Origin of the sequence: Solimonas aquatica, assembly GCF_900111015.1 — a bacterium.
Lineage (GTDB): Bacteria > Pseudomonadota > Gammaproteobacteria > Nevskiales > Nevskiaceae > Solimonas > Solimonas aquatica.
The window spans coordinates 153464-210589 of record NZ_FOFS01000008.1; the positions used below are offsets into that span (position 1 = coordinate 153464).

General features: G+C 65.3%; 52 protein-coding genes, 2 tRNA genes and 1 pseudogene (2 of these 55 only partly in view). 49 read left to right on the top strand and 6 right to left on the bottom strand.

Going from position 1 to position 57126, the window contains the following annotated elements:
* Positions 1-698: the 3' portion of a M20/M25/M40 family metallo-hydrolase gene (locus BMY12_RS11300; RefSeq protein WP_093286034.1), read on the top strand. 673 nt of this gene lie to the left of the window's left edge; the window shows 698 of its 1371 coding nt (coding positions 674-1371); its start codon lies beyond the left edge, outside the window; the stop codon is at positions 696-698.
* 169 nt (positions 699-867) lie between these two features.
* On the opposite strand, the gene BMY12_RS11305 is transcribed toward BMY12_RS11300, so the two are convergent.
* A complete protein-coding gene (locus BMY12_RS11305; protein ID WP_093286037.1) occupies positions 868-1767 on the bottom strand; it encodes a metal-dependent hydrolase in 900 nt (299 codons plus the stop codon).
* A gap of 75 nt (positions 1768-1842) precedes the next feature.
* On the bottom strand, positions 1843-4650 hold the full coding sequence (locus tag BMY12_RS11310; protein WP_093286039.1) for a winged helix-turn-helix domain-containing protein: 2808 nt from the start codon (positions 4648-4650) through the stop codon (positions 1843-1845).
* Between the two features lie 136 nt (positions 4651-4786).
* Here BMY12_RS11310 and BMY12_RS11315 point away from each other — a divergent pair, with 136 nt between their 5' ends.
* The 6 genes from BMY12_RS11315 to ccmE all read left to right on the top strand — a co-directional run bounded on the left by BMY12_RS11315 (position 4787) and on the right by ccmE (position 8025).
* Entirely contained in the window at positions 4787-5257 is a 471-nt protein-coding gene (locus tag BMY12_RS11315; protein WP_143068932.1) for a styrene oxide isomerase, read from the top strand.
* A gap of 128 nt (positions 5258-5385) precedes the next feature.
* Entirely contained in the window at positions 5386-5970 is a 585-nt protein-coding gene (gene ccmA, locus BMY12_RS11320) for a heme ABC exporter ATP-binding protein CcmA (RefSeq protein ID WP_093286045.1), read from the top strand.
* Positions 5967-6635 (top strand): heme exporter protein CcmB, encoded by a 669-nt coding sequence (ccmB, locus tag BMY12_RS11325; protein WP_093286048.1) that lies wholly within the window; start codon positions 5967-5969, stop codon positions 6633-6635. The genes ccmA and ccmB overlap by 4 nt, the downstream gene beginning before the upstream one ends.
* 7 nt (positions 6636-6642) lie before the next feature.
* The gene (ccmC, locus tag BMY12_RS11330; RefSeq protein ID WP_093286051.1) at positions 6643-7404 is read left to right on the top strand and encodes a heme ABC transporter permease CcmC; all 762 of its coding nucleotides are present in this window, start codon (positions 6643-6645) and stop codon (positions 7402-7404) included.
* Entirely contained in the window at positions 7394-7561 is a 168-nt protein-coding gene (gene ccmD / locus BMY12_RS11335) for a heme exporter protein CcmD (RefSeq protein ID WP_245732468.1), read from the top strand. Before ccmC ends, ccmD begins: the two co-directional genes overlap by 11 nt.
* Positions 7558-8025 carry a cytochrome c maturation protein CcmE gene (gene ccmE / locus BMY12_RS11340; protein ID WP_177188957.1) on the top strand — a complete coding sequence of 156 codons (468 nt, stop codon included), beginning with the start codon at positions 7558-7560 and terminating at the stop codon, positions 8023-8025. Before ccmD ends, ccmE begins: the two co-directional genes overlap by 4 nt.
* A gap of 67 nt (positions 8026-8092) precedes the next feature.
* Here ccmE and BMY12_RS11345 read toward each other — a convergent pair.
* Both BMY12_RS11345 and BMY12_RS11350 read right to left on the bottom strand, forming a co-directional pair.
* A pseudogene (locus tag BMY12_RS11345) lies at positions 8093-8368 on the bottom strand (type II toxin-antitoxin system RelE/ParE family toxin); the annotation flags it as partial.
* Positions 8369-8478: 110 nt separating this feature from the next.
* A complete protein-coding gene (locus tag BMY12_RS11350) occupies positions 8479-9945 on the bottom strand; it encodes a trypsin-like serine peptidase (RefSeq protein ID WP_093286062.1) in 1467 nt (488 codons plus the stop codon).
* Between the two features lie 171 nt (positions 9946-10116).
* Between BMY12_RS11350 and BMY12_RS11355 the strand changes: the two genes are divergently transcribed.
* From BMY12_RS11355 to BMY12_RS19985, 31 genes are all read left to right on the top strand, one after another.
* Positions 10117-12099: a heme lyase CcmF/NrfE family subunit gene (locus tag BMY12_RS11355; protein WP_093286064.1), complete on the top strand. Its 1983-nt coding sequence runs from the start codon at positions 10117-10119 to the stop codon at positions 12097-12099.
* Entirely contained in the window at positions 12099-12620 is a 522-nt protein-coding gene (locus tag BMY12_RS11360) for a DsbE family thiol:disulfide interchange protein (protein WP_177188958.1), read from the top strand. Before BMY12_RS11355 ends, BMY12_RS11360 begins: the two co-directional genes overlap by 1 nt.
* A 68-nt stretch (positions 12621-12688) precedes the next feature.
* Entirely contained in the window at positions 12689-13123 is a 435-nt protein-coding gene (locus tag BMY12_RS11365) for a cytochrome c-type biogenesis protein (protein ID WP_218140172.1), read from the top strand.
* Entirely contained in the window at positions 13120-14340 is a 1221-nt protein-coding gene (gene ccmI, locus BMY12_RS11370) for a c-type cytochrome biogenesis protein CcmI (protein ID WP_093286067.1), read from the top strand. The genes BMY12_RS11365 and ccmI overlap by 4 nt, the downstream gene beginning before the upstream one ends.
* A gap of 52 nt (positions 14341-14392) precedes the next feature.
* Entirely contained in the window at positions 14393-15250 is an 858-nt protein-coding gene (locus tag BMY12_RS11375; protein ID WP_093286069.1) for a MaoC family dehydratase, read from the top strand.
* Between the two features lie 30 nt (positions 15251-15280).
* Positions 15281-16177, top strand: a complete 897-nt coding sequence (galU, locus tag BMY12_RS11380; RefSeq protein ID WP_093286072.1) for a UTP--glucose-1-phosphate uridylyltransferase GalU — start codon at positions 15281-15283, stop codon at positions 16175-16177.
* 226 nt (positions 16178-16403) lie between these two features.
* Entirely contained in the window at positions 16404-19256 is a 2853-nt protein-coding gene (locus BMY12_RS11385; RefSeq protein ID WP_093286075.1) for a 2-oxoglutarate dehydrogenase E1 component, read from the top strand.
* 73 nt (positions 19257-19329) lie between these two features.
* Complete coding sequence (odhB, locus tag BMY12_RS11390) at positions 19330-20532, top strand: 2-oxoglutarate dehydrogenase complex dihydrolipoyllysine-residue succinyltransferase (RefSeq protein ID WP_093286077.1); 1203 nt, start codon at positions 19330-19332, stop codon at positions 20530-20532.
* A gap of 78 nt (positions 20533-20610) precedes the next feature.
* Positions 20611-21630, top strand: coding sequence for an AraC family transcriptional regulator (locus tag BMY12_RS11395; RefSeq protein ID WP_093286080.1), 1020 nt, complete (start codon positions 20611-20613; stop codon positions 21628-21630).
* A gap of 104 nt (positions 21631-21734) precedes the next feature.
* The gene (locus BMY12_RS11400; RefSeq protein ID WP_093286082.1) at positions 21735-22604 is read left to right on the top strand and encodes a metal-dependent hydrolase; all 870 of its coding nucleotides are present in this window, start codon (positions 21735-21737) and stop codon (positions 22602-22604) included.
* Between the two features lie 81 nt (positions 22605-22685).
* Positions 22686-23243, top strand: coding sequence for a hypothetical protein (locus BMY12_RS11405; RefSeq protein ID WP_143068933.1), 558 nt, complete (start codon positions 22686-22688; stop codon positions 23241-23243).
* A gap of 78 nt (positions 23244-23321) precedes the next feature.
* Positions 23322-24758 (top strand): dihydrolipoyl dehydrogenase, encoded by a 1437-nt coding sequence (gene lpdA, locus BMY12_RS11410; RefSeq protein ID WP_093286087.1) that lies wholly within the window; start codon positions 23322-23324, stop codon positions 24756-24758.
* A 2-nt stretch (positions 24759-24760) separates the two neighbouring features.
* On the top strand, positions 24761-25345 hold the full coding sequence (locus tag BMY12_RS11415) for a YfaZ family outer membrane protein (RefSeq protein ID WP_177188960.1): 585 nt from the start codon (positions 24761-24763) through the stop codon (positions 25343-25345).
* Positions 25346-25364: 19 nt separating this feature from the next.
* Entirely contained in the window at positions 25365-26084 is a 720-nt protein-coding gene (locus tag BMY12_RS11420) for a YebC/PmpR family DNA-binding transcriptional regulator (RefSeq protein WP_093286094.1), read from the top strand.
* Positions 26085-26094: 10 nt separating this feature from the next.
* Complete coding sequence (ruvC, locus tag BMY12_RS11425) at positions 26095-26637, top strand: crossover junction endodeoxyribonuclease RuvC (RefSeq protein ID WP_093286096.1); 543 nt, start codon at positions 26095-26097, stop codon at positions 26635-26637.
* Positions 26634-27224, top strand: coding sequence for a Holliday junction branch migration protein RuvA (gene ruvA, locus BMY12_RS11430; protein ID WP_093286099.1), 591 nt, complete (start codon positions 26634-26636; stop codon positions 27222-27224). The genes ruvC and ruvA overlap by 4 nt, the downstream gene beginning before the upstream one ends.
* Positions 27221-28249, top strand: coding sequence for a Holliday junction branch migration DNA helicase RuvB (gene ruvB, locus BMY12_RS11435; RefSeq protein WP_093286102.1), 1029 nt, complete (start codon positions 27221-27223; stop codon positions 28247-28249). Before ruvA ends, ruvB begins: the two co-directional genes overlap by 4 nt.
* Positions 28246-28665, top strand: coding sequence for a tol-pal system-associated acyl-CoA thioesterase (ybgC, locus tag BMY12_RS11440; protein WP_093286105.1), 420 nt, complete (start codon positions 28246-28248; stop codon positions 28663-28665). The genes ruvB and ybgC overlap by 4 nt, the downstream gene beginning before the upstream one ends.
* 84 nt (positions 28666-28749) lie before the next feature.
* A complete protein-coding gene (gene tolQ, locus BMY12_RS11445) occupies positions 28750-29430 on the top strand; it encodes a protein TolQ (RefSeq protein WP_093286108.1) in 681 nt (226 codons plus the stop codon).
* A 44-nt stretch (positions 29431-29474) separates the two neighbouring features.
* A complete protein-coding gene (gene tolR / locus BMY12_RS11450) occupies positions 29475-29891 on the top strand; it encodes a protein TolR (RefSeq protein WP_245732469.1) in 417 nt (138 codons plus the stop codon).
* A gap of 3 nt (positions 29892-29894) precedes the next feature.
* Positions 29895-30791: a cell envelope integrity protein TolA gene (gene tolA / locus BMY12_RS11455; RefSeq protein WP_093286113.1), complete on the top strand. Its 897-nt coding sequence runs from the start codon at positions 29895-29897 to the stop codon at positions 30789-30791.
* A 75-nt stretch (positions 30792-30866) separates the two neighbouring features.
* The gene (gene tolB / locus BMY12_RS11460; RefSeq protein WP_245732471.1) at positions 30867-32159 is read left to right on the top strand and encodes a Tol-Pal system beta propeller repeat protein TolB; all 1293 of its coding nucleotides are present in this window, start codon (positions 30867-30869) and stop codon (positions 32157-32159) included.
* 70 nt (positions 32160-32229) lie between these two features.
* Positions 32230-32754 (top strand): peptidoglycan-associated lipoprotein Pal, encoded by a 525-nt coding sequence (pal, locus tag BMY12_RS11465; protein ID WP_093286119.1) that lies wholly within the window; start codon positions 32230-32232, stop codon positions 32752-32754.
* A gap of 65 nt (positions 32755-32819) precedes the next feature.
* The gene (gene ybgF / locus BMY12_RS11470; RefSeq protein ID WP_093286122.1) at positions 32820-33716 is read left to right on the top strand and encodes a tol-pal system protein YbgF; all 897 of its coding nucleotides are present in this window, start codon (positions 32820-32822) and stop codon (positions 33714-33716) included.
* A 70-nt stretch (positions 33717-33786) separates the two neighbouring features.
* The gene (gene ybgF / locus BMY12_RS11475; protein ID WP_177188961.1) at positions 33787-34335 is read left to right on the top strand and encodes a tol-pal system protein YbgF; all 549 of its coding nucleotides are present in this window, start codon (positions 33787-33789) and stop codon (positions 34333-34335) included.
* A complete protein-coding gene (gene queE / locus BMY12_RS11480) occupies positions 34332-35003 on the top strand; it encodes a 7-carboxy-7-deazaguanine synthase QueE (protein ID WP_218140166.1) in 672 nt (223 codons plus the stop codon). The genes ybgF (BMY12_RS11475) and queE overlap by 4 nt, the downstream gene beginning before the upstream one ends.
* Positions 35004-35007: 4 nt before the next feature.
* Positions 35008-35679 carry a 7-cyano-7-deazaguanine synthase QueC gene (gene queC / locus BMY12_RS11485; protein WP_093286128.1) on the top strand — a complete coding sequence of 224 codons (672 nt, stop codon included), beginning with the start codon at positions 35008-35010 and terminating at the stop codon, positions 35677-35679.
* An 88-nt stretch (positions 35680-35767) separates the two neighbouring features.
* Positions 35768-35843 (top strand) — tRNA-Lys (locus tag BMY12_RS11490).
* A gap of 146 nt (positions 35844-35989) precedes the next feature.
* The gene (locus BMY12_RS11495; protein WP_245732472.1) at positions 35990-37222 is read left to right on the top strand and encodes a tyrosine-type recombinase/integrase; all 1233 of its coding nucleotides are present in this window, start codon (positions 35990-35992) and stop codon (positions 37220-37222) included.
* Between the two features lie 1209 nt (positions 37223-38431).
* On the top strand, positions 38432-38947 hold the full coding sequence (locus tag BMY12_RS11500; RefSeq protein WP_093286134.1) for a hypothetical protein: 516 nt from the start codon (positions 38432-38434) through the stop codon (positions 38945-38947).
* Positions 38948-39046: 99 nt separating this feature from the next.
* A complete protein-coding gene (locus tag BMY12_RS19985; protein WP_143068935.1) occupies positions 39047-39364 on the top strand; it encodes a hypothetical protein in 318 nt (105 codons plus the stop codon).
* Positions 39365-39643: 279 nt separating this feature from the next.
* On the opposite strand, the gene BMY12_RS11510 is transcribed toward BMY12_RS19985, so the two are convergent.
* Entirely contained in the window at positions 39644-39913 is a 270-nt protein-coding gene (locus BMY12_RS11510) for a hypothetical protein (RefSeq protein ID WP_143068936.1), read from the bottom strand.
* A gap of 627 nt (positions 39914-40540) precedes the next feature.
* Here BMY12_RS11510 and BMY12_RS11515 point away from each other — a divergent pair.
* The 8 genes from BMY12_RS11515 to BMY12_RS11550 are packed head-to-tail and all read left to right on the top strand — an operon-like array spanning position 40541 to position 52739.
* Positions 40541-40771: a helix-turn-helix domain-containing protein gene (locus BMY12_RS11515; RefSeq protein ID WP_093286270.1), complete on the top strand. Its 231-nt coding sequence runs from the start codon at positions 40541-40543 to the stop codon at positions 40769-40771.
* The gene (locus BMY12_RS11520; protein ID WP_093286142.1) at positions 40771-43500 is read left to right on the top strand and encodes a DUF499 family protein; all 2730 of its coding nucleotides are present in this window, start codon (positions 40771-40773) and stop codon (positions 43498-43500) included. The genes BMY12_RS11515 and BMY12_RS11520 overlap by 1 nt, the downstream gene beginning before the upstream one ends.
* Entirely contained in the window at positions 43500-44489 is a 990-nt protein-coding gene (locus BMY12_RS11525) for a hypothetical protein (protein ID WP_093286144.1), read from the top strand. The genes BMY12_RS11520 and BMY12_RS11525 overlap by 1 nt, the downstream gene beginning before the upstream one ends.
* 12 nt (positions 44490-44501) lie before the next feature.
* The gene (locus tag BMY12_RS11530) at positions 44502-47717 is read left to right on the top strand and encodes a DUF1156 domain-containing protein (RefSeq protein ID WP_093286273.1); all 3216 of its coding nucleotides are present in this window, start codon (positions 44502-44504) and stop codon (positions 47715-47717) included.
* Positions 47714-48211: a hypothetical protein gene (locus BMY12_RS11535; protein ID WP_093286146.1), complete on the top strand. Its 498-nt coding sequence runs from the start codon at positions 47714-47716 to the stop codon at positions 48209-48211. Before BMY12_RS11530 ends, BMY12_RS11535 begins: the two co-directional genes overlap by 4 nt.
* 9 nt (positions 48212-48220) lie before the next feature.
* The gene (locus BMY12_RS11540; RefSeq protein ID WP_093286148.1) at positions 48221-49291 is read left to right on the top strand and encodes an AAA family ATPase; all 1071 of its coding nucleotides are present in this window, start codon (positions 48221-48223) and stop codon (positions 49289-49291) included.
* Positions 49288-49962 carry a DUF4276 family protein gene (locus BMY12_RS11545; RefSeq protein ID WP_093286150.1) on the top strand — a complete coding sequence of 225 codons (675 nt, stop codon included), beginning with the start codon at positions 49288-49290 and terminating at the stop codon, positions 49960-49962. Before BMY12_RS11540 ends, BMY12_RS11545 begins: the two co-directional genes overlap by 4 nt.
* Positions 49959-52739 carry a DEAD/DEAH box helicase gene (locus tag BMY12_RS11550; protein WP_177188962.1) on the top strand — a complete coding sequence of 927 codons (2781 nt, stop codon included), beginning with the start codon at positions 49959-49961 and terminating at the stop codon, positions 52737-52739. The genes BMY12_RS11545 and BMY12_RS11550 overlap by 4 nt, the downstream gene beginning before the upstream one ends.
* 637 nt (positions 52740-53376) lie before the next feature.
* Here the strand turns inward: BMY12_RS11550 and BMY12_RS11555 are convergent.
* Positions 53377-54600 (bottom strand): MFS transporter, encoded by a 1224-nt coding sequence (locus BMY12_RS11555; protein WP_177188963.1) that lies wholly within the window; start codon positions 54598-54600, stop codon positions 53377-53379.
* 287 nt (positions 54601-54887) lie between these two features.
* On the opposite strand from BMY12_RS11555, the gene BMY12_RS11560 reads away from it, so the two are divergent.
* The 3 genes from BMY12_RS11560 to BMY12_RS19995 all read left to right on the top strand — a co-directional run.
* Positions 54888-54964, top strand: a tRNA-Pro gene (locus BMY12_RS11560).
* Positions 54965-55137: 173 nt separating this feature from the next.
* Positions 55138-56379, top strand: coding sequence for a tyrosine-type recombinase/integrase (locus tag BMY12_RS11565; RefSeq protein ID WP_093286154.1), 1242 nt, complete (start codon positions 55138-55140; stop codon positions 56377-56379).
* Between the two features lie 443 nt (positions 56380-56822).
* Positions 56823-57126, top strand: partial view of a hypothetical protein gene (locus BMY12_RS19995; protein ID WP_143068938.1) — the 5' portion only. The gene runs 257 nt beyond the window's last position; 304 of the gene's 561 nt are visible here — the first part of the coding sequence; the start codon lies at positions 56823-56825; its stop codon lies beyond the right edge, outside the window.

A 57126-nucleotide genomic window follows, 5' to 3' on the forward strand; every position in this document is an offset into this window, starting at 1 on the left:
TGGCGGCGGTGGTCAAGGCCGGCGGCGCGAGCGTGGCCATTCATCTGGACGCGCGCGAGCTGGGTGCGGTGAACTCGGCCTATGTGGTGGGCGAGCTGCCGGGCAAGAGCGACGAGATCGTGCTGCTGGGCGCGCATCTGGATTCCTGGGACATCACGCCCGGTGCCGAGGACGATGGCGCCGGTGTGGCCATCGTCACCGCCGCGCTGCGCCAGCTGGTCAAGCTCGGCAAGAAGCCGCGTCGCACCATCCGCGTGGTGCTCTATGCCAACGAGGAGTTCGGTTTGTCCGGCGCCAAGGCTTACGCCGAGGCGCATGCCGGCGAGCTGGGCCGGCATGTGCTGGCCATGGAAGCGGACCTGGGGTCCGGGCGCGTGCTCAAGCTCATGGACGGTCTGGGCGAGAACAATGCCGCGCTGCGTGCCGCGGCCTTCGCCGTCGTGGCGCCGCTGGGCGTGGCGCCCGGCGAGGCGACCCGCCACGGCGGCAGCGACATCGCGCCGCTCACCGCCGCCGGCGTGCCCTTGCTGGGACCGCGTCAGGACGCCAGCCGCTACTTCGATGTGCACCACAGTGCCAACGACACGCTCGACCATCTCGACCGTGCGGGCCTGCGCCAGAACGTCGCGGTCTACGCGAGCCTGGCCTGGCTGGTCGCCGACTGGCCGCAGCCGATTGCGCGGCTGCCGGCGGAGTAGGGCCTGAGGGTCTGTTCACAATTTCTGGCGCCACCCTTCGGGACGGGGCTGTTTTGGCGCGGGGCGGCGTTGGCAGTCGCTGGCTGGGAACCCCCAAGCGGCGCGTCTGCCGCCATGCCCTGCGCCAAAGCAGCCCCGGCGCAGCGCACATGGCGATTGTGAGCCGGCCTCAAGCCTCGGTCGCGAGCATCGCCGCCATTTTCTGCGCGTCGATGGCCAGCACGTCGCCGCCCTTGGCGGCGTAGCGGCGCCAGGCTTTCTGGATGGGATTCTGCTGGTCGTTGACCATGGGATGCTGGCGCGGGTGGTAGCCGCGGCGCAGCACCGGCAGGCCGGCGCGCAGCAGGCGCAGCAGCATGGCGCTGCCAAAGCCCAGGGCGTAGAGCGCGCGCAGCGGTGAGCGCAGATAGCCCTCACGGCGGATCATGCGCAGATACACGCGCGTGGTTTCCTGGCCGATGTGCAGCAGGGCCTTCACCACCATCCACTTGCGGTACCACTCATGCTGGCCGTACAGGTGCTGGTAGACGTCGAAGGCCACCGCGCCGTGCTCCACTTCCTCCACCTGGTGCCAGACCCAGATCGCCTTCATCACCGGCTGCGAGTCGGCCATCCAGCGCTGGTAATTGCCCAGGATGATCATGCCGGCGAGAAAGGTGAAGGTCTCGTAGCCGGCGGTGAAGCCGACCAGACGCTTGAGATCGTCCTGCTGCGCGCGCTCGGCAAAGTGCTTGCGCGAGGCGGCGTCGATGGCGGCCACCCCCGGATAGCGCGCGCCAAAGGCTTCGTTGAGCTTCAGGAAATTGCTGGCGTGATGCGCTTCCTGGCCGATGATGGCGGAGACATCCTTGAGCAGCGCCTCATCCTGGATCTGCACCCGCGCCTTGCGCAGCGCCACGATCAGATAGCGCTCGAAGTGCGGCACATGCATGCCGAGCGCGTTGAGGAAAATCGAGAACAGCGGATGGCTGCGGCTCCAGACCAGCTCTTCGCTGCGCAGCGAGGCAAGGTCAAACTTCAGCGGCCGGACCGTGACGCCATCCATGGGATGCTGCGTGACCGTACTCATGGGCTCTCCTCCCGAATCGTTCTTGTTCAGGATGAACTGTGCCTCATTCCGCCGCGCAAGGCCCCGATCTTTCGATCAGATCAGGCCGTACTCCCGGGCCTTGGCCACGGCCGCGCCGCGGCTGCGCACCGCCAGCTTGGTGTAGACATTGTGCAGATGCCATTTCACCGTGGTCTCCGACACCAGCAGGGCATCGGCCAGGCTGCGGTTGTTCAGGCCCGACTGCACCAGGCGCAGCAGCTGCACCTCGCGCGCGGTCAGTGTTTCCAGCCTGCTCACGCTTTCGGCCGGCGCGGCTTCTTCCACCGGCGCCGCCTGCTCGCCGCGCAGGAAGGCGGTGAGCCAGAGCTGCAGCTTGAGCTTGGCCTGCAGATCGCCGGCGGCTTCATGGCTGCCCGGCCGGCGCTGGCCGATGGCATCCAGCACCGGCAGCAGCATCTGGCCGGTGGCCGCCAGCGGGAAGGCGTGGAATTCATCGGCCGCCGCGTCCAGGGCGCGATCCAGCTCGCGCGCGGCATCGCGCTGCTGGCGCGCGCCCCACAGCGCCACGGCGCGTGCCGCCGTGACGCTGAGCCAGAAGCCGCCACGGGTTTCGGCACCGCGTGACTGCAGCAGACTGGTGAGCAGGCGCACCGCCGAGGCATGTTCGTTTTCGGCGATGCGCAGCCGCGCTTCCAGCAGCTGCAGCTGATTGCGCAGCACGCGGGCATTGCCGTATTCGCGCAGCGCGGCGTTGTCCTGGCTCAGCTGCGCGCGGCGCACCACTTCCAGGGCGCAGGCGGCATCACCGACCACCGCGCACAGCTGGGCTTCCTCGATGGCCAGGCTGGTGTAGAGGCGTGGCTGCTGGGTGCGCAAGGCCACGTCCTGGCCGTTCTGCAGCGCCTGGCGGGCACCGGCGCGGTCACCGTCCCAGAGCTTGAGCCAGGCCTCGGCGCGGATCGTCATCCACAGCGGCTCGGCCGGGCCGAACACCTCGCGGAACGCGCCCATGCTGTCGATCAGTTTCTGCGCGCCTTCGAAGTCGCAGCGCTGCAGGGCGATGTCGGTGTCCAGCGCCACCGCCAGACCGCGTGAATAGGGCTTGAGCTCCATCTGCGGCGCGTGCGTCAGGATGCGGGCGCTGAACGAGCCTGCGGTCCGCAGCTGGCCGTTTTCGATATGCGCCATGCCGTTGATGAAATCGGCCCAGTTCGCCGCGTACGGCGCTTCGGCGCGCAGGGCCTGGCGGTAGCTCTGCTCGGCCACCTGCTTGCAGCGCTCGAATTCGCGGCGCACCAGGGTCACGTAGCTCAGCACATTGCTGGTGGTGGCCAGCAGCATCAGCTCGTCCTCACCCAGCTCGCGCAGCAGCTGCGGCGCGTGCGTGGCGGCCTGTTCGATCTGGTCGGAAGCGGCGGCGGCCACCAGCTGCACCACGCGCGCCCAGCGATCGATGCGGGTGTGTTCGGCCTCGTCCATGGGCCAGCAGCGCTCGCGGTCGGCCAGGCGCTGGCGCAGCGCGTCCAGCATGCGCAGCGCGCTGCCGCTGTCGCGGCAGAAGGTGCGGCTCCAGGCGTGGCAGAGCACGATCTCCGGGCGCGCCTCGTGATAGGCGGCGGGCAGGCGGCGCATCCATTCCAGGATGGAGTAGTGGTCACCCTGGTGATGCGAGACCAGGCGGCCGTGGCGGGCGATCAGGGTCACCGCCTGCTCATAGCTTTCCGCGTCGAGAAAATACTGGATGGCCTCGGTGACCTCGCCCTGCTGCTCGCAGTACTGCGCGGCGCGATGGCAGGCGCTGCGATAGCCCTCGGGGTCCTGGCGGCGGAAGCGTGCCTGCAGGAATTCCGCGAACAGATGGTGATATCGATACCACTGCGATTCGCGGTCCAGGGGAATCAGGAACAGGTTGGCGCGTTCCAGTTCTTCCAGCATCGCGGCGCTGCGGCGATGCCCGGCCACCGCTTCGCAGAGGCCCGGCGAGAGCCGGCGCAGCACCGAGGTGTGCAGCAGAAACCCGGTGATCTCGGCCGGCTGTGCGCGCAGCACGCTCTGCACCAGATACTCGGTGAGATCCTTGTCGCGTCCGCAGAAGGAACCGATCAGCTCGCCCGGCGGCCCCGGGTGGCGCAGCAGGGCCAGGGCCACCAGCTGGATCGCCGTGGGCCAGCCCTCGGTGCCGGCGAGCAGGCCGTCGAGATTGGCGCTGGACAGGCGGATGCCGTGATAGCGCTGCAGGAAGGCCGCCGCCTGTTCGCGGTCGAAATTGAGTTCGGCCTGGCGGATCTCGCACAGCGCGCCGGCGGCGCGCAGGCGCGCCAGATCCAGGGGCAGCTGACTGCGGCTGGCGAACACCAGCTGCAGGCTGTCCGGCAGGTGTGCGAGCAGATCGTTGAAGAAGCCCAGCAGCACCGGATTGTGCAGATGCTGGAAGTCGTCGAGGAATACCGCCAGCGGTTCGCTCAGCGCGCTGAGTTCGGCGAGCAGGCTGGCGAACACCGGGCGCAGTTTCTGGATGGGGTTGGCGCGCAGCATCGCCAGCTGCGGCGCCATGGCGTCGCCGCGCGCCGAGATCAGCGCGGAGAGAAAGTACAGGGCGAAGGTGGCCGGATCATCGTCGGCGGCGTCCAGGCTCAGCCAGCAGGTCGCCACATTCTGTTCGCGCAGGGCCTGATGCAGCTGCGCCAGCACGGTGGACTTGCCGGAGCCCGCCGGCGCCACCACCGTCAGCACACGGGCGCTGCCGCCCAGGCTCAGTTGCTGGGCAAACAGCTGCCGTCGCGACACGCTGCGCGGGTCGCAGGCAATGGCCTTGAGCTTGGTGGCGATCAGGCGTTCGGTTCTGCGCAGTGATTCGGCGGCCATGCGATTGGGGCTGGCGGTCTTGTTGGATTTGCTCAATCGGGATCGTGGCGGTTGGCAGTGGGCTCAAGCCCCATCCTATCGGTTGGGTTTTGTCCGGCAAAATCGGAAGTAGTCTTCGGCTGCTGCAAGCCGAAGGCTACAAGCAGTCCGAGAAAACCAAGGGGGAGAACGCGTGAACCAAGTGTATTCCGATCGTCTTTTGCGTCATGGCGTGGTGGCGATGCTGACGGCCCTGCTGGGCGGTTTCGGCCTGGCGTTTTCCATGGTGGGCAGCATCGGCCTGTCGCCCTTGCCGCCGTTCGCCGAATGGCAGCTGGGCACGCCGGGCGGCTGGCGCGTGCTGCACCTCGGCATGATGATGAACGGCCTGATGGCCATCGTGATGGCGCTGTGCCTGCGCAGCTTCAGCCTGCCCGAGCGGCGCGCGGCGCTGATCTATCGCGGCGTGCTGATCGCGGTCTGGGGCAATTTCTGCTTCTACCTGATGAGCCTGTTCGCGCCCAACCATGGCCTGGGCTTCGAGAGCAACCGCCTGGGCGCGGCCAATCTGCCCGGCGCGCTGGCCTACATCGGCGGCATCGTCGCGGCCGTGACCCTGTTCGCCGCCCTGCTGGCCCTGCTGCGCGCGCCCCGCAGCCAGTAAGGCCGCCTGCGCCACGCTTGGCGCAGATCAATGTGCGGACCGCAGCCTCGCCCTTAAGCTGGCGAGGCTGCGAGTTCGCGCCGCGCATCCCGTAGACTACGGCGCCCCAAATAAAGGACGTCGTCCGCTTGAGCCTGCTGATCGCCGAACATCTCTGCGTGCTGCGCGGTGATCGCGTGCTGCTCAAGGACTTCTCCCTGGTGCTGGCGGCCGGCGAGCTGCTGCATCTGCGCGGCGCCAATGGTGTGGGCAAGACCTCGCTGCTGGAGACCCTGGCGGGCTTGCGCAGCGCCGGCGGCGGCAGCCTGCGTTACGCACGCGACGAGGCCGCGCTGCACTGGCTGGGGCATCGCAACGGCCTGAATCTCAATCTGAGTCCGCTCGAAAACCTGCGCTTCTGGTGCGGGCTCAACGGCCTGTCCGGCGAGCGCGTGACCGCGGTACTGGATCAGCTGCAGCTGCCGGCGCGCGCGCAGCGTCGGGCCTGCCGCAGCCTGTCGGCGGGCCAGAAGCGGCGCACGGCGCTGGCGCGGCTGCTGCTGCAGGAGAGGCCCCTGTGGCTGCTCGACGAGCCGCTCGATGGTCTCGACGCGGCGGGACTGGCGCTGTTCGCGCGGCTGGTCGCGCAGCATCTGGCCGCGCAGGGCGCGGTGCTGATGACCAGTCATCAACCCTTGCCCGGCGCGCTGCGCGCCCGGGAGCTGGCGCTATGAGCCGCGCGCTCTACGCCCTGCTGCGCCGCGAGCTGCAACTGGCGGCGCGCGCCAAGACCGACTGGCTGCTGCCGCCGGTGTTCTACGCCATCGTCGTGGCGCTGTTCTCCTTCGGCGCCAAGCCCGGCGATCCCTTGCTGGCCGCGTTTGCGCCGGCGGTGATCTGGGTGGGCGCGCTGCTCTCCGCGCTGCTGAGCCTGGAGCGTCTGTACCGCAGCGATCAGGAGGACGGCAGCCTGGAACAGATTCTGGTCAGCCGCTGCCCGCTGGTGCTGGCGGTGCTGGTGAAGAGCTTCGCGCACTGGCTGCTCTCGGGCCTGCCGGTGGTGCTGATGGCGGCGCCGCTGGCACTGATGCTGGGCTTTGATCCGCTGCAGCTGGGCGTGCTGCTCGCGGGCCTGGCCCTGGGTACGCCGTCCCTGAGCCTGATCGGCAGTTTCGTGGCGGCGCTGACCGTGGGTCTGCCGCGCGGCGGCGCGCTGCTGCCGGTGCTGGTGCTGCCGCTGATCGTGCCGGTGGTGATCTTCGGTGCCGGTGCGGTGCGCGCCGCGCAGCAGGGTCTGGACGCCGGCGCGCCCTTATACTTTCTGGCTGCGATTTTCTCCCTGAGTCTCACGCTGCTGCCCTGGCTGGCGGCGGCGGCGCTCCGCAATGCCTTCGAGTGATGCACCTATGAACTGGACCTGGTTTCACCGCCTGGGCTCGCCGCCGAGCTTCTACCGCTTTGCCGGCACGCTGGCGCCCTGGCTGGGCGGCCTTGGCCTGGCCGCGCTGGCCTACGCCTGGTACGCCGGACTGGTGCTGGCGCCGGCCGATTACCAGCAGAAGGACGCCTTCCGCATCATCTACGTGCACGTGCCGGCGGCGGCGGTGTCGCTGTCGCTGTACATGCTGATGGCGGTGGCGGGCGGCATTGCGCTGATCTGGCGCATGAAGCTGGCCGAGTGCGTGCTGATCGCCACCGCGCCGGTGGGCGCCAGCTTCACCGCCCTGGCCCTGCTCACCGGCATGCTCTGGGGCAAGCCGATGTGGGGCGCATACTGGGTCTGGGACGCGCGCCTGACCTCCGAGCTGGTGCTGCTGTTTCTCTACGTGGGCGTGATGGGTTTGAAAGCCGCATTCGACGAGCCGCGCGCGGCGGCGCGTGCCTGTGCGCTGCTGGCGCTGGTGGGCGTGGTCAACGTGCCGATCGTGCATTTCTCGGTGGAGTGGTGGAACAGCCTGCATCAGGGCTCCACGGTGCTGAAGTTCGGCAAGCCCAATATCAGCGCGCAGATGGCCGTGCCCCTGTACGCGGCGCTGCTGGCCACGTATCTGCTGGCCGGCCAGGCGATTCTGCGTCGCGCGCAGAACGAGCTGTTGTCCCGCGAGCGCAACACCCGCTGGGTTCGGGAAACCCTTACGGAACTCGGCGGAGATCCCCATGTCAGCTGAATTCTGGAACATGGGTGGTTATGCGCTGTACGTCTGGGGCAGTTTCGGCGCGGCGCTGGCCGTGCATCTGTGGAATGTCTTGAGCGCGCGCGCGCAGCGCCGCCGGCTGCTGGACAGCCTGGCGGACAGTGAAGGCGAACAGCCGGTGGACGAGTGATGACGAAGCGACAGAAACGCATGGCGGCGGTGGCGGCCCTGCTGCTGGGTCTGGGCCTCTCGGCCTATTTCGTGCTGAGCGCAGCGCGCAAGAACATGATGTATTTCTACACGCCCACCGATCTGGTGGAGCATCGCGTCAGCGAGGACGCGCGCCTGCGTCTGGGCGGCCTGGTCACGGTGGGCAGCCTCAAGCGCGGTGAAGGTCTGAACGTGGAGTTCACGCTGGCAGACTGCGAGAAATCCCTGCCGGTGCGTTACCAGGGCATTCTTCCCGACCTGTTCCGCGAAGGGCAGGGCATCGTCGCCACCGGCCGCATGCAGCAAGGCACCTTCGTCGCCGACGAGGTGCTGGCCAAGCACGACGAGAACTACATGCCGCCGGAACTGGCCAAGTCACTCAAGAGCGCCGACGGCAAGCACAACTGCGCGCCGTTCAAGTCCATGCAGCAGGCGGCGCGCTGAGGCCGATCTGCGCAGCTCGAATGTTTCCGGGCGCCTGGAGCCGTCGTCATCACTCCGGGTTCGTGCGTCAGCCAAGCTGTTCGGGCCTGGGCGGCAGCCTCTGGCGGTAGTGCTTGACCGTCACGATGTCGATTTGCTGCTGCTCGGCGATGATGCGGTAGATCAAGCGAAACGGCCGCTCCAGCACTTCACGTAGCGCGGACTCGGGATACTCCGGAATTCTGCGACCGCTGAGTGGCTGCTCGGCGAGCTTGCTCGAGCGCAGCAGCAAGCGTCTCAGCACTTGCTGCGCCGCTGTCGCGGAGTCCAGCGCAATATAGGCCTGGGTATCGAGCAGCCGGCTGCGCGCCTCAACGGTCTAATACCCCTTCACTCGGCGATGCCAAGCTCTTTCATCAAGTCTTCGACGGCGATCACCTGTCCGGCGCGGGAGTCGGCCTCCTGATCTGGTCCTCAGTCTGGCCGCCCACGGCAGCAGAGGACAGCGTGCCAGACGCCCAGCAACATCAGCACCAGCAGCGACCGCCAATCCCAGGCGCCGCCTCCGCCCCCACCGCCGACACTGATCGCGCGCACGGAGGTATCCCCGTTGAGCCCGCAGCTGCCGCCGCTGTCGGAGGCGCACACGGCGGGGCCGGCACTGCCGGGCTGCTTGCCGTTGATGGCGCTGCAGCCGCTGCCGGCGGCATCCAGGGCGTTTCTCAGATTGCCGTTGAGCGACAGCGCGCGATCCAGACGTGCGTAGTAGTCGGTGCCGCCGTTGTTGCTGCTGCTGGTGCTGCTGGCGCAGGCGCCGCTGCCGCCGGACAGGGTGCCGACCAGGCGATGGTTCTCGCTCCACAGGCCGGCGCCGGATGAGCCTTCCTCGGTGGTGCCGCGCGTCCACTGCACGGCCCAGGTATCGACGCGGAAGTTGCTGACCAGCACATTGTCCGAGGCCGCGGCGCTGGCGTAGAAGCTGATCTTCTTGTCGTCACCACTGGGGTGATGGATGCTCGCGCCACAGGCCGGGGCGCTGCCGCGCGCATCCCAGCCGGCGTAGTAGGCATCGAAGGCGCCGGGCGGTTTGCTGGCGAGTTCGAACAGCGTGAGGTCGGTCAGATCACCGCTGCTGCTCTGCGCCAGCACCTGACTGCCGTAGAGATACTGGCTGACCGGGCCATCGCCGCTGCCGCCGCAGACCGATTTCTGCACATTGAAGTAGGCAACGGTGTCCGCGACGTTGCTGCTGTCGATCTCGCAGTGATGCGCGGTCAGCACCAGCGCGCGGTCATCCTGCGCGCTGTTGTTGATCAGCGTGCCGGTGCAGCGCAGCACGCCTTTGCTGACCGGCACCGTGAGCAGCACCACGGAACGGATTTCCGCGCGCCAGTTGTCGGCCAGGCTGCAGACCACGTCGATGTTGCAATGGCCGGCGTCGCCGAAATAGCCCTTGGCCACCACGCTCTGTTCCGGGCCCAGGCCGCGAAAGCCGTGGTAGAGGCGGTCGATGGCGATGGCAAAGCCGGCGCGCGCGGCGCTGGGCATGCGTGCCTCCAGCAGCAGCGTCTCGCCGCGCACCATGGGGAGCACGCGCGCGTGCGCGGCGGCGCCGAGCGCCAGCGTCTGGCGATCCTGGCTGCCGATCAGGCTCAGGCTGGCGCCGGCGGGCAGCTGCAGGCTGCGCAGACGCAGCGCGAGATTGCGCGCGCCGGCGGAGGTCAGCTGCAGCTGCCAGCGCGCGATGCCGGCTTCGGGGCTGTCCCAGCTGCCGCTGTCCTGATCGGCGCTCAGCGCCACCGCTGCCGCATACGCGCGCGGATCGTTCTGCACGGCGGCGATGGCCTGCGTGACTGCCGCGCCGTCGGTCTGCAGCATGGCGGCCTGCGCGAGCGGGGTGAGGCACAGCCACAGCAGCAGGGCGGTCAGAGCGCGGATCATGGTGAGGGTCGGTGGCGGCAGGCTGAACTTTTACCGCTGGCGCTTGCCCAAGCAAGCGCCGTCTTGCTGCCGGTCAGTGGCGCGCCGCGCGTATCCCGTAAAATAGCGGGCTTGCACCTTGAGCCGGGCCGAGCCAGGCAGACCGGCGAGAAAACGAAGCGAAGTCTCGACATGATTCCAGAGCTGGGCCATTTCGCCCTGATTGCCGCACTGCTGGTGGCGGTGTTGCAGCTGCTGCTCCCGGCCTGGGGCGTGTACCGCCGCGACCGCCGTCTGATGGCGACTGCCGCCAGTGCCGCGCAGACCCAGTTCCTGCTCATTCTCACCTCGTATCTCTGCCTGACCTGGGCTTTCGTCTCGCGGGACTGGTCGCTGGCCTACGTGGCCGCCAACAGTCATTCCGATCTGCCGCTGGCCTATCGCATCAGCGCGGTCTGGGGGGCGCACGAGGGCTCCATGCTGCTCTGGGTGCTCATGCTCAGCGCCTGGGGCGCGGCGGTGTCGGTGTTCAACCGCCGCCTGCCGCCGGATCTGGCGGCAACCACACTGGCGGTGCTGGGCGCGGTGGGCATCGGCTTTCTGCTGTTCATCCTGCTCACATCCAATCCTTTCACGGTCAACTTTCCGGTGCCCGACAACGGCCGCGATCTGAACCCGCTGCTGCAGGATCCGGGTCTGGTGATTCATCCGCCCATGCTCTACATGGGATATGTCGGTTTTTCGGTGGCCTTTGCCTTTGCCCTGGCGGCGCTGATCTCCGGCCGGCTCGACGCGGCCTGGGCGCGCTGGACGCGGCCCTGGACCACCACCGCCTGGCTGTTTCTCACCGGCGGCATCACGCTGGGTTCCTGGTGGGCCTATCACGAGCTGGGCTGGGGCGGCTGGTGGTTCTGGGACCCGGTGGAGAACGCCTCCTTCATGCCCTGGCTGGTCGGCACGGCGCTGATTCACTCCCTGGCCGTCACCGAAAAGCGTGGGCAGCTGAAGGCCTGGACCGTGCTGCTGGCGATTCTGGCCTTCGCGCTGTCCCTGCTCGGAACCTTCCTGGTGCGCTCCGGCGTGCTGGTCTCGGTGCATGCCTTCGCCACCGATCCGGCGCGCGGCATCTTCATCCTGAGCTTCCTGGCCGCCGTGCTCGGCATCGCCTTCGTGCTCTACGCCTGGCGCGCGCCGCGCTTCGTCTCCGAAGGTGAGCTGGCGCTGTTCTCGCGCGAAGGGCTGCTGCTGCTCAACAACGTGTTCCTGGTCACCGCCGCTGCCGCGGTGCTGCTGGGCACCCTGTATCCGCTGCTGGCCGAGGCCTTCAATCTGGGCAAGGTCTCGGTGGGACCGCCGTACTTCAACATGGTGTTTCTGCCGCTGACCGCGCCGCTGGCGGTGCTGATCGGTTTTGCCAGCAGTGTGGGCTGGAAGCGCGCGCGCGTCGCAGAGGTCTTCAGGCGCGCGCGCCTGCCGCTGCTGGCTGCACTCATCGGCGGTGCGCTGCTGCCGCTGCTGCTGGGGCATCGCCTGCTGATTCCCGCCGTGGCCGGCGGCGTGCTGGCGCTGTGGATGCTGCTGACCAGCGTGCAGGAGCTCTGGCGTCGCGTGCGTGCCCGGCGTGAAGCCTGGGCGGGCCTGACGCAGATTCCGCGCGCGGTCTGGGGCATGAGCCTGGCGCATGCCGGTCTGGGGGTGTGGGTGCTGGGCGTGACCTTCGTGAGTCTCTACAGCATCGAGCAGGACGTGCGCCTGGGCCCGGGCCAGACCGCCGAACTGGCCGGCTATGCCTTCCGCTTCGACGGCATCGTGCCGCGGCCGGGCCCCAATTACGACGCCGATCATGCGCAGGTGCAGATCGAGCACGAGGGCCGGCCGGTGGCCAGCCTGCAGCCCGAGAAGCGCCTGTATCGCGCCACGCGCCAGGTGATGACCGAGGCTGCCGTGGATCACACGCCGCTGCGCGATCTGTACGTGGCCCTGGGCGAACCCATCGACAAGAACAATGCCGGCGGCGACTGGGCGCTGCGCCTGTACTACAAGCCGATGATGCGGCTGGTGTGGTGGGGCGGGGTGCTGATGGCGCTCGGCGGCCTGATCGCGGTCAGCGACCGTCGCTATCGTCTGGCGCGCGTTGCCAGCACGCAGCCTCTTTCTTCGCAGGTGCCCGCCTGATGCGTCTTCGTTATCTCGTCCCGGTGGCGCTGCTGCTGGGTTTGCTGGTCCTGCTGGGCATCGGTCTGCGTCACGATCCGCGCGAAGTGCCCAGCCCGCTGATCGGCAAGCCGGCGCCGGCGCTGTCGCTGGCGGTGCTCGGCCGTGAAGGCAGCCTGCTCAAGACCGAAGACCTCAAGGGTCGTCCGGTGCTGGTGAACTACTTCGCCAGCTGGTGTGCGGCCTGTGTCGATGAGCATCCCTTTCTGATGCAGCTCGCCGCCAAGGGCGTGGAGATCATCGGCGTCGATTACAAGGACACGCCCGAGGACGTGCAGGCCTGGCTCGCGCGGCACGGCAATCCCTATCGCACGGTGATCAGCGACCCGCAAGGCAGCGCCGGCCTGGACTGGGGCGTCTACGGCGCGCCGGAAACCTTCGTGCTCGATGCGCAGGGCACCATCGTCTACAAGCAGATCGGCGCCATGAACGAGCGTGTGTGGGAAGACAGGATTGCGCAGCACTTCGGGAGCAGGCCGTGAGGCATACAGCAGTGAGGCCTGAGGCGGGCGGCGTGAGGCGCAACGGCGTGGCCGCAGTCAGCGCGCTCCTGCTTTGCTTGTTCTTCGCCACGCCTCATGCCTCGGCCCTCACGCCGCAAGACGAAGCCCGCTACCAGACCCTGATCAACCAGCTGCGCTGCCTGGTCTGCCAGAACCAGACCATCGCCGATTCCAATGCGCCGCTGGCCGCCGATCTGCGCGAGCAGGTGAAAAAGCAGATCGAGGCGGGGCGCAGTGATGCCGAGATCAAGGCTTATCTCACGGATCGCTACGGCGACTTCGTGCTGTACAAGCCGCCGTTCAAGCCCACGACCTGGCTGCTGTGGATCGGGCCGTTCGTGCTGCTGTTGCTGGCGGTGCTGCTGGCGCTGCGCTTCACGCGGCGCCGGGCGTCGCCGGTGGCGCCGCCGGTGGTCGATGCGCAGGCCCTGCAGGCGCTGCTCGATGCCGAGCATCGCGAGGATGAGGGCGCGCGGCGATGAATATCCCGGCTTATGCGGCGATGCTGGTGCTGGCGCTGCTGGCGGCGCTGTGGCTGACGCGGCCTCTGTGGCGACGTGCCGAGCTGGTCTCGCAGCGGCGACGGCAGGCCAATGTCGGCGCTTACGAAACCCGGCTGGCCGAAATCGAGGCCGAGCAGGCGGTCGGACAGCTCGATGCCGAGGCCGCGCGCGTACTGCGCGAGGAAGCGGCGGCGCGCCTGCTGCAGGATGCCGCGAGCCAGGATCAGGCCTACGCGCAATCGCCGCGCCGCTACCGGCTGGCCGTGGGGCTGGCCCTGCTGCTGGCGGCGGCCAGCGCGGCGCTGTACTGGCGCGGCGACAGCTGGCGCACGCGCGAGCTGATCACGCTGGCCGCGAACGATCCGGCGGCGGCCGAACAACAGATGGTGCGCAATCTGGTCGATGAGCTGGAGCAGCGCCTGAAGGCGCAGCCGGAAGACGCCGAAGCCTGGGCGATGCTGGGCCGCTCCTACATGGTGCTGCAGCGTGCCGGCGAAGCCGAGAAAGCCTACGCCCGTGCCAATCTGCTCAGCGCCGCGCAGCCGCAGCCCGAGTGGCTGGTGGCGCAGGGCGAGGCGCACGGCATCGCCGATGGCCGTCACGAGCTGGGCAGTGTGCGCGCCCTGTTCGAGCAGGCGCTGAAGCTGCAGCCGGACAATGCCAAGGCCCTGTTCTACGGTGGCGCGGCGGCGTTGCAGGCCGGCGATGTGCAGGCCGCCTACGAGCGCTGGCTGAAGCTGCGTGCGCAGCCGCTGCCCGAGGGCGTGGCCCAGGCGCTGGATGCACAGCTGCCGGAACTGGCCAAGCGCGCCGGGCGCAGCCTGCCGGCGGCGCCGGCGACGCCGGCAGCGGTGAGGCTCACGGTGAAGGTGAGCCTGGCCGAGGCGCTCAGGGCGCAGCTCAAGCCGGGCATGACCCTGCTGGTGTTCGCCAAGGCCAAGGACGGTCCCGCGATGCCCTTGGCGGTGAAGCGCATCGAGTCGCCGCAGCTGCCGCTGTCCGTGGTGCTAGATGACAGCCTGGCGATGATGCCCAGCATGAAACTCTCCGCCTTCAGCGATTGGGAAGTGACGGCCCGTTTGACCACGGGGGCTGGCGCGCAGGCGCTGTCCGGCGATCTGGAAGGCCGGCATGCTGCGCGCCGCGCCGAGGCCGGCAAGCCCCTGGAACTGCTGATCGATCAGCAGCTGCCTTGAAGGGCTCGCAGGCCTGTCCGGCGGCTTCTTCAATTTCGAATCGAGGATCACGATGAACGCCACGCTGGCCCAGCTGCCTTCCGCCGAAGGCCTTTTCCTGAAAGCCGCCGCCACCGCGCTGCGCCGCCCCAAGGGCAAGCTGCAGCTGCCACAGCTCTCGGTGCAGGTGCGTGATGTGGCGGTCTCGGCCACGCAGCTGGCCGAGTACCGCGAGGTCTGCGGATTTGCCGCCGGCGAGCAGCTGCCCATCACCTTTCCGCACGTCATGGCCGCCGGCCTGCACATGCATCTGATGGTGCAGCGGCAGTTTCCGCTGCCGCTGCTGGGGCTGGTGCATCTGCGCAATCACATCAGCCAGCGTCGCGGCCTGGGTGCCGACGAGCGCTTCGACTTCGACGTGCGCCTGGGCGAGTCGCGCCAGGTGCGCCAGGGTCTGGAATTCGATGTGCTGTCCGAGGTGAGCGTCGCCGGCGAGCTGGTCTGGCAGGAGACCATGACCATTCTGCACCGTATGCCGGGACCCAAGGGACCGGCGCCGCGCAGCACGCCGCCGCCGGCGCGGCTGGCCGAATATCTGAGCGTCGATGCGCCGGCCGATCTCGGCCGCCGTTATGCGCGCGTGGGCAAGGACTTCAATCCCATCCACCTCACGCCCTGGAGCGCCAAGCTGTTCGGCTTCAAGCGCCACATCGCCCACGGCATGTGGACCATGGCGCACTGCGCCGCGCTGCTGGAAGGCCAGCTCCCGGCGCCGCCGCGCGAGCTGGAGACGCAGTTCCGTCAGCCGCTGTTTCTGCCCGGGCGCGCCGCCCTCAAGTACAGCCGCGCCGCCGATCCCGCCCAGGGCATCGAATTCAGTCTGCTTGCCCGTAACAGCGACAAGGTCCATTTGAGCGGCGTGCTGCGCTAAAATCACGCCCCTCTAAATCGGGAGGTTTCGATGCGCATCCGCAAAGCGGTATTTCCGGTGGCCGGTATGGGCACCCGCTTTTTGCCCGCCACCAAGGCCAGCGCCAAGGAAATGCTGCCCATCGTCGACAAGCCGCTGATCCAGTACGCGGTGCAGGAGGCGATTCACGCGGGTGCGCAGGAACTGATCTTCATCACCGGCCGTTCGAAGAATTCCATCATGGATCACTTCGACAAGGCCTATGAGCTGGAAGCCGAACTCGCTGCGCGCGGCAAGAACAAGCTGCTGGAGACGGTGCAGGGCATCGTGCCGCCGGGCGTGACCTGCATCTTCATCCGCCAGGCCGAGGCCCTGGGCCTGGGCCACGCCGTGCTGCAGGCCTGGCCGGCGGTGGGCGACGAAGACTTCTATGTGATTCTCGCCGACGACCTCATCGACGGCCGCCTGCAGCCCTGTCTGTCGCAGATGCACCGCGTCTACCAGCAGTACGGCACCAGCGTGCTGGCCGTGCAGCGCGTGCCGCAGGAAGAAGTCGGCAGCTACGGCGTGGTCGATACCCAGCCGATCGGCCCGGGCCTGTCGGAAATCAAGAAGATGGTGGAGAAGCCCAAGCCCGAGCAGGCGCCGAGCAATCTCGCCGTGGTCGGCCGCTACATCCTCACGCCGCGCATCTTCAAGCTGCTGGAACGCACCCAGCGCGGCGCCGGCGGCGAAATCCAGCTGACCGACGCGATCAGCGCCATGCTCAACGAGCAGACCGTGCTCGCCTACGAATTCGAAGGCGTGCGTCATGACTGCGGTTCCAAGCTCGGCTACCTGCGCGCCAACGTCGAGTTCGGCCTCAAGCATCCCGAACTGGCCTCCGAATTCCGCACCTACCTGTCCGAGCTCACCGCCGGCTGGAAGGACGAGAAGAAGCGCGCCTGAGCGCCGCTTCAAGACGCGCAGGTCTTTAGCAGAACACCAGTGAAAGTCTCCCAGAACATCGGCGCCTGCCACCCGGAACCGGGTGTGGGCGTACATGGGAGGCCCTGGCTGCCGGGCTGAATCTTTGCGCGCCGGTATTTCGTCGCGCTGGGCCCGGAACGAGCAGCACGCATCATTCCAACAAAAAAATCCAGACCCCCAACACGAAACCGTTGCAGTCAAGCCCATGGCGACAAGCAAGTATCAGAGCTTTATCGAGACCTCTTCGATCAACGGCGCCAACGCGCCCTACGTGGAGGCTTATTACGAGCAGTTCCTCGACGACCCGGAGTCGGTCGATCCCAGCTGGCGGGCCTACTTCCGCCTGATCCAGGATCAGAGCGCCCCGCGCGAGCAGGCGCACAGCGAGGTGGTGGCGCGCTTCGAGCGTCTGGCGCGCGAGCCGCGGCGGCTGGTGGCCGCCGAGGCCGGCTTCGATGCCGTCGCCGCCGAGAAGCAGGCCGGCGTGCTGCGCCTGATCAACTACTTCCGCATGCGTGGCCATCAGGCCGCGCGTCTGGACCCGCTCAATCTGGTCTCGATCACCCCGCCCGAGGATCTCGATCCGGCGCATCACGGCCTGACGGCGGCGGACATGGATACGGTGTTCAACACCGGCACCCTGGCGGCCAGCGGCGACCGCCTGCCGCTGCGCGAGATCATCAAGATCCTGAAGAACGTGTACACCGACACCATCGGTGCCGAGTACATGTATCTGACCGAAACCACCGAGAAGCGCTGGATTCAGAAGCGCCTCGAAGCGGTGGCCTTCCAGCCCAAGCTGGCGGTTGAGCGCAAGCGCGAAGTGCTGCAGCAGCTGGTGGCGGCCGAGGGCCTGGAGCGCTATCTGCACAACAAGTACGTCGGCCAGAAGCGCTTCTCCCTGGAAGGCGGCGACTCGCTGATTCCGGCCATGGACGAGATGCTGCGCGGCTGCGCGGCGCGCGACGTGGATGAGATCGTGATCGGCATGGCGCATCGCGGCCGCCTCAACGTGCTGATCAATGTGCTGGGCAAGTCGCCCTCCGATCTGTTCGCCGAATTCGAAGGCAAGTACTCGGTCGAGGCGCTGTCGCGCGCCGGCGACGTGAAGTACCACATGGGCTTCTCCACCGACGTGGAAGTGGAGGGCAAGCGCCTGCATCTGGTGCTGGCCTTCAATCCCTCGCATCTGGAAATCGTCAATCCGGTGGTGGAAGGCTCGGTCAAGGCGCGCCAGATCCGGCGCCTGGACGAGGTGGGCCAGAAGATCGTGCCGGTGCTGATTCACGGCGACGCGGCGTTTGCCGGCCAGGGCGTGGTCATGGAGACCCTGCAGCTCTCGCAGTCCAAGGGCTATGCCACCGGCGGCACCCTGCATCTGATCGTCAACAACCAGATCGGCTTCACCACGCCTAATCCCATCGAGGCCGACGCCGGTCACGAGGTGCGCACCTCGCGCTACTGCACGGACCTGGCCAAGATGCTCGAAGCGCCGGTGTTCCATGTCAACGGCGACGATCCGGAAGCGGTGACCTTCGTCACCCGTCTGGCCATGGACTTCCGCAACGAATTCCACAAGGACGTGATCGTCGACATCTGCTGCTACCGCCGCCTGGGCCACAACGAGGCCGACGAGCCTTCGGTGACCAGCCCGGTGATGTACGAGATCATCAAGAAGCATCCCACCACGCTGACGCTCTACAGCAAGAAGCTGGAAGAGGAAGGCGTGATCGCCAAGGGCGACCTGGAGCGCCTGGTCAAGGAATACCGCACCGGTCTGGACAAGGGCCTGAACACCGCGCGCGTCACGCTGGGGCTGGTCGGCAACAAGCACACCGTCAACTGGTCCAAGTATCTGGGCGGCACCTGGGATGCGCCGGTGGACACCACCATCACCGCGCAGTCGGTGAAGGCCATCTCCGATCAGCTGCTCAAGCTGCCGGAAGGCTTCGTGCTGCATCCGCGCGTGCAGAAGATCTGGGAAGACCGCGCCAAGATGGCCGCCGGCGAGCTGGCCATGGACTGGGGCTTTGCCGAGACCATGGCCTATGCGGCGCTGGCCAAGGATGGCTTCAACGTGCGCCTCTGCGGTCAGGACGCGCGTCGCGGCACCTTCTTCCATCGCCACGCCACCGTGCATGATGTGAAGACCGGCGCGCGCTACACGCCGCTGCGCCATCTGGTCAGCGACAAGTACCGCTTCGTGGTCAACGACACCCTGCTGTCCGAAGAAGGCGTGCTGGGCTTCGAGTACGGCTACAGCACCACCGATCCGGAATCGCTGGTGATCTGGGAAGCGCAGTTCGGTGACTTCGCCAACGGCGCGCAGGTGCTGTTCGACCAGTTCATCAGCAGCGGCTACGCCAAGTGGGGTCGCGTCTGCGGCCTGACCATCTTCCTGCCGCATGGCTACGAAGGTCAGGGCCCCGAGCATTCCTCCGGCCGTCTGGAACGCTGGCTGCAGCTGTGTGCGGAAAACAACCAGCAGGTCTGCGTGCCGTCCACGCCGGCGCAGATGTTCCACATGCTGCGCCGTCAGATGAAGCGCAATGCGCGTCTGCCGCTGATCGTGATGACGCCCAAGTCGCTGCTGCGTCATCCGCTCTCGGTGTCCTCGCTCGACGATCTCACCAAGGGCAGCTTCCAGCCGGTGATTCAGGAAGCCGAGAAGCTGGATCCGGCCAAGGTCACGCGCATCGTGTTCTGCTCGGGCAAGGTCTACTTCGATCTGGTGCAGGCCCGCGAGAAGGACAAGCTCGACAACGTCGCCATCGTGCGCATCGAACAGCTCTATCCCTTCCCGCGCGAAGGCTACGAAGCCGCGCTGGCCGCCTGGCCGAACGCCAAGGACATCGTCTGGTGCCAGGAGGAGCCCGAGAACCAGGGCGCCTGGTATCAGATCAAGCATCGCCTGGCCGCTTATCTGCAGCCGCAGCACCACATGCTGTACTCGACGCGCAAGGGCGCTTCGACCACCGCCGTCGGTTACCTCAAGGTGCATCAGAAGGAACAGGCCGAGGTGGTGCAGCAGGCGCTGTCCGGCGGCAAGCGCATGTAAGCCGCTAAACCATCATCCCCGCACAAGCTCCCCGCACAAGCTCTATAAGAAGCAAAGCCAGACAAGGATCCTCATGGCCATCGAAATCAAAGTCCCCAACCTGCCCGAGTCCGTCTCCTCGGCCACCGTCGCCAGCTGGCATTTCAAGGCCGGTGACGCGGTCTCGCGTGAAGCCAATCTGCTGGATCTGGAAACCGACAAGGTGATGCTGGAAGTGCCGGCCATCGCCGACGGCGTGCTCAAGGAAATCCGCGTGCAGGCCGGCGCCACCGTGCAGGCCGGCGATGTGCTCGGCCTGCTGGAAGAGGGCGCGGCCGCTGCCGCCAAGCCCGCCGCTGCGGCCGCTGCCGCAGCACCGGCCGCCACCGCCAGCGATGACGGTCAGAGCCCGGCGGTGCGCAAGCTGCTCGCCGAGCTGAATCTCTCCGCCAGCGCCATCACCGGCAGCGGCAAGGGCGGTCGCCTGACCGTGGAAGACGTCAAGGCTTATGCCGCGCAGCCCAAGGCCGCGCCCGCCGCCAAGGCCGAGGCGCCGAAGGCTGCCGCCGCCGCGCCGGCGCCGCGTCCGCTGGGCGCGCGCGAGGAGCAGCGTGTGCCGATGACGCGCATCCGCGCACGCATCGCCGAGCGCCTGCTGGAAGCCAAGAACAGCACGGCCATGCTGACCACCTTCAACGAGGTGGATCTCAAGGCGGTGTCGGAACTGCGTGCGCGCTACAAGGATCAGTTCGAGAAGGCCCACGGCGTGAAGCTGGGCTTCATGAGCTTCTTCGTGCGCGCCACGGTCGAGGCCCTGAAGAAGTATCCGGTGCTCAACGCCTCGGTGGACGGCAATGACATCGTCTACCACGGCTACTACGACCTGGGCATTGCGGTGTCCTCCGAGCGTGGTCTGGTGGTGCCGATCCTGCGCGATGCCGACCAGCTCTCGCTGGCCGACATCGAGAAGTCGATCGGCGACTTCGGCGCGCGCGCCAAGGCCAACAAGCTGACCATGGAAGACCTCTCCGGCGGCACCTTCTCCATCACCAATGGCGGTGTGTTCGGCTCCATGATGTCCACGCCCATCCTCAATCCGCCGCAGTCGGCGATTCTGGGCATGCACGGCATCACCGAGCGTCCGGTGGTGGTCGGCGGCCAGATCGTGATCCGGCCGATGATGTATCTGGCCCTGTCCTACGATCACCGCATCATCGACGGCAAGGAAGCGGTGCTGGGCCTGCGCACCATCAAGGAATGTCTGGAAGACCCGGCCAAGATGCTGCTCTCGCTGTAAGCGCATTTGCCGCGACGACATCGGGCCCCGCAACGGGGCCCGATTCGTTTGTGGCGCCGCTTGGGCATACTGCGGGGCATGTCATCGCTCGCTCCGGAACGCGCCATTCCCTTCGTCACGCTGCCCAACTGGGTGAAGGCGGCGGCGCTGTGCGGCTTCAACATCCAGAGCGTATTCGACGAGCTGGGCATCCACACCGATCTGCTGCATCTGGAACAGGCCACCATCGGCAGCAAGCTGCTGGAACAGGTGATGGCGCGCTGCGTGGCGCGCTCGCGGCAGCGGCATTTTCCCTTCGTGCTGGGCGAGACCTTCGCCTTCGAATATCTGCCGGACATCGAGACCTTCATCACCACCAGCCCGACGCTGCGCGAGGCCGCCACCGCGTTTCGCTGGGTGCATGAGCTGATCAATCCGCTGATCGATGTGCGCGTGGAAGAGCAGGGCGAGTGGGGGCGGCTGGTGCTGTATGGCGCCGGCAGCGCCACGCCGGCGCAGCCGTATTTCGTGGAGGCGCTGTTCGCCTCGGTGCTGAAGTTCGGGCGCCTGCTGGCGCCGCAGCTGGAGCGCAGCGCGAGCCTGCACCTGCGCTATCCGCCGCCGCCGCATGTGGCGGTCTACGCCGAATGCTTTCATCTGCCGCTGCATTTCGAGGCGCCGTTCAATGCCCTGCAGCTGCCGCGCGCCAGCCTGGATGCGCCGCGGCCCGGCGCGATTCCCAGCCTGCATCGTCAGGCCGGGCAGCGCGTGGCGCAGCGCATCGCGCACCTGCCGCGACACAGCGGCCTGATTGCCCTGGTCGAGGCGCAGTTCGAACAGGAGCCGCATCTGCTCGGGGTGGGCATCCTGCGCATGGCGCGGCGGCTGAACATGAATCCGCGCAGCCTGCAGCGGCGGCTGCGCGAGGAGGGGCAGGCCTACTCCGAGCTGCAGGACCGCGTGCGTTACCGTCTGGCACTGCGCGATCTGGACGACCGTGCCCTGGATCTGGAAACCATCGCCGAGCGCCTGGGCTTTTCCGATCGCCGCAGCTTCACCCGCGCCTTCCTGCGCTGGGCGGGCATGACGCCGAGTCGTTATCGGGCGCAGGGCGGCTGAGCGCGCTGTCGCGAAATGTTCCTTTGCGGGCCCGGCGGTCATAGCCGCGAAGCCGCCTCTGGCGCCAGCATGCGGCAAAGCAAATTTTCAAAGAGGAGACGGGCATGGCTGGCGGCAGCACAGAGCGCATCATCGCGCGCAAGGGACCGGCGTTCGACTGGAGCCGCGTGCCGCGGCACTGGTTCGGCGGCGATGTGTTCAAGACCCGCTTCTTCGACGCCATGTCGCTGCTGTTTCCCGAGGGCGAGCGTTTCTTCATCGCCTGCGTGCGTGACTACCGCGAGCAGGTGCGTGATCCGCGGCTGCAGGCCGAGATCAAGGATTTCATCTATCAGGAAGGCCAGCACACGCAGGTGCACACGGGCTTCAACGATCATCTGAAGGCGCAGGGCATTGCCGTCGACGACATCCTCGCGCAGCAGCGGCGCGTGATGTTCGACGGCTTTCGCGGCCATCTGCCCAAGACCTACACCCTGGCGCAGACCGCCGCCGCCGAGCACATGACGGCGCTGATGGCGCATGGCTTCTTCGGCACCGATCTGTTTGCCGACGCCGATGCGCAGGTGCGGGCGATGTACGCCTGGCACGCGGTCGAGGAGATCGAGCACAAGGCGGTGGCCTACGACGTGATGAAGAAGGTGGCGGGCGTGGGCTATTTCACGCGCATCCTGGCCATGCTGCAGGTCTCGCTGACCTTCCCGCTGCATGTGTTCCTGATCATGGCGCACATGTTCCGTGTCGATGGCGTGAAGTCGCGGACGCGGGTCTGGCTGAAAGGTCTGTGGTGGCTCTATGGTCCTGGCGGTCTTTACCCGCGCCTGATGCTGCATTACCTGCGCTACTTCAAGCCCGGCTTTCATCCCTGGCAGCATGGCCAGCTGCAGGAGTACCAGCGCTGGCGGCAGTGCTATGAAGGCACGGGCGGCGATGCGATCGCCGCCGCCGACGCGGTGATGTCAGCCGCCAGCGCCTGAGCGTGCGCGTCCCCTGCTAAGCTTGCCCGCGCTGTTGCCTCGCGGCAGCAGCGCTTTTTTTCGGCCTACAGGGAGATGATCATGTTCAAGCGCCTCAGCGCCGCCTTGCTGCTTGCCGCGCCGGCACTGCCGGTTTGCGCTTACGGGCCCACCGTCGGCCTGGACGCCTTCTATACCCATCAGGACTCCGGCGACGCCACCGGCGAAGGTTTCGGTGCGCGCGTCACCGCCAAGCTCAGCGCCGACCCGGATCTGTTCCTGGCCGGCCAGTACCAGAAGAACGATGTCGATGCCGGTTCGCTCAAGCAATGGCGCGCGGGTTTCGGCATGGGCGCCTGGACCGATGACTCCGCCTTCATCTACTGGCAGCTGGAATACGTGGACCTGCATCTGCCCAACGTGCTGGACGATCAGGGCGGCGCCGCGCATCTGGGTCTGGCGGCCAGCGTCACGCCGCGTCTGTCGATCTACGGTCGTGGCGGTTACGTGAAGCTCAAGGACAATGACGGGCCGGAATTCGTCGGGGGGCTGGCCGGCCAGATCAGCGGCGGCCTGGGCGCTTTCGCCGAATATCGCTACACGCGGCTGGACAGCATCGAGCTCAATGACATCTGGGCGGGCCTGCGTTTCACGTTTTGAGTGTCGGTGCGGCCATTGCGCCGTGCGCGACGCCGGGCTCATCGCTAAAATGCGCGGCTTGGACGCGTAAGGAGCGACATGACGGATCAGTATGATGTGCTGGTGGTCGGCGGCGGCCCTGCCGGTTACCCGATGGCCATTCGCGCGGCGCAGCTCGGCTTCAAGACCGCCTGCATCGACGCCTGGCTCAACAAGGACAACACCCCGGCGTTTGGCGGCACCTGCCTCAACGCCGGCTGCATTCCCTCCAAGGCCCTGCTCGAATCTTCCGAGCTCTGGCATCGCACCCAGCACGAGCTGGGCGCGCACGGCATCAGCGGCAGCGATTTCAAGATCGACATCGCCAAGATGCAGGCCCGCAAGCAGACCATTTCCAAGAGCCTGACCGGCGGCATCAAGCAGCTGTTCGCGGCCAACAAGGTCACCGGCCTGGAAGGCTTCGGCAAGCTGCTGGGCGATGGCAAGGTGGAATTCACCCCGCACAAGGGTGACAAGCAGGTGCTCTCGGCCAAGACCATCGTCGTGGCCACCGGCTCTGATCCGGTGAACCTGAAGATCGCCCCCATCGACGGCGAGAACATCGTCGACTCCTGGGGCGCGCTGGACTTCACCGAGGTGCCGCAGCGCCTGGGCATCATCGGCGCCGGCGTGATCGGCGTGGAGCTGGGCAGCGTGTGGAGCCGCCTGGGCGCCAAGACCGTGATTCTCGAAGCCCTGCCGACCTTCCTGCCGATGGTCGATGCGCAGGTCGCCAAGGAAGCGCAGCGCCAGTACGCCAAGCAGGGCCTGGACATCCGCATGGGTGCCAAGGTGCTGAACGCCAGGAACACCGGCAAGGCGGTTGAACTCGAATACGAGGTGAACGGCGAGAAGAAGAGCGAAACCTTCGACAAGCTGATCGTCGCTGTCGGCCGTCGTCCCAACACCCGCGGCCTGAATGCCGAGGGCGTGGGCCTGGCGCTGGACGAGCGCGGCTTCGTGAAGGTGGACGCGCATTACAAGACCAATCTGCCGGGCGTGTATGCGATCGGCGACGTGATCGGCGGCGCGATGCTGGCGCACAAGGCCATCGAAGAAGGCGTGGCCCTGGCCGAGCAGCTCGCCGGTCATCACACCCAGGTCAACTACAAGGCCATTCCCAGCGTGATCTACACCGCGCCGGAAGTGGCCTGGACGGGGCTGTCGGAAGAGCAGGCCAAGGCCCAGGGCTACGAGGTCAAGATCGGCAGCGGTCCCTTCGCCGCCAACGGTCGCGCCAAGGCCATGGAAGCGGCCAATGGCGTGATCAAGGTCATCGCCGACGCCAAGACCGACCGTATCCTCGGCGTGCACATGGTGGGTCCTTATGTCTCCGAGCTGCTCGCCGAGGCGGTGCTGGGCCTGGAGTTCGCCGCCACCTGCGAAGACATCGCGCTGACCATGCACGGTCACCCGACGCTTTCGGAAAACTTCCACGAAGCGGTGCTGTCCGTGGATGGCCGCGCCATTCATGCGGTCAACAAGGTCAAGAAATGATGATGAAGAAGAATGCAGCTCTGGGCGCCGCTGCGGCGGCCTTGCTGATCGCCAGCGGCGCCGCCAGCGCCGAGTCGATCAGCTTCGGCCTGTCCAGCGACTCCTTCCGCTTCGGTCTGACCGGGCCGCTGTCGCGCCTGTTCAGCGGTGTGGAAGGCCAGTATGACCTGGGCTTCATGCGCCGCAGCAAGGATGGCGACAACAGCTACGTGGCGCATGCCGGCGTGCTGGCCTCCGGCGATGCCGGCATCGAAGACTTCCCGATCAAGGTCGGCGTGGGTCTGCGCGGCGTGTTCGCCGGCGGCGACAATGCCGACGGCGGCGCGGTGGCGCCGGGTGTGCAGGCCAGCCTGCGCGTGCCGGGTGCGGACCGCTTCCTGGTCTCCACTTACGCCTACTACGCCCCCAGCGTGGTGAGCTTCGGCGATCTGGACAGCTACCGCGATCTGGGCGCCTCGCTCAGCTACGAGCTCAGCCGCAGCGCCGTGCTCAGCGTCGGCTACCGCAACACGCGCCTGGGCCTGGACGGCGGCCCGGATGTCACGGTCGATAACGGCTTCTTCGCCGGCATCGGTCTCAACTTCTAAAGCAAGCGGGGCATCCCTCATGGGTCGAGGTCCAAGCATTGCCGCGCGCAAGGGCGCTGAAGACGCCAGGCGCGGCAAGCTGTTCACCAAGTTCATCCGCGAAATCACCGTCGCCGCGCGAGCCGGCGGCGGTGATCCGAAAGCCAATTCCCGCCTGCGTCTGGTGCTGGACAAGGCTTTCGCCGCCAACATGCCCAAGGACACCGCCGAGCGCGCCATCAAGCGCGGTACCGGCGAGGGCGGCGCGGACAACTTCGAGGAAATCCGTTACGAGGGCTACGGTCCGGGTGGCGTGGCGATCATCGTCGATTGCATGACCGACAATCCCACGCGCACCGTGGCCGATGTGCGTCACGCCTTCACCAAGAACCACGGCAATCTCGGCACCAGCGGTGCGGTGGCCTACATGTTCACGCGCGTCGGCCAGATCTTTTTCGAAACCGCCGGTGATGCCGCGCAGGAAGAAAAGATTCTGGAAGTGGCGCTGGAAGCCGGCGCCGACGACGTGCTCAGCGAAGACGGCTACACCGAAGTGCTGAGCAGCCCCGAGAACTACGAGGCGGTGAAGCAGGCGCTGGAGACCAAGGGGCTGAAGGCCGTGCAGGCCGATCTCACCCTGCGTCCGGGCACCATGGTGGAAGTGGCCGGCGAGCAGCGCGAGTCGGTGGCCAAGCTCATCGAGATGCTCGAAGACCTCGACGATGTGCAGAAGGTCTATTCCAACGCGGACCTGAGTTGAGCGTGCCTCGGTGACGCGCATCATCGGCATCGATCCGGGATCGCGCCACACCGGCTACGGCATCATCGATGCGCAGCGCGGGCGCGCACAGCTGCTGGTGGCGGGGCGCATCAGCACCGCCGCCGGCGAAATGCCGCAGCGCCTGCTGCAGATCAGCCGGGAACTGGCGGCGCTGATCGCCGAGTACCAGCCCGAGGAAGCCGCGGTGGAGCAGGTCTTCGTCAACAAGAACGTGCAGTCGGCGCTGGTGCTGGGGCAGGCCCGCGGCGTGGCGATCTGCGCGCTGGCGGCGGCAGACCTGAGCGTGGCCGAATACACGCCGTCCAGCGTCAAGCAGGCGCTCACCGGCAGCGGCCGCGCCGACAAGCTGCAGGTGCAACAGATGGTGAAGATTCTGCTCAAGCTGCAAGACCCGCTGGCGGTGGACGCCTCCGATGCCCTGGCCATCGCGCTCACGCATGCGCAGTCGCGCAGCACGGTGGCGGCGGTGAACCTGGCCAGTCTGGGCGTGGGCAAGCGCCGCCGCAGCGGTCTGCGCTGGAGCCGCGCATGATCGGGCGCATCAGCGGCAGATTGCTGGTCAAGCAGCCCCCGGCGCTGCTGGTGGATGTCAGCGGTGTGGGCTATGAGATCGAAGCGCCGATGTCCACCTTCTACAAGCTGCCGGCGCTGGGCGAGACCGTCACCCTGCATACCCATCTGACGGTGCGCGAGGACGCGCATCTGCTGTTCGGCTTCGCCAGCCTCACCGAGAAAAACCTGTTCCGCGAGCTGATCAAGATTTCCGGCGTGGGCCCCAAGCTCGCGCTGACCGTGCTCTCGGGCGTGAGCGTGGAAGAGTTCTGGAACACCGTGCGCGCCGGCGATGTGGCGCGGCTCACCAAGCTGCCGGGCGTGGGCCGCAAGACCGCCGAGCGCCTGGTGGTGGAGATGCGCGACAAGGCCGGCAGCGTGGGCGAGGTTCCGGGCGTGAGTCTGCCCGCGGCCGGGCCGGGCGGGGCGCTGGCCGAGGCGCGCAGCGCGCTGGCGGCGCTGGGCTACAAGCCGGCCGAGATTGGGCGCTTCACCGAGGCCGTGTATAAGGAAGGCATGAGTACCGAGCAGATCATCCAGGAAGCCCTGCGTCGGGCGGTGCGATGAGCGAGCGCATCGTCTCGGCACAAGTCGCGGGCGACGAGGAGCGCATCGAGCGCGCCATCCGCCCGCACCGGCTGGAGGACTACATCGGCCAGCCGGCGGTGCGCGAGCAGCTGGGCATTGCCATCGAGGCCGCACGCAAGCGCGGCGAGGCCCTGGACCACGTGCTGATCTTCGGCCCGCCCGGTCTGGGCAAGACCACTCTGGCGCATATCCTCGCGGCGGAAATGGGCGTGAACCTGCGCCAGACTTCCGGACCGGTGCTGGAGCGGCCCGGCGATCTGGCGGCGCTGCTGACCAATCTGGAGCCGCGCGATCTGCTGTTCGTGGACGAGATTCACCGTCTCTCGCCGATCGTGGAAGAAGTGCTCTATCCGGCGATGGAGGACTACCAGCTCGACATCGTGATCGGCGAGGGCCCGGCGGCGCGTTCCATCCGCCTGGACCTGCCGCCCTTCACCCTGGTGGGGGCCACCACCCGCGCCGGCAGTCTCACCAGTCCGCTGCGCGACCGTTTCGGCCTGGTGCAGCGCCTGCAGTTCTATTCGGTGGAAGACCTCACCTATATCGTCAAGCGCTCGGCACGCATCCTCGGCACGCCGCTGGAGGACAGCGGCGCGCTGGAGATCGCGCGGCGCTCGCGCGGCACGCCGCGTATCGCCAACCGCCTGCTGCGCCGTGCCCGCGACTACGCCGAGGTGCGCGGCGATGGCGTGATCACGGAAATGTTCGCGGCGCAGGCCATGCAGCTGCTGGCCATCGACAACAAGGGCCTGGACGAACTCGACCGCAAGCTCTTGCTGACCCTGATCGAGCGCTTCGACGGCGGCCCCGCCGGCCTGGACAATCTCGCGGCCGCCATCGGCGAGGCGCGCGACACCCTGGAGGACGTGATCGAGCCTTATCTGATCCAGCAGGGCTATCTGATGCGCACGCCGCGCGGCCGCATCGCCGGGCGTCTGGCCTATCAGCACTACGGCCTGCCCGAACCCGCGCGCGAGCGCAGCGCCGATCTGTTCAATCCATGAGTCAGCTCAGCAGCCTGCAGCTTCGGGTCTATTACGAGGACACCGACGCCAGCGGTGTGGTCTATCACGCCAATTACCTGCGCTATTTCGAGCGCGGCCGCACCGAATGGCTGCGTGCGCACGGCTATGACCAGCAGGCGCTGATGCGCGAGCAGAACATCGCCTTCACCCTGGCCGAGCTGCAGATCCGCTACCGCCTGCCGGCGCGCCTGGACGATAGGCTCCAGGTGCAGACCGAGGTGAGCAGGCTGGGGCGCGCCAGCCTGCAGTTTGCGCAGCGGGTGCTGCGCCAGGACGGCGTGCTGCTCTGCGAGGCGCAGGCGAAGGTGGGCTGTGTGGATGCCCAGCGCTTTGCGCCGCTCGCCCTGCCATCGGCCATGCTCGACCGCCTGCGTGGCGCGGAACTGGCGGATTGAACGACAGTCGTTAACAATACGCGGCTATATCCGCTTCATATTCATTCATCTGCTGAGTTTTTCGGCCCTAGGATTCCTGCGTCCATGAATGCCAATCTGTCGTTCCTGCATCTGATTCTTCAGGCCAGCGCTCTGGCCCAGGTGGTGTTGGCGCTGCTGATCGTCGCCTCCGTGGTGTCCTGGGCGGTGATCTTCGGCAAGCGTGCGCTGCTCTCGCGCACCAACAAGGAAGCCGTGAAGTTCGAGGAGCGTTTCTGGGCCGGCGGCAATCTTTCCGATCTGCACGAGCAGGCGCGCCGCAATACCGCGCATGTCGGCGTCGAATCGATCTTCCTGTCCGGTTACGAGGAATTCGTGCGCCAGCAGACCACCGGCAAGGTCGATACCGATGACGTGCTGGCCTCGGTGCACCGCCAGATGCGCGTGACCCAGACCCGCGAAGTGGAAAAGCTGGAAGGCGGCCTGTCGCTGCTCGCCACCATCGGTTCCACCAGTCCTTACGTGGGTCTGTTCGGCACGGTCTGGGGCATCATGAGCGCCTTCATCTCCATCGGTAACGTCAAGCAGGCCTCGCTGGCCACCGTGGCGCCGGGCATCGCTGAGGCGCTGATTGCCACCGCCATGGGTCTGTTCGCCGCCATCCCGGCGGTCATCGCCTACAACTTCTTCACCCGCGGCGTGGAGCAGCTCGACACCCGCTTCCAGATCTTCTCCGACGAGATGATCGGCATCATCGAGCGCGGCCTGCGCGCCGGGAAGCACTGATCATGGGCGCCTCTTTGCCCCAGCGCGGCGGCAAGAAGCGGCGGATGAACGCCGAAATCAACGTCGTGCCCTACATCGACGTGATGCTGGTGCTGCTGATCATCTTCATGGTCACCGCGCCCCTGCTCACCCAGGGCATCGAAGTGCAGCTGCCCGAGGCCAATGCGCAGTCGCTCAGCTCGCAGAACGAGGACGTGATCTTCTCCGTCACCGCCGACGGCAGGTTCCTGCTCAATGTCGGCGACAAGCAGAGCCAGGCCCTGGACGATACGGCGCTGGAGGACAAGGTCCGCACGCTGATGACGGAAAGGCCCGAGCAGATGATTCTGGTCGAGGGCGACGCCAAGGTGCCGTATGAGCACGTCGCGCGTGGCATGGCCATCCTGCGCAGCGCCGGCGTGACCAAGATCGGTTTTGTCACCACCCCGGCCGAGGCCAAGCCCGGTCGTGGTTCGCGCTGAGCAATGATCGAACGCCGCTACCTGCTCGCAGCTCTCGGGCTGCATGTGTTGCTGTTTCTGCTGCTGATCGCCAGTGCGCTGTTCACGCGCAAGATCCAGGCGCCGCCGATGATCGAGGCGACCATCGTCTCGCTGGACCGCAAGCAGTCGCAGGCGCCCACGCCGGCGCCGCCGCAGCCCACGCCGCCGCCGGCGGAGGAAAAGCCCGAGCCCACCCCTGAGCCGCCCAAGCCCAGCCCGGCGGAAGCGCAGCGTCAGCAGGAGCAGAAGCAGGAACAGCAACGCAAGGCGCAGGAAGCCCAGGAGCGCAAGCGCGTCGAGGACCAGCAGCGCAAGCAGAAGGATCTGGAGCTGAAAGCCGAGGCCGAGCGCAAGCGCCAGGAACAGCTGCAGAAGAAGGCTGAAGAGGATCGCCGCAAGCAGGAAGAGGAACGCCTCAAGCGCGAGGAAGCCGAGCGCGTGAAGCAGGAGCAGCTGCGCAAGAAGCAGGAAGAGGAAGAACTCAAGCGCAAGATCGAGGAAGAGCGTCGCCGCGCCGCCGAAGAGGAAAAGAAGCGTCGCGAAGCCGAAGTGGCCGCCGCCCTGGCTGCCGAACTGCGGGGCCGCATCCAGGCCGCGCAGGCGGACTGGGGCTCGGTGCTGGCCGCGCGCATCCGCAAGTTCTGGAACCGGCCGCCGGCTTCGCCCACGGCGTTCCGCTGCGTAGTGGCCATGCAGCTGGCGCCCAATGGCGAGGTTCTGTCGGCCAAGGTCACGCAGAGCTGCGGGACCGATCCGCTGGACCGCTCCGTGGAGGCTGCGGTGGTCAAGGCCAGCCCCATGCCGCTGCCGCCCGATCCCGCGGCCTTTGTGCCCAACATTTCCGTCACCTTCTGTCCGGCGTCCAATGCCTGCCAATGAAGCGGTAAAGGCAAGCCAGACAGCGGGCATTCATCTGTGCATCGCTAAAAACCCCGCAACTTTTCGGTCATGACCATGCTCAAGTCCCTTTCAGCCGCCTTGGCCTTGCTACTCGCACTGGTGATTGCACCCGCGCAGGCACAGTTGCAGATCACCGTCACCAACGGCGATGTTGGTGCACTGCCCATCGCCATCGTGCCCTTCACGCAGGTGGGCAGCGTGCGCGTGGACGTGGCGCAGGTGGTGGAGAACGATCTGGTGCGCAGCGGCCGTTTCCGCGCCATGAGCCGCGACGAGATGCGTCAGAAGCCGAACCAGCCGGCGCAGTTCGATCCCGCACCCTGGCGCAGCCAGGGCACGGACAACGTCGTGGTCGGCCAGGTGCTGGACGACGGCAAGGGCGGCTACGTGGCGCGCTTCTTCCTGCTGGATTCGCTCAGCGGCAAGTCGGTGGTGGCCTATGACATCCCGGTGCGCGGCCCCGAGCAGATGCGCTATGCGGCGCATCAGATCGCCGACATCGTCTACGAGAAGCTGCTCGGCCTGCCGGGCTACTTCAACACCAAGATCGCCTACGTCTCGGCGCAGGGCCTGGGTTATCAGCGCACCTATCAGCTGATCGTCGCCGACTCCGACGGCGAGCAGCCGCGCGTGATCGCCACCTCGCGTGAAACGCTGATGTCACCGAACTGGTCGCCGGACCGCAAGCAGCTGGTCTATGTCGGCTACGAGCGCGGCCGTTCCGCCATCTACCTGCACACCCTGGCCAGCGGCCAGGTGCGCAAGCTGGTTTCGGAGAAGGGCATCAACGGCTCGCCGGTATTCTCGCCGGATGGCACGAAGCTGGCTTTCGTTCTGTCGTTTGAAATCAATCCCGACATCTATGTCATGGACGTGAGCGGCGGCAATCGTCGTCGTCTGACCGACCACTACGGCATCGACACCGAGCCGGCATGGTCGCCGGACGGCAGCAAGCTGGTGTTTACCTCCGACCGCAGCGGCCGGCCGCAGATCTACGAGATCAGCGTTGCCGGTGGCGAGCCGACGCGCCTGACCTTCCAGGGCTCGCAGAACCTGCGTCCCAGCTACGCGCCGGACGGCAAGTCGCTGCTGTTCGTGAACGTGGACGGCGGCCGTCAGCGTATCGCCCTGCAGGATCTGCCTGGCGGTGCGCTGCACCTGCTCAGCAACGGGCCTCTGGATGAAGGTCCTTCGTTCGCGCCCGGCGGCGCCGTGATAATCTATTCTTCGCAGGGGCCGCATGGGCGGCAGCTTGAGACGGTATCGGTGGACGGGCGGGTGCGGTTGACGATGCGCCAGGCCACCGGCGACGTGCAGGAACCGGCCTGGTCGCCTCTGTTGAAGTGATGCTCCTCCCGCATTGTTTGTCTCTCTCGCCCTCTCAAATCCCGCTGTCCAGTATCCCGGAGTTGTGAAAATGAAGCGCAATAAATTCCTGCTTGCTGTCGGTGTCCTTACCGCCCTGCTGCTGGGTGCCTGCTCGCACGGCAAGCACGATTCCTCGGCACCGGTGCCGGTCAACACCAACACCAGCGGCTACGCCGACACCACGGGCGGTGCCAACCAGCTCGGCAACGCCGCCGAGGACGCACGCACCGCCGCTGAGCGCGCGCTCACCAACAACATCGTGTACTTCGATTACGACTCCAGCGTGATCAAGGAAGAGTACAAGTCGGTGGTCAGTGCCTACGCCCGTTACCTGAGCGCCAACCCGGCCGCCAAGGTGCGCCTGGAAGGCCATACCGACGAGCGCGGCAGCCGCGAGTACAACATCGGCCTCGGCGAGCGCCGCGCCAATGCGGTGCGTGACGCCCTGACCGCCGCTGGCGTGACGCCGGCGCAGATCGCGGTGATCTCCTACGGCAAGGAACGTCCGGCCGTGGAAGGTCACGACGAAGCCGCCTGGTCGCAGAACCGTCGCGTTCAGATCATCCGCCTGTAATCTGTCGTGCGCGAAGCGATCGGCCGCAAGGCTGATCGCTTCGCCGTTTTCTGAGGAGCCGTGCAATGTCCGGGATTCGTCTCGCCACCGCTGCCGTTCTGACGAGCCTGCTGCTCGGCTGCGCATCGGATTACGGCGGCAGCCTTTCTGGCGGCAATGACGCACTCTCCCCGGAGGAGCGGCGCCTGCAGAACGTCGAGTCGCGGGTCGCCACGCTGTCGCGACGTCTGGATGCCGCCAATCTCGGCGGGGTGGACGAGCAGAACCAGCGCACCCGCCAGGATCTGGCGTCCTTGCGCGGTGACGCGGAAAAGCTCCGTTACGACCTCAATCAGCTGCAGCAGCAGCAGACCGATCTGACGCAGCGCCTGCAGCGTCTGGAGGCGGCCGCCCAGGCGGCGGCTTCCGGTGCGCAGCCCTATGGCTATGCCGCGCCTGCCGCCGCGACGCCTCCGGACAGCACGGTCCCGGCGGCCGGCGTGACAGCGCCGGCTGCGACGGTGCCGGCTCCGGCCGCCGCGCCCGTGACGCCCGCTGCTGCCCCTGCGGCGGCTGCTCCGGCCCCGGCTGCCGCGGTCGCACCCGCTCCCGGCGAAGAAGCGGCCTATCTGGCCGCCTTCGAGGCACTGAAGAACGGCAAGTACGACGAGGCCACCAAGGGCTTCCACGCCCAGCTGGAAAAGTGGCCCAACGGCAAGTACGCCGACAGTGCCCTGTATTGGAGCGGCGAGGCCTTTTATGTGCGCGCCGACTACAAGTCCGCGCTCGGCGCCTTTCAAGCCGTGCTGCAGCGCTTCCCGCAGAGCGTGAAGGCACCCGACGCCATGCTCAAGATGGGTCTCACGCAGTTTGAACTCAAACAGCCCGCCGATGCGCGCGCCACGCTGCAGCGCGTGGTGAAGAGCTATCCCGGCAGCAATGCCGCGCGCCTGGCACAGCAACGTCTGGACACGGGCAAATAAGCCTTCCGGCGCCGCTCCGCACCGGACCCGGCGCCGTCATTTCGATCCTGCGCCATGCAGGAGGTATCGCATGTTGATGAGCGCCCACCGCATCCTGTTTGCGCTTCTCGCGTTCGGCCTGGCCGCCGCCGCGCAGGCCGCGCCACCGGATGCCGGCAGCAATCCCACGCCCATTCGCGCCGCGCCGGCGGGTGGTGATGAGATCTTGGCCGCGCCGGTGACCATTTCCGGCGGCGAGGCGAGCACCGCCGACGAAGAGACGGCGTATCACGCCGCGTTCGAGTCCTTCAAGAATGGCAAGTACGAGGACGCCATCCGCGCCTTCCAGGCCCAGGTGCAGAAATGGCCGGACGGCAGGCTGGCCGCAAATGCCATGTACTGGGCAGGGCAGGCCGCCTACATCAAGGGCGATCTCAAGACGGCACTGGCCTGTTTCCAGCAGGTGCTGCAGCGTCCGGAAGGCCCCAAGAGCGCCGATGCCATGCTCAAGGTCGGCATGCTGCAGTTCCAGCTCAATGATGATCCGGCGGCGCGCGCCACGCTGCAGCGGGTGGTGAAGACCTATCCGGGCACCGATTCGGCGCAGCGCGCGCAGCAGCGTCTGGACGCGATGCATTGACCGCAGCAGGCAGCAGCACGGCCGCGCCGCCGCGGCTGAAAATCACCGAGATCTTTTTCTCGCTGCAGGGTGAGTCCGCTTCAGTGGGCTGGCCGACGGTGTTCGTGCGCCTGACCGGCTGTCCGCTGCGCTGCCAGTATTGTGATACCGCTTATGCCTTCCACGGCGGGCAGTGGCAGAGCCTGGACGACATCCTCGCGCAGGTGGCCAGCTATGGCGCTGCGCATGTCTGCGTCACCGGCGGCGAGCCGCTGGCGCAGAAGAACTGTCTGGCGCTGCTGACGCGGCTCTGCGATGCCGGCTACCAGGTCTCGCTGGAAACCAGCGGCGCCCTGGATATCGCCGGCGTCGATGCGCGCGTGCGGCGCATCGTCGACATCAAGACCCCGGATTCCGGTGAGCAGGCGCGCAACCGCTGGGAAAATCTCGATCTGCTGCAAGCGCAGGACGAACTCAAGTTCGTGATCTGCAGCCGCAGCGACTACGAATGGGCGCGCGAACAGCTGCAGACGCATCAGCTGGCCAGGCGCTGCGCGGTGCTGTTCTCGCCCAGCGCCGCGCAAGTGGCGCCCGCACAGCTGGCTGACTGGCTGCTGGCGGACCGCCTGCCGGCACGATTCCAGCTGCAGCTGCACAAGATTCTCTGGGGCAATACGCCGGGACGTTAGAGGCATGAACAAGAAGGCTGTGGTGCTGCTCTCGGGCGGCCTGGATTCCGCCACCGTGCTGGCGCTGGCCCGCGAGCAGGGCTACGAGACTTACGCGCTGAGCGTGTCCTACGGGCAGCGCCATGTCGCTGAACTGGCCGCCGCGCAGCGCGTGGCGGCTGCGCTGGGCGCGGTGCGTCACCAGACCCTGCACATCGATCTGGACGCGGTGGGCGGCTCGGCGCTGACCGATCGCAGCATTGCCGTGCCGGAGACGCCGGTGACCGGCATTCCCATCACCTACGTGCCGGCGCGCAATACGCTGTTCCTGTCCCTGAGTCTGGGCTGGGCCGAGGTGCTGGGCGCCACCGATCTGTTCATCGGCGTCAATGCCGTGGACTACTCGGGTTATCCCGACTGTCGTCCGGCCTTCATCGACGCTTTCGAGCAGCTGGCCAATGTCGCCACCAAGGCCGGCGTCGAAGGCGCGTGCTTTCGCATCCACGCGCCGTTGCTCAAGCTGAGCAAGGCCGAGATCATCCGCGAAGGTCTGCGCCTGGGCCTGGACTACGGGCTCACGGTGTCCTGCTACCAGGCCGATGAGCAGGGCCGCGCCTGTGGTCGCTGCGATTCCTGCCGTCTGCGCGCGGCCGGCTTCGCCGAGGCGGGTATTGCCGATCCCACGCCGTATCGCTGAAAGCTCGCGCAACAGATGCCTTGCGCGGGACGTTCGTTTATCATGCGCGCCCCGCACGACGCTTCAAGGCGTCTGCCGAGCGCGCGTAGGGTCGTTAGCTCAGTCGGTAGAGCAGCTGGCTTTTAACCAGTTGGTCGCTGGTTCGAATCCAGCACGACCCACCAAATAAGCATCCAGCACTGTCCGCAGATGCACAATAAACCCGCGAAATTGCGGGTTTTTTTTACGTCTGAAGCTCCATTGCCGTCCATTTCTGTCCATTGACAGCCGGGGGCAACAGGGGGCAACAATGGGGGCAAGTCAGAACCCCATGGGGGCAACAGTGCCGCTCACCGAGATTCAAGTTCGCACCGCCAAGCCGCAGGAAAAGGCCAAGCGTCTGTTCGATGGCGGTGGCCTCTACCTGGAGGTGTCGCCAGCTGGTGGCCGGTGGTGGCGGCTCAAGTACCGCTTCGAGGGAAAGGAGAAGCGGCTATCCCTGGGCGTGTATCCAGAGGTGAGCCTGAAGGACGCCCGCAGCCGGCGCGACGAGGCCCGCAAGCTGATTGCCGCCGGCATCGATCCGTCAGCCGACCGGCAGGCCGACCGGGCGCGCAAGGCAGAAGCCGGCGCCAACAGCTTCGAGGCCCTGGCGCGCGAGTGGATCGAGCGGCAAGCGACCAAGTGGACGCAGGACTACCGCGATACGATCCTGCGCCGCCTGGAGCGTAACGTGTTCCCCTGGCTTGGCGTGCGCCCTGTGGCTGACATCAAGGCGCCCGAGGTGCTGGCGACGCTGCGCAGGATCGAAGCGCGCGGTGCTGTGGAAACGGCGCACCGGGCGAACCAAGTGTGCAGCGCTGTCTTCCGGTATGCGGTGGCAACTGGACGCGCCGAGTCGGACCCGACAACCAGCCTAAAGGGCGCACTGCCGCCCTGGCGGAAAGAGCATCACGCGAGCATCACCGAGCCGAAGGCTGTAGGCGAGTTGTTGCGCGCGATCTACGGCTATCAGGGCACGTTCACCACTGCCTGCGCGCTGAAGCTGGCGCCGCTGCTCTTCGTGCGCCCTGGTGAGCTGCGGCGGGCAGAGTGGGCCGAGTTCGACCTGGACGGCGCGGAATGGCGCATCCCGGCCGAGAAGATGAAGATGCGGGCGCCGCACATCGTGCCGCTCAGCGCGCAAGCCGTGGCCATCTTGCGCGAGCTGCAGCGCCTCACCGGCAAGGCCCGCTATCTGTTCCCTGGTGAACGCTCACGCCATCGGCCCATGAGCGAAAACACAGTGAACGCCGCGTTGCGCCGCCTGGGTTACTCCAGTGAGCAGATGACGGGGCATGGTTTCCGCAGTATGGCCTCCACGCTGCTCAACGAGCAGGGATGGCACCGCGACGCCATCGAACGCCAGCTGGCGCACGGCGAGCGCAACAGCGTGCGCGCCGCCTACAACTACGCCGAGCACCTGCCCGAGCGCCGCAAGATGATGCAGAGCTGGGCGGACTATCTCGATGCACTGCGCGAAGACCGCAAGGTGTTGGCGGGTAACTTCGGGAGAGCAGCATGAGCCGCAGTACGCGCAAGGTGCCAAGCGTGCCGATAACGAAAGCAAAAAGGTCGCATGGACGCCGAAGCGTGGCGGCGAAGAGGTGATGTGGCGTCTAGACCGTCATGGCATCCTTTGCCACGACAGCTATCCGTAGTTTTGGCAAGTAGACAGACTTGAAAAAGAAAAAACACGAACGCAATCCGCCGATGCCCCAAAAAAGTTGGAGATCTCGGTGTAGGCTGGTTAGCTAACCGCGAAGGAAGTGGCCTTGCTTCTAGAGCTCGGATTCGAAGCGGATATGCAGCTTTCGGGAAAGACTCGCATTCGGAGGCGTCTCAAAGGCGCGCTGCCGCGGTACCAGCTATTTCTGGCGCCAGTGGCGAGCTACAGCTACCACTGATATATGGCGGTAGTGCGCAGAAAGACGATTCAGGTTGTAGTCAATCAAACTGTATGCTGGCAGGGAAGCGACTCGGTTTTGGCCGCACGTCCTTGTCTTGATCGGTATGCTTTTCATGACGTAAGTAGCTGTTAGGAAAAGCCTGGCACGACACTTGGCTAGCGGAATGAATGCGGGGTGCTCGTGTCTGAAATTTTACATGCCGCCCAAAAAAGTTAGCGGATTTGCTTGAATCTAAGACATTGCCGAATAAATTGTTGGTCGCCCTGCCACCAGAGGACGACCATGAACAAGATAGATCGACTAGTTCCGCCTAGTGAAGCGATGCAAATAGTGGGTGCTAGATCTAGAACCACCTATTACAGTTTGATCAAATCTGGGGAGCTGCCGCCGCTCATAAAGCGAGGTCGTAGCAGCTTCCATTTGGAAAGTGATCTTCAAGCTTACGTTGCCAAGCTCGCTCAGGGCCGGGAGACGGCCTGATGGTTGCGGATAGAAATGCCGCACGAGCGTCAGCACTCCCGGCTGCCAAAGGCAAAAGCTTTCAGCTGCCGAACTACTGCCAACACCAGCGTATCTCGGGCGTCGCGCTCCAAAAAGTTCTGGCCGTGCCTGCACGTGGTAGTGGACGGCTAAGCCACCACACCTTCGCAATTTTGAGGCTTCGCTGGACGGTGACCTATACGCGCGTAAGCACGAGCTTCGCCGACGGCCGCGTGGCGCATATCGGCCTTAATCAGTTGTGCCCTGAAGCCACTCGTCGTGCTGCTGAGCGTCGTGCGCAGTTCGTCGCAAGCGTTCAGGCCTCGTTGTGATCGGGAAGCGCCATGCGATCAAAAGGCCGCGTCAAGCACAAGGGTCGACGCGAGGGTGGTGCATTCACCGCGATCCCGCATGCGGTGCAAGACAGCGAGAACTGGAAGCGCTGCGGCGGTACTGCAATCAAGCTGTTGTGCGTTCTGGCTCGCCAATTCAACGGCGGCAACAATGGCGACCTGTGTGCGGCGCGGAAAGTCGTCGGCCCCCATGGGTTCTCCTCGCCAGAAACACTGCTATGGGCGCTGCGAGAGCTTCAGCACTACCGCTTGATCGTGCAGACACGCCAAGGAGGGCTTGGCATCGGGCCCAGCCTTTACGCGCTGACATGGCATGCGATCGACGAGTGCAATGGCAAGCTGGACTGTGCGGCGACGAGCGCGCCTCCTGGCGACTGGAAGCAGGCAGTCACCATCCTATTCAAGCGGACGCCCAGGAAGCTCAAACAAGAGGACAGAGCGCCCAGTACGGAAATCGTAACTGTCCAGTACGGAAACCGAATCGACATGAGCAAAAAAGCAGCATGAAAACTACGGAATCCGTAGCGAAAAGGGCGGATCTCCGCACCTTCGCCACTACTGAATCCGTACACCTTTCTAGATATTTACCATCTGGTGAAATGACACATGACGATCAACGCTGAGTTTAGGGTTCTGCTGCATGATTTGTTCAAACGCCTCGATTTCGTAAAAAACCACCAAGTGGAGCTCCGCCAGGGTATCGATGAGGAGTTCGCCGTAGCGCTGGCTGCTGCAGTCAAAGCTGCCGACGGAGGTAGCGCCCCTGCGGAGCTTTATCAGCAGCTCATCGAAATACGCCGTAAGCGGCTCGCGGCAATCAAACCTGCGAGGTTGCTTAAGGTGGCTAGTGATCTGAGGGCAGCGCTGAAGAGCCTCGATCAAGCGGAGCGGCTATCAGTACCGACGACAGTCCATGCCCGTTAAAACGCCAAGATCCTCTCGCGTTCGAAAGCACCGTTTAGACCGTGGTGAAAACGGTCGATTCGCTGCTGGCAACTCTGGCGGGCCAGGCCGGCCGCCGCGCGCGATTGAGGAGGGTTATCTCCAGTCATTGAAGGCGGCATGCCCGCCAGAGACCTGGATGAATATCTGTATGCGAGCCGTCAATGACGCACTTGCCGGTGACGCCAAGGCCCGTGAATGGCTCGCGCAGTACCTCATTGGCAGCGTTCCTCGCACGGGCGCAGACACTGCGGCTGTCGCCTATGACGTGAAATTTTGAGACCGGAAGCTGTTATGGATCTCGATGCTGCAAATGGTTTCACTCAGGGCTTTCTGAACACGCTCAGCACGATGAAGCTGTATCAGCAGCAGCGTCTTAACTAGCTGTAGGACGAGGACCGAGTCCACGCTCGACAGGATCGCAGGCTGGCGCTGCAGCGGCAGGCCCAGGCTGATACCGAGCATTTCTGGGACCGTGCCGCAAGGCCGCTTGCTCGATCTACAGATCGCCAGCGCGCGGAACGCGCTCACTTCCGTGCCCCCCGGAAGAGGCCAATAAGTTGCGCGAGCGGCAGCTGCGCACTCAGCACTCGCGCTGGATACCGTCGAGACGTCTGCTAAGACCAAGAAGCAGCGTGCAAATGAATTGTCAGCAGCGCATCAGCATCAACGACATCGCGAGCATTCATCCGAGATCGTAGACGCAGCACATCCAGAACTGGATCGATGAAGGGCTGCTGCGGTACATGGACCAACAAAAAGCCGGCGCTTGGTCCAGGTCCATAGGGCTACAATTGCCCAAGGAGGGAGTCAAGCACCGGCTGGGCAGCAAGATACTCTCGCCGGCGGACGTGTTCAACCCAGATCCCACAATCCAAGCTGGGGTTCTACCCCGCTTTTTCGGATGGAGCACTTTAGGTGGTCGCCGAGGACATCCCCGCTTGGGGCCTTCCGAAACAAACGGCAATCCCTTGCCCTTGGCGAGCGTGAATTGCGTCTATAGCCACCCGCAAGCCGTCCGTAGTTGGTGCTCTTTCCTGGTGCGCCCTCATCAAAATGCCTGGAGGCTCGCGCTTCCCCGCCTGTTGGCCGCATCCAATCTGTGGTAAATCTTGCAAAAGTTGGCAATAAATAGTGAATGTCTGCATGGGAACGGCAATGGCACAGTCTGATGGCGACATCCTGACCTTGGACGAGGTCGCGGCCTACCTGAAGGCGGGTAAGCGCACGATCTATCGGCTCGCAGCGGGCGGGGAGATCCCTGCGTTCAAGCTCGGCGGTACCTGGCGATTCTCGCGCAGCGATATCGAGAGCTGGATCAAGCAGCAATCCGCGGGCAGTCCCGAACGCGCCGTGAGCAAGGCATTGAACAAAGGGGATCGGAAGTAATGCTTGGACTGACGCTACGAGAAGAATTCCGGGGCAAGCGCCTCAAGGGCACGGCCATCGAGCTGTCCAACGACCAACACACGGGCGCGACCCAGATCGCGGCCAAGCAGTTTCTGGAGATTACCTATCCCACGCACGACGTGTTGAAAGGCATCGAGGCTGTCGGCCCCAACCAGGGTCGCCCCGTGGTCGTGATCGGCGAACGCGGCCTCGGCAAGTCACACTTGATGGCCGCGCTCTACCACGCGGTCACCGACCCCAGCTCGACAGGCTCGTGGCTTAATGCCTGGGCGACCACGTTGGCCGACGCCAGCATCGGCAAGATCGCATTGCGCGACGGGATGCACGTCATTGGCGAAAGCCTGCATCGCCACCGCTACAAATTCCTGTGGGATGTCCTGTTCGAGAACCATCCGCACGGCACCTTCATTAGGGGCAAGTGGGACGGCCAGGGCGCGTCCAAGACCGAAATCCCATCCGACAAGCTCATCATTGAGCTGCTGGAGAACAAGCCGACGATGCTTCTGCTGGACGAATTCCAGACGTGGTACGACGGCCTCACCAACACCAAGCAATACCCGTGGAAGAACTGGGCGTTCAACTTCATCCAGATTCTGTCGGAGATCGCCAAGGAGCGCCCCGACCTGCTGGTGCTGGTGATCTCGGTGCGCAACGGCGGCAGCGACGCCTACCAGCAGGTGCATCGCGTCAACCCGGTCGCCATCGACTTCAAGGCGGGCGGCAGCGCTGAGCGCATTCAGCTGGATCGCCGCAGGATGCTGCTGCACCGCCTGTTCGACAACCGCCTGCAGATTGCCAGCGGCACCATCGAATCGCTGGTCGCGCAGCACGTCGCCGAGTCCTTCCGCTTGCTCGACGTGCCGTCCGCCGAGCAGGAACGCAAGCGCCGGGAATTCACCGAATCGTGGCCCTACGCGCCGCACCTGCTACGCCTGCTCGAAGAACAGGTACTCATCGCCACCGACGCGCAGGAAACGCGCGACCTGATCCGCATCCTCGCCAACCTCTACAAGAGCCGTGGCGAGGCCGTGCCCGTGCTCACCGCCGCCGACTTCCGGCTGGACGACGACACCTCGGGCATCGGCGCGTTGCTCGAAGCCGTCGCCAACCAGCACCACCGCACGCTGCGCGAGAAGGCGCAGCAGAACATCATCTCAGTGCAGGAGGCGCGGCACGACCACACCAGCGTCGCGCCACACCTGCAGGAAATCATCGGCGCACTGTGGCTGCGCTCGATTGCCGTGGGCAACCTCGCCGGAGCCGATCCCGCCACGCTGCAGCTGGACATCACCCGTGGCAAGCCGGTGGACGACAACGCCTTCCAGGTCGAGCTGGCAACCATCGTCGAGAACAGCTTCAACATCCATCAGGACGGCACCAAACTGCTGTTCCGCGAGGAAGAGAACCCGCGCGCCAAGCTCATGGCCTACGCGCGCAACGACAAGCTGTTCGCCGACGGCACGGATCAGGCTCAGCTCGCCAAGCAGGTGCGCTACGTCATCGGCGGCAGCGACGAGGTCGCCAAGACCTTCCGCGTGATCGCCCTGCCCAAGTCGTGGGTCAACGATCCGTGGACGGCGCTTGATGAAGCCGAGCAGCCGGATAAGTGGGATGACCGTCTGCCCATCCTCGTACTGCCAGAGGAGGCCGACAAGCTCGACGCCACGCTGGGCCGTTGGCTCAAAGACCAGCTGCAGAAGCGCCGCAATACCGTGCGCTTCCTGCTCCCGCGCGCGGGCAGTACCAACTCCTTCATGGATCGCGACCTGCTCATCCTCGCCCGCGCCGAAATGAAGGCGCAGGAGTGGGGCGGCCAGAACCCCGAGTACAAGAAGCTGCACAAGGAATTCGAGAACACCCTGCGCGACAACCTCAAGAAGCGCTTCGACCGCTTCGCCGTGCTGCAATGCTGGAACTTCGCCGACCCTGCGCAGTGCAAGTTCAGCGTCGAACGTCTCGACAAGCAGGGCTCGCAGATTCCAGAAGCCATCGAGGATGCGCTGACCGGCGACCTCTTCGTGCCGGAAGACTTCGAGGATCTGGTGCTCGAATACGCCAACAACAACGAATCGGTCGGCAAGCTGCTCCGCGAGCTGCAAGAGCCGCGCCCGGCCGGGCAGGACTGTATCCCGTGGCTGGGCGAAACGGCGATGAAGGAACGCCTGCTGCGTTTGTGCGCCAAGGGCAAGGTCGCGATAAACCTTCGGGGCATGGAGTACCTGCAAACGAATCCGGGCGAGGACGAAGACACCGCTTGGAAGCGTCTCCGCCCCAAGCTCTCGCTCACGGGCCGCCATCTCGATGATGTGTTCGTGATGCTTCCCTCGGCCGTGCCCGCGACCGGAGGCTCCACGCCGCCCGCGCCGTCGCCGGGCGGTGTTCCGCCAGGTGGTGGCGCTGCCCCCACGCCGGGCGTGGCCGAGCCAACCCCGGGCGGTTCGCCCGCTCCCACACCAGGGCCCACGCCGGGCGGCATCTTCAGCGGTGATGGCGGCACCACCAAGCCACGCACGCCTCTGTCGAACCCCGCCACGTCGCCGCTCAACCTGATCGGCAAGATCGAAGGCTGGGGGATTGGCCCGGCGACCAAGGTCGCGGAGGTGTCCATCAAGGTGTCCGCCGCAACCGGCGCGCAGCTCAAGGAACTGCTCAAGAAGCTCCCCGAAGGCATGTCCTTCGAGCTGAATCTTGAGAAGGAGGGCGACTGATGGCCCTGACTGCCAGCGCCTTGCAGGCCCTGACCCAAGGCTCCGACGCCGATGCTTGGCGCGTCATCGTTGAGCAGGCCGTCGAGATCGCTAGAAAGCCGCTGGCCGCAGGCAATGCGCCCAGCGAGGTCGTGCGGCGCGACCGCGAAATCGGCGCACTGGATCTGTTCCTCTCCTCCAGCGGCTGGGACTTGTGGCCAGCCTTTGGCGACAGCGTGGAGCGCACCTCGGATCGCTTGCTGCGTTGGTGGGCCGAGCCCTTCAGCGCCAAGGCGGTGCTGATTCTCGACGGCCTTTCCCTCCGGGAACTGCCGTGGCTGTTGCAGGGGGCGAAGGAGCGCGGCTTCGCCACGCACGAGGTCGGTGCCTGCGCCTCCGAGTTGCCCGGCGAAACCGATGAGTTCGCCCGCGCGCTCGGCTTCGCTGGCCGCAGCAAACTGCAGAACAACGGCGGCGGCCTCGCGCACAAGCTGCAGGTGGCCAGCACCGAATCGGTGGACTTGCCGTGGAAGGACTGCGCAACCCTTGTAGGCAGCACGCCGAACCAGATCTTCTGGCATCACTGGCCCGACGCGAAGCTGCACGACGGTTCCGGCGCAGGCCAGGGTCTGGAACCGCTGACCAAGGACGTGGCCGAGCAGTTGTCCAGCGACGACTTCTGGGCCTTCGTTGAGCGGCTCGCCACCGGGCGGCGGCTGGTCATCACCTCCGACCACGGTTACGCGGCCACCGGCTATTTCCCCGATGCCGACGGCGAGGTTGGGGCTTTCCTCAAGCAGACATTCTCCAGCGGGCGCAACAAGACCGGCACGGGTGACACCGGCCCCTTCGTGCCGCCCGTTGCACTGCAGATCAACAGCCCCCACGGTGCGCACCTGTTGGCCCTGGGCCGCAGGAAATGGCGCAGCCAGGGCGGCTACCCGACGCTCACACATGGCGGCCTGTCGCTGCTGGAAGTGCTGTCGCCCTTCGTCGAGCTGACCAAGTAAGGAATGCGGCTGATGGCCACCAAGAAAGAACACCTCCAACAAGAAGTCGCCAAAGCCGTCGGCGCAGGCAAGGCGGTCGCACTCGAAACCGTCGATTTCAGCGACCCCAACCGCCCCAAGACCTGCCTGGAGGTGGATTTCCCGATCCTGGCGGTCAATCAGATTGCGGCGGTTGAATCCTCTTCAGGAGCCGCTACCAAGCCGATCTATCAGATGGCCAAATGGTGGGCAAGAAGGCCTTCAAGTGTTTTCCGATCGATGCTTCTTGCTGCGGCGACGAAGGCCCCGGACGATCTCCTTCAAACATCCAAAACGGTTTGGAGCAACTACTACGCCAACCATCAGAAGAAGGGCGCATTCAAGCACCTGAAGGTGGCGGACATCTTCATGGGCGGCGGCACTACCCTCGTGGAAGGCACGCGCCTCGGGATGCAGATGGTCGGCAACGACCTCAACCCGGTCGCGTGGTTTGTGGTCAAGCAGGAACTGGCCAACGTCGATCTGGAGCAAGTGAAGAAGCTGCTCGCCGACATCGAGGCCGAGGTCAAACCGCAAATCATGCCGTACTACTACTGCGACGGGCCGCAGGGTGAGAGTGGCAAATGGACGCATCTGCCGACCAAGAAGGTGATGCCCGCCGGCTTCGACCCGCTCGCCATTCCGCGTGAGCAGCGCAAGGACTACAAGTACGAAGGCCCGGAGATCATCTACACCTTCTGGGCCAAGCACGGGCCTTGTCAGGTGACAGGTTGCGGCCACCGCACGCCGATCATGACCAGCCCAGTGATGGCGGTGAAAACGCTCACCGTCAAGCACTGGACACACACCTGCGGCAAGTGTGACGAAACCTTCGATGTGGAAGAAGAGGCCGCGCGCATGGCTCCCGATGCGCCGTTCTACATCGCGCCCACCGAAACTCCTTACTCTGTGCTTGACCGCAAGAAGGGCGTGATCTGCCCGCACTGCGGCCACACCGCGATGGTGAATCTGGGCAAGGGCAAGAACAAAAAGGTGGAACTGAGCCTGCTGGTGCATCCGCAATGGCTAGCGGGCGAGGCGAAGCAGGATGCCAACGGCCAGCCTTACGGCGGTTCGGCGCAGGACGACGTGGCGGCGACTACGCGCTGGGATGCCGCACGCGCCGCGAAGATTCGCTTGCTGGAGGTGCGCGGCGCGCTGCCGGATGAAGTAACCGACCCGGATACGGGTGCCACGTTCGCGCCGGAGAAGGGCACGGTGCCAAAGAAGTCGAGCTACGCCTGCGCGGCCTGCGGCACGGTGCAGGATGTGCTAACTACCATCAAGGCCACGGGCAAGACAGGCCCGATGGCCGCTTATGCGGTGCAGGGCTACGCACCGATGCGCGATGAAGCGGGCAAGCCCTACAGCGGTCGTTTCTTCGCCCCCTACGACACGGCCCACGCCAAGCAATACGACGCTGCGTTTGCAGAATGGGAATCGCGCAAGGACGCCGACCTCAAGGACTACTGGCCGCGCTCTGAACTGGCTTACGGCTTCATGACCCACCATCTACAAGGTGGCGTGCCGAACCACGGGTTCACGCACTGGTGGACGATGTTCAATCCGCGCCAGTTGCTCGTCCACACGCAGCTGCTCAAGGCAATCAACACCGTAGGTGACTACGATTGGGCAGTTCGCGAGTTCGTATTGGGAGCACTTCAGCAGTTCTTGCGCTTTAACTGCATGTTCACCGTATATCACCCAACCAACGACCAAGCGACCAAACACTTTGCGAACAACAATTTTCATCCGCGAAACACTCTGCTCGAAGTTCCTGTTTTCGCGCCAGTTGGCGATGGCCGTTGGCTTTCTGCTGGAGAAGCGATAGTTGATGGCGCGGAATGGAGGCAACGCCCTTGGGACCTAGTGCCCACCACCCAGCTTGTCGGAACTGGCATAGAGGCCACCGGCAAAACTGAGAAGGCATTCCCCGGTGACTTTCCGACCGAAGAAGATGCTGAGCTTTCATGTGGGTCTTCGAGCGACCTTGCTCAGATCACCAGCGGATCTGTTGATCTGGTAATTACTGACCCCCCGTTTGGCGGCCTCATACATTACTCAGAGCTGTCTGACTTCTTCTACGTTTGGCTTCGGCTGCTACTGAAGGGCAAGTATCCAGACATCTTTGAAGCTCCGTACACGCCGAAGTCACTAGAGGCAGTTACGAATCCAGCTCGCGAGCCGGATGATCCAGACGCCTTCTACCAAAGGCTATTGACGCAGTGCTGGCGCGAGGCACATCGCATCCTCAAACCCAGCGGCATCCTGGCCTTCACCTTCCATCACAGCGAGGATGAGCCGTGGGTAGCGGTGTTGGAATCGCTCTTCGATGCGGGTTACTACCTCGAAGCGACCTATCCCATTAGGGCCGATACCGCGATGGACTCTGGGCAGTTCGGCTCCAAGACCATCGAGTACGACATCATCCACGTCTGCCGCAAGCGCACCGAAGAACCCAAGCCGGTGAGCTGGGGCCGGATGCGCCGCGAGGTGATGGCCGATGTACGCCAGTTGCAGGCCATGCTGGAAAACCACGCCAAGGAGGGTCTGCCCGCCGCCGACATCCAGGTGATCCGGCGCGGCAAGGCGCTGGAGTATTTCTCGCGCCACTACGGCAAGGTGTATGTGGACGAAGGCCGCACCATCTCCGTGCGCGACGCCCTGGTGGGCATCAACCAGCTCATCGACGAGGACGCCGACAAGGGCAAGGAAGCGCCGCCGGTCAACGCCGAGCCGATTACGCGCCAGTTCTTGCGCACCTTCGGTAACGCGCCTGAGCTGAAACGCGACCAGTTGCAGAAGTTCCTCAAAGGCTCGATCACCACGCCGGACGAGTTCGTGCAACGTGGCTGGTGCGTGGAGAAGAACAAGGTGTTCACCCGCACCGACGCGCTGGACTTCGCACGCGAATGGTCGGGCAAGCATCGCCGCAAGCTGACCTCCGATCTGGATCAGGCACTGGTGCTGATCGGCGCGTGCTTCGACGGCAGTGGCATCAACGCCTCGGACACGCTGAAGAACGAGAACTTCAAGCCGCACGTGGCGCTGAAGCCGCTGCTGGAATGGCTGCACCGCAACGGCCCGGATCAGACCACGCGCAACGCGGCCTCGCGTGCGGTGTCCATCCACAACGCATGGCACGCGAGCCAGGCACCCCAGCCCGCGCAGGGCTCCTTGTTCGATGACGATGGGGAGTACGAGCAATGAGACAGCTGCGCGACCCGGTCTGGCAGGTGCGCGGTACCAGTTGGGTGTGGGACGAAGAGGCCCGCAACCAGATCTGCGCGGCCAGCGAGGTGTGGAGTCTGCGTCAGTTCCTCCGTGCGAAAGGAAACTGGCCGGACGACCTGCCAAGCAATCGCGGAAGGACACTGGTCGTGGCCGGGCTGGACGGCAGCCTCGACCTGCTGACGCCGGGCGATGCCGAATCGTGGCTGGGCGATGCGATCAAGCCCGCCATCCTGTCGTTTCAAGATGAGTGGGGAAGCGATGGCGCGCTGGTCTTCTGGCTGCCCGGCGGCCACAGCCGCGTCAGGGCGAATGCCGCCACCGATGAGGTGGGTTGGCTATGCCAAGCCCCCCACGGGCATCAGATTGACCTCGGGCGCATCTTGTGGGGCCAAGCCAACGAGTACCCGCAAGAGATTCTGCTGCGCGACAGCGGCAGGCCTGCGGGCCTTTTCCACCTGCGAATCACTTAGTAGGCCACGATGAAAACCTTGCGCAAGGTCAAAATCGAAGGCTTCAAATCCATCGAGAGCGCCGAGCTGAAGCTTGGCGATCTCAATGTGGTCGTTGGCGCAAACGGATCGGGCAAGTCAAACCTGATCGGTGCGTTCCGCCTGTTGGAGCGCGTGCTGTCCCACAACCTTCAGCTTTACGTCGCCAGCGAGCCAGATCGTTTTCTGTTTCACGGGCGCAAAAGGACGCCTGCGCTATCGCTGGATTTCGCACTTGAACAAAACTCCTACGGCTTCAAGCTCAAGGCGGAGCAGGATACGTTGATTTTCGAATACGAGCGCGTGGAATACAGCGGCTATTGGAGCTATGGCGAACCCATTGCCGCGGGCCACAAGGAGAGCAAGCTCGAAGAGGCAGCGGCTTCCTACAAGAACAAGATTCCCAAGTTTGTGTTCCCTAAGGTGCGGAATCTGGTCGTCTATCACTTTCATGACACCTCGGACACCTCGCCAGCCAAGCAGACGGTGGATGTTGATGACAACCGCTTCTTCCGCCCCAACGCCGCCAATCTTCCCGCATATCTCTATTGGTTGCAGGAAAAGCATCCAGTGCAGTTCCGCCACATCGAGGAGCACATCCGGCTGGTTGCGCCATTTTTCGACAGCTTCGTGCTGGCACCAAGCAAGCTCAACGAGAAGAAGATCAAGCTGGAGTGGCGGCAGAAGGGTTCAGAGGCGTACTTCGACGCCTATTCGTTGTCCGACGGCACCCTGCGCTTCATCTGCCTCGCCACGCTGCTGCTGCAACCGAATCCGCCCGCGCTGATCCTGCTCGACGAGCCGGAACTCGGTTTGCACCCCTTCGCTATCCGAATTCTGGCCGAGATGCTGGAAGCCGCGTCCAAGCGTGTGCAGGTGCTGCTGGCGACGCAATCGGTGACGCTGCTCAACAACTTCGCGCCGCAGGACGTGATCGTCGCAGACAACCACGGCCTGAAAACCACTTTCAACCAGCTCGACGAGGAGAAGCTTAAGGGCTGGCTGGACGAGTTCAGTATTGGCGAGCTGTGGGAGAAGAACGTGCTTGGAGGGCGCCCATGACGCGGCTTCTGATGCTGGTGGAAGGCCAGAGCGAGGAGATTTTCGTCAAACAAACCCTGACTCCGCATTTGGCGCAGCACGGCGTGTTCGTGGAGTCGCCCATTGTGCTGTGGACGAAACGTCTGCCCAGTGGCGGCGGATTTCGTGGCGGTGTGTCGAACTGGAGCCAGATTCTCAAGAGTCTGCGGCCACTGATCCATGACGGCGATGCGTGGGTGAGCACGCTGCTCGATTTTTATGGCTTGCCGGAGGATTTTCCCGGCTTGCAGGAGGCACTGGGCGTAGGCGCTGCGCACGAGAACGTCGCGGCGTTGCAAGCTCGGTTCGCGGCGAAACTGAACCATCAGCGGTTCATCCCGTTTTTGGCGCTGCATGAGTTTGAAGCGTGGCTGTTCAGCGCGCCGGATACCGTCGAGGCGCATTTTGGAAAAGCGCATCTTGCCGATAGGTTGCGTACTGCCGTGCAGGCTGCGGGCTCTCCGGAGCTGATCAACCACGGTGCGACCACGCATCCGAAGGCGCGACTGCACAGTTTGGTTGGCGGCTACAAGGAAACTTCCGATGGCCCGACGTTGCTGGAGAAGATCGGAATCGCGGCGGTTCGCGCGGCGTGCCCGCATTTCGATGGCTGGTTGAATCGGCTGGAAGCCTTGGGTGGAGGGGTTACTTGACGGACGTTAAAGCCCTGTTCCATCCAGGTGAACGCATCACCCACCCCGAGTACGGTCAGGGCGTCGTGCTCGACCCGGCGCGTGACGGCTACCTGCGGGCGTTCTTCAGCGTCGGCGAGCGCCGGGTGCCGGTGGCATCGCTGCGGCGCGAACTCACTCGCACCGAGCGCATCCTGCGCGCCGTGGATGGCGGCGCGGAGCGCTCGCGCAAGGCGTGGCTGTCCTATGAGGCGCACGCGCTGCCGGTGATGGAAAGCGCCTCGGCGCTGACCTCGGCCAAGATCGACCTGCTGCCGCATCAGGTGGTACTGACCCACCGCATCGCCACCGCCTCACCCCGGCGCTACCTGATCGCCGACGAGGTGGGCTTGGGCAAGACCATCGAGACGGCGCTGATCCTGCGCGAGCTGGCCAGCCGGGGCGAATTGACCCGCGCCTTGATGGTGGTGCCTGCGGGCCTCGTGAACAACTGGCACCGCGAATTGAACGAGGTGTTCAACCTCGACTTCGAGGTGTTCGGCTCCGAAGGTGACATCACCGACCGCAAGACCAATGCCTTCGCGAAGCACGACCGGCTGATCGCCAGCATCGACGCCCTGAAGCGCCCGGCGCGCATCAAGCGTCTGCTGGATGCGCCGCGCTGGGATCTGGTGGTGTTCGATGAAGCGCATCACCTCACCGCCTACAAGACCGGCGGAAAGGTGCGCAAGACCGAGAACTACAAGCTGGCCGAGGCGCTAAAGGATCACTCGCGTGACCTCGTGCTGCTGTCGGCCACGCCGCACCAGGGCAATCACTTCCAATTCTGGATGTTGGCGCAACTGCTGAACCCGACATTGTTCCGCAGCCCCGAGGAGATGTTGGAGGAACGGCATCGGCTCAACACGGTGATGTTCCGCCGCACCAAGGCAGATGCCTGCCAGCCCGATGGTTCGCCGCTGTTTGCGCGGCGTTGGGTTCACACCGAGTCATTCGTGATGAACCAGGCGGAGCGGCTGTTTTACGAGAAGTTGCGCGAGTACCTGGAGGACGGCTTCGACCTCGCGCGCCGCCAAGGCAACCAGGGGCGCGCGCTGGGATTCCTGATGGCGATCTTCCAGAAGATCGCGGCTTCGAGCTTCGCCGCCGTACGACGCACGCTCAAGCGCCGCCTGCTGATGCTGACGCTGCACGAAGCGTTTCTGCGCGACAAGGAACTGGACATCGAAGGCCGTGAGCGTCTGACCGAGGAGGCGCGCGAGCTGATCCATGAGGAGTTCGGCCTTACGCGTGACAGCATCGGTCGCAGTGAGGTGGATCGCGTGCTGGCTGATCTGAAGTACCGGCTGGTCAAGAAGCTGGACGAAGAGGCGCTGGAGATGGCCTCTGACCCCTACGGCAGCGAGTATTCGGCCACGCACGCCGAAGAAGCCGCGTCGGCGGTAGTGGATCTGCATCTGCCGGAGGAGCGTCTGCGCATCGGCGACCTGCTGCGGATGTTCCCGGCAGAGCGCGAAACCAAGATGCAAAAGCTGCTCGACGGCTTGGGCACGCTGTGGCGGCAAAACCCAAACGAGAAGATCGTGATTTTCGCCACTTACCTCGGCACGGTGGACATGATCGCTCGCGAAATCGAGCAGACCTTCCCCGGTCAGGGCATCGCCGTGCTGCGCGGCGGCGACCACGGCGCGAAGGTGGCGGCGGAGCGGCGCTTCCGCCTGAAGGACGGCCCGCGCGTGCTGGTGTGCACGGCGGCGGGGCGCGAAGGCATCAACCTACAGTTTGCGCGCGTCTTGTTCAATTTCGACCTGCCGTGGAATCCGATGGACATGGAGCAGCGCATCGGGCGCATCCATCGCTACGGCCAGAGCCACACCGCGCAGGTCTACAACCTCGTGCTGTCGGACACCATCGAAGGCCGCATCTTCCTGCTGCTCGACGAAAAGCTCACCGAGATCGCGCGCACCGTCGGCAAGGTGGATGAACAGGGCAACGTGGCCGAAGACCTGCGTGCGCAGATTCTTGGGCAGCTGTCGGAACGCTTGAACTACGACCGGCTGTACCAGGAAGCGCTGTCCGACCCGGAGCTGAAGCGCACGCAGGTAGAGCTGGAAGCGGCGCTGTCGAACTCCCGCGAGGCGCGGCAGGTGGTGTTCGACCTGTTCCAAGACCTCGACGGATTCAGTCTCGACGACTACAAGCCCTTCTCGGACGTGTCGTCCAGCCTGGATCGGTTGGTGCGCTTCCTTTCGGCGGCGGTCGCGGATCGCCAACAGAAGCTGGTCAAGGTGGACGACGCAACCTACGACCTCGTCACCGTCGAAGGCACTCGCCGCGCCCGCTTCACCCTTAGCCGCGAAGCCGCGACCAATCAGGACGATCTGCAGCTGATGGGCTTGGATCACCCCTTGGTGCAGGACGAGTTGAGCCGCTGGCGCAGCGTGCCGCCGGAGGAAGTCGGGATCGCCGTGTCTGGCGACGTCGACGAGCCGGTGCTGCTGTCGTTGTGGATGGTGGAAGCCTCCGCTGGCAAGGGCGAGCGCCGAGTGGTGGTGCAGCCCATCGCCGTCAAGCAGGACGGCACGCGTGTTCCAGCGGTCGAGCGCCTGTGCGAGAAGTACCTGCAAGCGCCGCCCGCCACACCGCTGTTCCGGCCCGAGCAACGGAACGATCTGTTCAGCCACGCCGTTGAGCCGACCCTACAGCGGGAACTGAAGCACAAGGGAGCCGCGAATGGCAATGGCAGCTATTCGGCGGAGCTGATCGGGTACGTCGAAATCATCGCTCGGAAGACGTGAAATATGACGATGCCGGCGGCCTGCGGACACGGTGAGCCCGCTTTCCAGCGGCAGTATCTACCCCGACCTACAACGCGAACAATCAGCTCGTCGCAGATTTAAGTGGCCGGTGGCTCTATGAAGGTTGATGCGTTGGCTGGCAGGCTGGCCGATGCTCGGGTAGCCTGCCACAAGAGAGGCGGGAGACAAGGCCCCGCCCTAGGTCGCGGAGCTTCTGGTGCGCACCGAGTACGCATTAAGTGCGCAGCGCCTCGCGTGCGGCATGCATGCGCACTTCACCCGCTGGGACCCGATGCATGACACAGAGGCTCCGTGTGTCTACTCGGTGTGCATTGTGGATCATCCGCTCACGAGGCTCTCTCGGGGGCGCTGACCACCGCGTGCAATCGAGTGGCGTCCCCGTGGGGATTCGACCACTGTCCACTGTCAGCCCGCCGGCGCGTACAATCCGCAACCCTTGAGTGGTGCCCTGCAGAGAGCAGTTGGGGGCAACTTTGGGGGCAACGTCATCGAATCACATCTTGGTAATGCTGAAAAATCATCGCGTTATTGCGCAGATTCGGAGTCAGCACGACCATCCATTCTTCCGCCACGCCAGTCTTTTGCGCTCACGCGCAAGGCGCGCCGCCGTGGCCGCTCAGCTTCCCGCATCCGCCGCGGGCACCGGCACCGTGGATCGCTGCGAATGCAGGTGCAGCGCGATCAGCATCAGCGCGGTGAGTCCCAGCCAGGGCAGCAGCAGGGCATTGAGCTTCTGCCAGCCCAGGGTTTCCAGCAGCGGCCCGGCGCCGAAGGAACAGACCAGACCCACGGCGAACACGGTCAGATCATTGGTGGCCTGCGCCCGGCTCTTCTCCGCCGGCGAGTAGGTCGTCGTCAGCAGTGTGGTTCCGCCGACGAACAGAAAATTCCAGCCCACGCCGAGCAGGATCAAGGCGCTGGTGAAGGACATGAGGTTGGTGCCGGTCCAGCTCATCAGCACGTGCCCGGCCAGCAGCGCCACGCCGCTGAGCATCACGCGCAGCACCCCGAAGCGCGCAATCAGGGCACCGGTGAAGAAGGAGGGCAGGAACATGCCCAGCACATGCAGCTGGATCACTGTCGCGGTGGCGTCGAGCCCGTGGTGATGATGTCCCATGGCCAGGGGCGTCGCGGTCATCGCCAGAATCATCACGCCGTAGCCGGTGGCGGCGCCCAGCAAGGCGCCCAGATAGCTCGGCTGACTGACGATGAGGCGCCAGGGCCGTGCCTCACCCTGGATACTGCTGGAGGCCCCGGGCGGCGTCTGCAATGCGGCGAGCACGCAGACGGCCAGCAGCGAAACCAGCGCCAGCAGCAGGAACGAGCCGGTGTAGAGCGTGGCCAGCAGATGGCCGCCGGCGCGCCCCAGAATCGGCCCGAGCACGGCCGCGACGATGCCGCCACCGAGCACCAGGGCGATGGCGCGGGGACGGAACACATCATCGGCAACCTCGCTGGCCGCGAAGCGATAGAACTGTGCGAAGGCCTGATAAATCCCCACCAGGAACGTGCCCAGGGCGAGCAGCGGCAGCAGGTGCAGGTGGGTGCCGAGTGCGGCGGTGAGGCCACCGGCCAGGCCCAGCAGGGCGCCCAGCAGAAAGCCTGCACGGCGACCGGTCCTGGCCATGAAAGCGGAGGCGGGAAACATCGCGACGGCGGTGCCGAGAAACATCGTGGCGATGGGCAGCGTGGCCAGCGACGGACGGCTGGCGATCTGCTGGCCGGCGAGGGCGCCCACCGTGATCACCAGCACCGACACGGTCTGGAACAGCGCCTGCGCGCTTGCCAGCACCAGCACCTGGCGATGCATCGTGCGGCGCTGCCGGTCCGCTTGCGCCATGGAAGTGCCCGCTGCAGTTTGTGTCATCGGCATGCTCGGCGCGCTGCTCGGCTGTGGCGGCCTGCCAGCGTCAGGATAGGGGTGTGCATTGGCACCGTACCGAACCGCAGCGAGCGCGTGTGCCGGATTTGCTCGGCTGCGATGATACAGAGTCCGGCCGTGGTGAAGGGCGTCCGGCCGCTGCAGGCGCATTGCCGGAAAGGGCTGGCCGGAGGTCGCCACGCCGCTGCGGCTGACGGCCGCGCAGCCCTCGCGTATCATTCGCGGCCCACGAGTTTTGCCCATGTCGGGGAGTAGCGCAGCCTGGTAGCGCATCTGCTTTGGGAGCAGAGGGTCGCAGGTTCGAATCCTGTCTCCCCGACCAAATTAGTGTTTTCCGCCGTCCACCGGCGACCAAATAACCGCGCTTTTGCGCGGTTTTTTATTGGGTTTCTGTTTTTGGCTGTCCGCCGCTGTCCACCGGCAGCCGCGTCTTGATGCGGGTAAGTATGCGGGTAACCTGAAGCGCAGCGATCACCTGCGCCCAGAGTTACCCGCATGAAGCTCACCGATACCCTGATCCGCAACGCCAAACCCAAGGCCAAGCCGTACAAGCTGCCGCGCGAGGCCGGGCTGTTCCTGCTGGTGAATCCCAACGGGGCCAAGTGGTGGCGCTTCGCCTATCGCTTCGCCGGCCGGGAGCTGCTGCTTTCCCTTGGCGTTTACCCTGCCGTGTCTCTGGGCCATGCCCGCGAACGCCGCGACGAGGCGCGCCGCCTGGTTGCCGCCGGCATCAATCCAAGCGAGCAGCGCCGCGAGGCTCGCGCCGCCGCAGCCGTTGCCAGCGATAGCAAGTATTCGTCCATCGTCGCGCTGTGGAAGGTGGACGAGCTGTCCACCTGCTCGGACGGCTATCAGCAGAACGTTTGCCGGATGCTGGAGCGCGACGTGCTGCCTTACCTTGGTGAGCGTCCGATAACCGAGATCAAGCCGCGTGAGGTCATTGCTGCTTTGGACCGCATCCGCTCGCGCGGTGTGGACGAGACGGCGCGGCGTGCCCGCGCGGTGATGGGACAGGTATTTCGCTACGCCATCCGGCGCGGCCTTGCTGAGCTTGATCCGACGCAGGCGCTGCGAGGGGAGCGCCGCATCAAGCCAGTAAAGCACTTCGCCGCCTTCACTGATCCTGAGGACGTGGCGCGGCTGATGCGCGCGATCTATGACTACAAGGGCACTCCGGAAGTGCGCGCCGCTTTGAAGCTGTCGGCTCTGCTGTTTCAGCGCCCTGGCGAGATTCGGCAGATGCAGTGGAGTCAGATCGACTTCGAGGCCGCGCAGTGGCGCTACGTGGTGAGCAAGACGCGACGCCGCACCGGGCAAAGCCACATCGTGCCGCTGCCGGCGCAGGCCCTGGAGATCCTGCGCGATCTGCAACCGCTCACCGATACCGGCCTCAGCTTGCGTCCGGATGCGCCGCGCTACGTGTTCCCTACGCCCAAGAGCAAGCTGCGTCCGCTGTCTGAAAACGGCGTCCGCGCGGCTTTGCGCACCATGGGCTTCACCAATGAGCAGCACACCGCGCACGGCTTCCGTGCCATGGCGCGCAGCCTGCTGGCAGAGCTGGGATGGAAGCCGGATGCCATCGAGCGCCAGCTGTCGCACAAGGCGGCGGGGCCGCTGGGCGCCGCCTATGACCGCGCCGCTTATCTCGATGAGCGCAAGGCCATGATGCAGGCATGGGCGGACTACCTGGATTCGCTGCGTACCCGCGCCAATGTAGTGGCGCTGCGCGCCGCCTGATGACTCACCGCGAAGCCCTGCGGCGGATCACAGCAGGGCATGAGGCGGGCCGGTAGCGTGCTGAAATCACGCCGCCGGCCCTGACTCGCAACATGGAGGCACCATGTCACAAGCTGCAGACGAGAATACCAAGGAGTTCAACAAGCGCGATGCTTTCGCTTCATGCATCAACACAGCGTGGGAGCTGCGCTCACTAATTCGGGGTGCCCGCGTCTTGTTAGAGGACAGCGAACACGGCATGTCGGATGCGTCTCTCTGTTCCGCCAGCGCGCTACTGCGCATTGCAGAGGGGGAAGCTGTGAATCTGGCGAATGCTGTCGATGAGATAGACACAGCTGGATAACTTCAGTTCAACGCCGCACCTAGCCCGACGGGGCGAAAAGCCGGCACCTTCCCGGCCCGGTGCGGCGCCTTTCTTGAAGGGCGCATGAGGTGGTGCGCGCATGAAAAAGCAAAAAGCTAAATGCGAAGCGAAACCTAATAGGCTCGCCAGCCGGAAGGCCAGACAAGTAGATGCCGCACTTGTTGAGAACTTCCTAAATGATGAGCGGTGGATGTACAGGAAATCAAAAAACGGCGAACACGCTTGGCATGCCTATCGTCTTTGGCGATCCGGTGGCAGGTTCGATGATTTTCCCTTGCCCGGATGGTTGCTGAAGTACTTTGATGAGTGCGCGTCCAGACTCGAAGCAGCGAGAACCAGAGATCAGATTTGCCGCGCCATGGGGCTTGGTGCGCGCGGCTCGG

Coding starts and splice junctions, on each gene's coding strand:
- ccmI (WP_093286067.1), top strand. CDS start 13,120: ATGAATATCCCGGCTTATGCGGCGATGCTGGTGCTGGCGCTGCTGGCG.
- BMY12_RS11420 (WP_093286094.1), top strand. CDS start 25,365: ATGGGTCGAGGTCCAAGCATTGCCGCGCGCAAGGGCGCTGAAGACGCC.
- BMY12_RS11520 (WP_093286142.1), top strand. CDS start 40,771: ATGCTTGGACTGACGCTACGAGAAGAATTCCGGGGCAAGCGCCTCAAG.
- lpdA (WP_093286087.1), top strand. CDS start 23,322: ATGACGGATCAGTATGATGTGCTGGTGGTCGGCGGCGGCCCTGCCGGT.
- BMY12_RS11540 (WP_093286148.1), top strand. CDS start 48,221: ATGAAAACCTTGCGCAAGGTCAAAATCGAAGGCTTCAAATCCATCGAG.
- BMY12_RS11385 (WP_093286075.1), top strand. CDS start 16,404: ATGGCGACAAGCAAGTATCAGAGCTTTATCGAGACCTCTTCGATCAAC.
- ccmB (WP_093286048.1), top strand. CDS start 5,967: ATGAGCCGCGCGCTCTACGCCCTGCTGCGCCGCGAGCTGCAACTGGCG.
- BMY12_RS11360 (WP_177188958.1), top strand. CDS start 12,099: ATGCGTCTTCGTTATCTCGTCCCGGTGGCGCTGCTGCTGGGTTTGCTG.
- BMY12_RS11495 (WP_245732472.1), top strand. CDS start 35,990: ATGGGGGCAACAGTGCCGCTCACCGAGATTCAAGTTCGCACCGCCAAG.
- ccmC (WP_093286051.1), top strand. CDS start 6,643: ATGAACTGGACCTGGTTTCACCGCCTGGGCTCGCCGCCGAGCTTCTAC.
- BMY12_RS11400 (WP_093286082.1), top strand. CDS start 21,735: ATGGCTGGCGGCAGCACAGAGCGCATCATCGCGCGCAAGGGACCGGCG.
- pal (WP_093286119.1), top strand. CDS start 32,230: ATGAAGCGCAATAAATTCCTGCTTGCTGTCGGTGTCCTTACCGCCCTG.
- BMY12_RS11530 (WP_093286273.1), top strand. CDS start 44,502: ATGGCCACCAAGAAAGAACACCTCCAACAAGAAGTCGCCAAAGCCGTC.
- BMY12_RS11565 (WP_093286154.1), top strand. CDS start 55,138: ATGAAGCTCACCGATACCCTGATCCGCAACGCCAAACCCAAGGCCAAG.
- BMY12_RS11515 (WP_093286270.1), top strand. CDS start 40,541: ATGGCACAGTCTGATGGCGACATCCTGACCTTGGACGAGGTCGCGGCC.
- BMY12_RS11525 (WP_093286144.1), top strand. CDS start 43,500: ATGGCCCTGACTGCCAGCGCCTTGCAGGCCCTGACCCAAGGCTCCGAC.
- ybgC (WP_093286105.1), top strand. CDS start 28,246: ATGAGTCAGCTCAGCAGCCTGCAGCTTCGGGTCTATTACGAGGACACC.
- BMY12_RS11555 (WP_177188963.1), bottom strand. CDS start 54,600: ATGGCGCAAGCGGACCGGCAGCGCCGCACGATGCATCGCCAGGTGCTG.
- BMY12_RS11395 (WP_093286080.1), top strand. CDS start 20,611: ATGTCATCGCTCGCTCCGGAACGCGCCATTCCCTTCGTCACGCTGCCC.
- BMY12_RS11535 (WP_093286146.1), top strand. CDS start 47,714: ATGAGACAGCTGCGCGACCCGGTCTGGCAGGTGCGCGGTACCAGTTGG.
- BMY12_RS19985 (WP_143068935.1), top strand. CDS start 39,047: ATGACGATCAACGCTGAGTTTAGGGTTCTGCTGCATGATTTGTTCAAA.
- BMY12_RS11375 (WP_093286069.1), top strand. CDS start 14,393: ATGAACGCCACGCTGGCCCAGCTGCCTTCCGCCGAAGGCCTTTTCCTG.
- tolA (WP_093286113.1), top strand. CDS start 29,895: ATGATCGAACGCCGCTACCTGCTCGCAGCTCTCGGGCTGCATGTGTTG.
- BMY12_RS11305 (WP_093286037.1), bottom strand. CDS start 1,767: ATGAGTACGGTCACGCAGCATCCCATGGATGGCGTCACGGTCCGGCCG.
- BMY12_RS11405 (WP_143068933.1), top strand. CDS start 22,686: ATGTTCAAGCGCCTCAGCGCCGCCTTGCTGCTTGCCGCGCCGGCACTG.
- ruvA (WP_093286099.1), top strand. CDS start 26,634: ATGATCGGGCGCATCAGCGGCAGATTGCTGGTCAAGCAGCCCCCGGCG.
- BMY12_RS11500 (WP_093286134.1), top strand. CDS start 38,432: ATGCGATCAAAAGGCCGCGTCAAGCACAAGGGTCGACGCGAGGGTGGT.
- ruvB (WP_093286102.1), top strand. CDS start 27,221: ATGAGCGAGCGCATCGTCTCGGCACAAGTCGCGGGCGACGAGGAGCGC.
- BMY12_RS11545 (WP_093286150.1), top strand. CDS start 49,288: ATGACGCGGCTTCTGATGCTGGTGGAAGGCCAGAGCGAGGAGATTTTC.
- BMY12_RS11355 (WP_093286064.1), top strand. CDS start 10,117: ATGATTCCAGAGCTGGGCCATTTCGCCCTGATTGCCGCACTGCTGGTG.
- tolR (WP_245732469.1), top strand. CDS start 29,475: ATGAACGCCGAAATCAACGTCGTGCCCTACATCGACGTGATGCTGGTG.
- BMY12_RS11415 (WP_177188960.1), top strand. CDS start 24,761: ATGAAGAAGAATGCAGCTCTGGGCGCCGCTGCGGCGGCCTTGCTGATC.
- galU (WP_093286072.1), top strand. CDS start 15,281: ATGCGCATCCGCAAAGCGGTATTTCCGGTGGCCGGTATGGGCACCCGC.
- BMY12_RS11350 (WP_093286062.1), bottom strand. CDS start 9,945: ATGATCCGCGCTCTGACCGCCCTGCTGCTGTGGCTGTGCCTCACCCCG.
- ybgF (WP_093286122.1), top strand. CDS start 32,820: ATGTCCGGGATTCGTCTCGCCACCGCTGCCGTTCTGACGAGCCTGCTG.
- odhB (WP_093286077.1), top strand. CDS start 19,330: ATGGCCATCGAAATCAAAGTCCCCAACCTGCCCGAGTCCGTCTCCTCG.
- tolB (WP_245732471.1), top strand. CDS start 30,867: ATGCTCAAGTCCCTTTCAGCCGCCTTGGCCTTGCTACTCGCACTGGTG.
- tolQ (WP_093286108.1), top strand. CDS start 28,750: ATGAATGCCAATCTGTCGTTCCTGCATCTGATTCTTCAGGCCAGCGCT.
- queC (WP_093286128.1), top strand. CDS start 35,008: ATGAACAAGAAGGCTGTGGTGCTGCTCTCGGGCGGCCTGGATTCCGCC.
- ybgF (WP_177188961.1), top strand. CDS start 33,787: ATGTTGATGAGCGCCCACCGCATCCTGTTTGCGCTTCTCGCGTTCGGC.
- ccmD (WP_245732468.1), top strand. CDS start 7,394: ATGTCAGCTGAATTCTGGAACATGGGTGGTTATGCGCTGTACGTCTGG.